This window comes from Nocardia sp. NPDC006982 (assembly GCF_042869435.1).
In the GTDB taxonomy this organism is placed as follows: Bacteria; Actinomycetota; Actinomycetes; order Mycobacteriales; family Mycobacteriaceae; genus Nocardia.
Genome location: NZ_JBIAFV010000009.1, coordinates 168,324 through 225,524, shown reverse-complemented (window position 1 = coordinate 225,524; position 57,201 = coordinate 168,324). Strand labels below are relative to the sequence as shown.

Annotated in this window: 53 protein-coding genes (2 of these 53 running past the window's edge); 21 read left to right on the top strand and 32 right to left on the bottom strand. The window is 65.7% G+C overall.

Annotation, left to right across the window (positions count from 1 at the left end; translation table 11 throughout):
- The 3 genes from ACFYOW_RS31670 to ACFYOW_RS31660 all read left to right on the top strand — a co-directional run.
- Positions 1-6,003, top strand: partial view of an amino acid adenylation domain-containing protein gene (locus tag ACFYOW_RS31670; protein ID WP_387293738.1) — the final stretch only. It extends 7,644 nt beyond the left edge of the window; the window shows 6,003 of its 13,647 coding nt (coding positions 7,645-13,647); its start codon lies beyond the left edge, outside the window; the stop codon is at positions 6,001-6,003.
- 237 nt (positions 6,004-6,240) lie between these two features.
- Positions 6,241-7,227, top strand: a complete 987-nt coding sequence (locus ACFYOW_RS31665; protein ID WP_387293737.1) for an ATP-binding cassette domain-containing protein — start codon at positions 6,241-6,243, stop codon at positions 7,225-7,227.
- Positions 7,228-7,289: 62 nt separating this feature from the next.
- Positions 7,290-8,093, top strand: coding sequence for an ABC transporter permease (locus ACFYOW_RS31660; protein WP_387293817.1), 804 nt, complete (start codon positions 7,290-7,292; stop codon positions 8,091-8,093).
- 79 nt (positions 8,094-8,172) lie between these two features.
- On the opposite strand, the gene ACFYOW_RS31655 is transcribed toward ACFYOW_RS31660, so the two are convergent.
- Positions 8,173-8,508, bottom strand: a complete 336-nt coding sequence (locus ACFYOW_RS31655; RefSeq protein ID WP_387293736.1) for an RNA polymerase-binding protein RbpA — start codon at positions 8,506-8,508, stop codon at positions 8,173-8,175.
- Between the two features lie 257 nt (positions 8,509-8,765).
- Between ACFYOW_RS31655 and ACFYOW_RS31650 the strand changes: the two genes are divergently transcribed.
- Positions 8,766-9,092: a hypothetical protein gene (locus tag ACFYOW_RS31650; RefSeq protein WP_063042219.1), complete on the top strand. Its 327-nt coding sequence runs from the start codon at positions 8,766-8,768 to the stop codon at positions 9,090-9,092.
- A gap of 10 nt (positions 9,093-9,102) precedes the next feature.
- Here ACFYOW_RS31650 and ACFYOW_RS31645 read toward each other — a convergent pair whose 3' ends face one another.
- From ACFYOW_RS31645 to ACFYOW_RS31635, 3 genes are all read right to left on the bottom strand, one after another.
- Entirely contained in the window at positions 9,103-9,645 is a 543-nt protein-coding gene (locus tag ACFYOW_RS31645; RefSeq protein WP_387293735.1) for a YaeQ family protein, read from the bottom strand.
- Positions 9,646-9,670: 25 nt separating this feature from the next.
- Complete coding sequence (locus ACFYOW_RS31640) at positions 9,671-10,750, bottom strand: hypothetical protein (protein ID WP_387293734.1); 1,080 nt, start codon at positions 10,748-10,750, stop codon at positions 9,671-9,673.
- Between the two features lie 167 nt (positions 10,751-10,917).
- Positions 10,918-11,604, bottom strand: a complete 687-nt coding sequence (locus ACFYOW_RS31635; protein ID WP_387293733.1) for a M23 family metallopeptidase — start codon at positions 11,602-11,604, stop codon at positions 10,918-10,920.
- A gap of 159 nt (positions 11,605-11,763) precedes the next feature.
- On the opposite strand from ACFYOW_RS31635, the gene ACFYOW_RS31630 reads away from it, so the two are divergent.
- Positions 11,764-12,111: an ArsR/SmtB family transcription factor gene (locus ACFYOW_RS31630; protein ID WP_387293732.1), complete on the top strand. Its 348-nt coding sequence runs from the start codon at positions 11,764-11,766 to the stop codon at positions 12,109-12,111.
- A gap of 10 nt (positions 12,112-12,121) precedes the next feature.
- Here the strand turns inward: ACFYOW_RS31630 and ACFYOW_RS31625 are convergent, their stop codons facing one another.
- Positions 12,122-13,108: a glycosyltransferase family 9 protein gene (locus ACFYOW_RS31625; RefSeq protein WP_387293731.1), complete on the bottom strand. Its 987-nt coding sequence runs from the start codon at positions 13,106-13,108 to the stop codon at positions 12,122-12,124.
- 201 nt (positions 13,109-13,309) lie between these two features.
- On the opposite strand from ACFYOW_RS31625, the gene ACFYOW_RS31620 reads away from it, so the two are divergent.
- The 3 genes from ACFYOW_RS31620 (at position 13,310) to ACFYOW_RS31610 (ending at position 14,846) form a co-directional block, all read left to right on the top strand.
- Positions 13,310-13,720: a VOC family protein gene (locus ACFYOW_RS31620; RefSeq protein ID WP_387293730.1), complete on the top strand. Its 411-nt coding sequence runs from the start codon at positions 13,310-13,312 to the stop codon at positions 13,718-13,720.
- A gap of 67 nt (positions 13,721-13,787) precedes the next feature.
- A complete protein-coding gene (locus ACFYOW_RS31615; RefSeq protein WP_387293729.1) occupies positions 13,788-14,366 on the top strand; it encodes an HdeD family acid-resistance protein in 579 nt (192 codons plus the stop codon).
- A gap of 120 nt (positions 14,367-14,486) precedes the next feature.
- Positions 14,487-14,846 (top strand): Rv2640c family ArsR-like transcriptional regulator, encoded by a 360-nt coding sequence (locus ACFYOW_RS31610; RefSeq protein WP_387293728.1) that lies wholly within the window; start codon positions 14,487-14,489, stop codon positions 14,844-14,846.
- A 70-nt stretch (positions 14,847-14,916) separates the two neighbouring features.
- Here the strand turns inward: ACFYOW_RS31610 and ACFYOW_RS31605 are convergent, their stop codons facing one another.
- The 12 genes from ACFYOW_RS31605 to ACFYOW_RS31550 all read right to left on the bottom strand — a co-directional run bounded on the left by ACFYOW_RS31605 (position 14,917) and on the right by ACFYOW_RS31550 (position 26,958).
- Positions 14,917-16,128, bottom strand: a complete 1,212-nt coding sequence (locus ACFYOW_RS31605) for a CoA transferase (RefSeq protein ID WP_387293727.1) — start codon at positions 16,126-16,128, stop codon at positions 14,917-14,919.
- 20 nt (positions 16,129-16,148) lie between these two features.
- On the bottom strand, positions 16,149-16,658 hold the full coding sequence (locus tag ACFYOW_RS31600; protein ID WP_387293726.1) for a hypothetical protein: 510 nt from the start codon (positions 16,656-16,658) through the stop codon (positions 16,149-16,151).
- The gene (locus tag ACFYOW_RS31595) at positions 16,655-17,386 is read right to left on the bottom strand and encodes a hypothetical protein (protein ID WP_387293725.1); all 732 of its coding nucleotides are present in this window, start codon (positions 17,384-17,386) and stop codon (positions 16,655-16,657) included. The genes ACFYOW_RS31600 and ACFYOW_RS31595 overlap by 4 nt, the downstream gene beginning before the upstream one ends.
- Entirely contained in the window at positions 17,353-18,732 is a 1,380-nt protein-coding gene (locus ACFYOW_RS31590) for an MCE family protein (protein WP_387293724.1), read from the bottom strand. The genes ACFYOW_RS31595 and ACFYOW_RS31590 overlap by 34 nt, the downstream gene beginning before the upstream one ends.
- Positions 18,729-19,772 (bottom strand): MCE family protein, encoded by a 1,044-nt coding sequence (locus ACFYOW_RS31585; RefSeq protein ID WP_387293723.1) that lies wholly within the window; start codon positions 19,770-19,772, stop codon positions 18,729-18,731. Before ACFYOW_RS31585 ends, ACFYOW_RS31590 begins: the two co-directional genes overlap by 4 nt.
- Entirely contained in the window at positions 19,769-20,992 is a 1,224-nt protein-coding gene (locus tag ACFYOW_RS31580) for an MCE family protein (RefSeq protein ID WP_387293722.1), read from the bottom strand. Before ACFYOW_RS31580 ends, ACFYOW_RS31585 begins: the two co-directional genes overlap by 4 nt.
- Positions 20,989-22,014, bottom strand: a complete 1,026-nt coding sequence (locus ACFYOW_RS31575; RefSeq protein ID WP_387293721.1) for an MCE family protein — start codon at positions 22,012-22,014, stop codon at positions 20,989-20,991. Before ACFYOW_RS31575 ends, ACFYOW_RS31580 begins: the two co-directional genes overlap by 4 nt.
- The gene (locus tag ACFYOW_RS31570; RefSeq protein ID WP_387293720.1) at positions 22,011-23,027 is read right to left on the bottom strand and encodes an MCE family protein; all 1,017 of its coding nucleotides are present in this window, start codon (positions 23,025-23,027) and stop codon (positions 22,011-22,013) included. Before ACFYOW_RS31570 ends, ACFYOW_RS31575 begins: the two co-directional genes overlap by 4 nt.
- Positions 23,024-24,184, bottom strand: a complete 1,161-nt coding sequence (locus tag ACFYOW_RS31565; protein WP_387293719.1) for an MCE family protein — start codon at positions 24,182-24,184, stop codon at positions 23,024-23,026. Before ACFYOW_RS31565 ends, ACFYOW_RS31570 begins: the two co-directional genes overlap by 4 nt.
- 12 nt (positions 24,185-24,196) lie before the next feature.
- Positions 24,197-25,048, bottom strand: coding sequence for an ABC transporter permease (locus ACFYOW_RS31560; RefSeq protein ID WP_387293718.1), 852 nt, complete (start codon positions 25,046-25,048; stop codon positions 24,197-24,199).
- A gap of 5 nt (positions 25,049-25,053) precedes the next feature.
- Positions 25,054-25,821, bottom strand: coding sequence for an MlaE family ABC transporter permease (locus ACFYOW_RS31555; protein ID WP_387293717.1), 768 nt, complete (start codon positions 25,819-25,821; stop codon positions 25,054-25,056).
- A 309-nt stretch (positions 25,822-26,130) separates the two neighbouring features.
- Positions 26,131-26,958, bottom strand: a complete 828-nt coding sequence (locus ACFYOW_RS31550) for a TetR/AcrR family transcriptional regulator (RefSeq protein WP_387293716.1) — start codon at positions 26,956-26,958, stop codon at positions 26,131-26,133.
- A gap of 228 nt (positions 26,959-27,186) precedes the next feature.
- Between ACFYOW_RS31550 and ACFYOW_RS31545 the strand changes: the two genes are divergently transcribed.
- Positions 27,187-27,984: an SDR family NAD(P)-dependent oxidoreductase gene (locus ACFYOW_RS31545; protein WP_387293715.1), complete on the top strand. Its 798-nt coding sequence runs from the start codon at positions 27,187-27,189 to the stop codon at positions 27,982-27,984.
- 129 nt (positions 27,985-28,113) lie between these two features.
- On the opposite strand, the gene ACFYOW_RS31540 is transcribed toward ACFYOW_RS31545, so the two are convergent.
- From ACFYOW_RS31540 to ACFYOW_RS31505, 8 genes are all read right to left on the bottom strand, one after another.
- A complete protein-coding gene (locus tag ACFYOW_RS31540; protein WP_387293714.1) occupies positions 28,114-29,271 on the bottom strand; it encodes a phosphotransferase family protein in 1,158 nt (385 codons plus the stop codon).
- Between the two features lie 4 nt (positions 29,272-29,275).
- On the bottom strand, positions 29,276-29,710 hold the full coding sequence (locus ACFYOW_RS31535) for a hypothetical protein (RefSeq protein WP_387293713.1): 435 nt from the start codon (positions 29,708-29,710) through the stop codon (positions 29,276-29,278).
- A 27-nt stretch (positions 29,711-29,737) separates the two neighbouring features.
- Positions 29,738-30,457 (bottom strand): hypothetical protein, encoded by a 720-nt coding sequence (locus ACFYOW_RS31530; RefSeq protein WP_387293816.1) that lies wholly within the window; start codon positions 30,455-30,457, stop codon positions 29,738-29,740.
- 157 nt (positions 30,458-30,614) lie between these two features.
- Positions 30,615-31,412 (bottom strand): CbbQ/NirQ/NorQ/GpvN family protein, encoded by a 798-nt coding sequence (locus ACFYOW_RS31525; protein ID WP_387293712.1) that lies wholly within the window; start codon positions 31,410-31,412, stop codon positions 30,615-30,617.
- A gap of 22 nt (positions 31,413-31,434) precedes the next feature.
- A complete protein-coding gene (locus ACFYOW_RS31520; RefSeq protein WP_387293711.1) occupies positions 31,435-32,961 on the bottom strand; it encodes a nitric oxide reductase activation protein NorD in 1,527 nt (508 codons plus the stop codon).
- A 193-nt stretch (positions 32,962-33,154) separates the two neighbouring features.
- Positions 33,155-33,763, bottom strand: a complete 609-nt coding sequence (locus tag ACFYOW_RS31515) for a TetR/AcrR family transcriptional regulator (RefSeq protein WP_387293710.1) — start codon at positions 33,761-33,763, stop codon at positions 33,155-33,157.
- Between the two features lie 177 nt (positions 33,764-33,940).
- Positions 33,941-34,864 carry an alpha/beta hydrolase gene (locus ACFYOW_RS31510; protein ID WP_387293709.1) on the bottom strand — a complete coding sequence of 308 codons (924 nt, stop codon included), beginning with the start codon at positions 34,862-34,864 and terminating at the stop codon, positions 33,941-33,943.
- 26 nt (positions 34,865-34,890) lie between these two features.
- Positions 34,891-35,331 (bottom strand): hypothetical protein, encoded by a 441-nt coding sequence (locus ACFYOW_RS31505; RefSeq protein ID WP_387293708.1) that lies wholly within the window; start codon positions 35,329-35,331, stop codon positions 34,891-34,893.
- A gap of 178 nt (positions 35,332-35,509) precedes the next feature.
- Between ACFYOW_RS31505 and ACFYOW_RS31500 the strand changes: the two genes are divergently transcribed.
- From ACFYOW_RS31500 to ACFYOW_RS31485, 4 genes are all read left to right on the top strand, one after another.
- Complete coding sequence (locus ACFYOW_RS31500) at positions 35,510-35,776, top strand: hypothetical protein (protein ID WP_387293707.1); 267 nt, start codon at positions 35,510-35,512, stop codon at positions 35,774-35,776.
- Between the two features lie 153 nt (positions 35,777-35,929).
- On the top strand, positions 35,930-37,429 hold the full coding sequence (locus ACFYOW_RS31495) for an aldehyde dehydrogenase family protein (protein WP_387293706.1): 1,500 nt from the start codon (positions 35,930-35,932) through the stop codon (positions 37,427-37,429).
- 122 nt (positions 37,430-37,551) lie between these two features.
- A complete protein-coding gene (locus tag ACFYOW_RS31490; RefSeq protein WP_387293705.1) occupies positions 37,552-39,216 on the top strand; it encodes an acyl-CoA synthetase in 1,665 nt (554 codons plus the stop codon).
- A 24-nt stretch (positions 39,217-39,240) separates the two neighbouring features.
- Positions 39,241-40,422, top strand: coding sequence for an acyl-CoA dehydrogenase family protein (locus ACFYOW_RS31485; protein ID WP_387293704.1), 1,182 nt, complete (start codon positions 39,241-39,243; stop codon positions 40,420-40,422).
- 236 nt (positions 40,423-40,658) lie between these two features.
- On the opposite strand, the gene ACFYOW_RS31480 is transcribed toward ACFYOW_RS31485, so the two are convergent.
- The 6 genes from ACFYOW_RS31480 to ACFYOW_RS31455 form a co-directional block, all read right to left on the bottom strand.
- On the bottom strand, positions 40,659-41,408 hold the full coding sequence (locus tag ACFYOW_RS31480; protein WP_387293703.1) for a TetR/AcrR family transcriptional regulator C-terminal domain-containing protein: 750 nt from the start codon (positions 41,406-41,408) through the stop codon (positions 40,659-40,661).
- Between the two features lie 2 nt (positions 41,409-41,410).
- Positions 41,411-42,211, bottom strand: a complete 801-nt coding sequence (locus ACFYOW_RS31475; protein WP_387293702.1) for an enoyl-CoA hydratase/isomerase family protein — start codon at positions 42,209-42,211, stop codon at positions 41,411-41,413.
- Positions 42,212-42,234: 23 nt separating this feature from the next.
- Positions 42,235-43,467 carry a CaiB/BaiF CoA transferase family protein gene (locus ACFYOW_RS31470; RefSeq protein ID WP_387293701.1) on the bottom strand — a complete coding sequence of 411 codons (1,233 nt, stop codon included), beginning with the start codon at positions 43,465-43,467 and terminating at the stop codon, positions 42,235-42,237.
- The gene (locus ACFYOW_RS31465) at positions 43,467-44,249 is read right to left on the bottom strand and encodes an SDR family NAD(P)-dependent oxidoreductase (RefSeq protein WP_387293700.1); all 783 of its coding nucleotides are present in this window, start codon (positions 44,247-44,249) and stop codon (positions 43,467-43,469) included. Before ACFYOW_RS31465 ends, ACFYOW_RS31470 begins: the two co-directional genes overlap by 1 nt.
- Entirely contained in the window at positions 44,236-45,441 is a 1,206-nt protein-coding gene (locus ACFYOW_RS31460; protein ID WP_387293699.1) for a cytochrome P450, read from the bottom strand. Before ACFYOW_RS31460 ends, ACFYOW_RS31465 begins: the two co-directional genes overlap by 14 nt.
- 124 nt (positions 45,442-45,565) lie before the next feature.
- A complete protein-coding gene (locus tag ACFYOW_RS31455; protein ID WP_387293698.1) occupies positions 45,566-46,351 on the bottom strand; it encodes a coniferyl-alcohol dehydrogenase in 786 nt (261 codons plus the stop codon).
- 155 nt (positions 46,352-46,506) lie between these two features.
- Between ACFYOW_RS31455 and ACFYOW_RS31450 the strand changes: the two genes are divergently transcribed.
- Both ACFYOW_RS31450 and ACFYOW_RS31445 read left to right on the top strand, forming a co-directional pair.
- A complete protein-coding gene (locus tag ACFYOW_RS31450) occupies positions 46,507-47,742 on the top strand; it encodes a cytochrome P450 (protein ID WP_387293815.1) in 1,236 nt (411 codons plus the stop codon).
- A 53-nt stretch (positions 47,743-47,795) separates the two neighbouring features.
- Positions 47,796-49,292 (top strand): acyl-CoA carboxylase subunit beta, encoded by a 1,497-nt coding sequence (locus ACFYOW_RS31445; protein WP_387293697.1) that lies wholly within the window; start codon positions 47,796-47,798, stop codon positions 49,290-49,292.
- 69 nt (positions 49,293-49,361) lie between these two features.
- Here the strand turns inward: ACFYOW_RS31445 and ACFYOW_RS31440 are convergent, their stop codons facing one another.
- A complete protein-coding gene (locus ACFYOW_RS31440; RefSeq protein ID WP_387293696.1) occupies positions 49,362-50,204 on the bottom strand; it encodes an SDR family oxidoreductase in 843 nt (280 codons plus the stop codon).
- Positions 50,205-50,604: 400 nt separating this feature from the next.
- Between ACFYOW_RS31440 and ACFYOW_RS31435 the strand changes: the two genes are divergently transcribed.
- The 6 genes from ACFYOW_RS31435 to ACFYOW_RS31410 all read left to right on the top strand — a co-directional run.
- Positions 50,605-51,102, top strand: coding sequence for a hypothetical protein (locus ACFYOW_RS31435; RefSeq protein ID WP_387293695.1), 498 nt, complete (start codon positions 50,605-50,607; stop codon positions 51,100-51,102).
- A 323-nt stretch (positions 51,103-51,425) separates the two neighbouring features.
- The gene (locus tag ACFYOW_RS31430; RefSeq protein WP_387293694.1) at positions 51,426-52,628 is read left to right on the top strand and encodes an amidohydrolase family protein; all 1,203 of its coding nucleotides are present in this window, start codon (positions 51,426-51,428) and stop codon (positions 52,626-52,628) included.
- 13 nt (positions 52,629-52,641) lie between these two features.
- A complete protein-coding gene (locus ACFYOW_RS31425) occupies positions 52,642-54,267 on the top strand; it encodes an AMP-binding protein (RefSeq protein WP_387293693.1) in 1,626 nt (541 codons plus the stop codon).
- Positions 54,264-55,103, top strand: a complete 840-nt coding sequence (locus tag ACFYOW_RS31420) for an amidohydrolase family protein (protein WP_387293692.1) — start codon at positions 54,264-54,266, stop codon at positions 55,101-55,103. The genes ACFYOW_RS31425 and ACFYOW_RS31420 overlap by 4 nt, the downstream gene beginning before the upstream one ends.
- A gap of 28 nt (positions 55,104-55,131) precedes the next feature.
- Complete coding sequence (locus tag ACFYOW_RS31415; RefSeq protein ID WP_387293691.1) at positions 55,132-56,169, top strand: acyl-CoA dehydrogenase family protein; 1,038 nt, start codon at positions 55,132-55,134, stop codon at positions 56,167-56,169.
- Positions 56,170-56,178: 9 nt separating this feature from the next.
- On the top strand, positions 56,179-57,201 hold the 5' portion of the coding sequence (locus ACFYOW_RS31410) for an acyl-CoA dehydrogenase family protein (protein ID WP_387293690.1). The gene runs 174 nt beyond the window's last position; 1,023 of the gene's 1,197 nt are visible here — the first part of the coding sequence; it begins with the start codon at positions 56,179-56,181; its stop codon lies beyond the right edge, outside the window.

Here is a 57,201-nt window from a genome sequence, read left to right as displayed (position 1 = left end):
GAATTCGTCTATGCCGCAGAGCTTTTCGATCCGTCGACGGTCAAAACGATGGCCGATCGGTTCCAGGCGGTGTTGTCGGCCATTACCGCCGCACCGCAGGTGGTGGTCCGCGATATCGACGTGCGCACCGAATTCGAGCGACGACAACTCACCCCGGCCATCGGCGGCGCGACCACGCCGCAGTGCACGCTGGCCGCCTACTTCACCGCCACCGCGCATATGCATCCGCAGCGCACGGCGATCCGCTCGAATGCCACCTCGCTGACCTACACCGCGGTCGACGCGCGCTCGAATCGATTGGCACGGGCGCTGATCGAGCGCGGGCTCGGTCCGGGTGACCGGGTGGCACTCGGCCTGACCCGCTCGATCGACTCGGTCATCACGATGCTCGCGGTCACCAAGTCCGGTGCCGCATTCGTGCCGGTGGATCCGAACTATCCGGCCGACCGCGTGCGGCACATGCTGGTCGACTCCGGGTGCGAAGTGGGCGTCACGCTGGCCGAGCACGCCGATCGGCTGCCCGCTACCGCGGGCACCGACTGGCTGCTGCTCGACGCGCCTGAATTCATCGAGGAACTGGACGAATTCGACGACTGCCTGGTCGACGACTACGAACGCCATCGTCCCATTGAGATCGACGATCTGGCCTATGTGATCTACACCTCGGGCTCGACCGGCAAACCCAAGGGCGTGGGCGTCACCCACAGCGGTCTGTCGAACTTCGGCGACGAACTCCGCGAGCGGATAAGGGTCGACAAGGATTCGCGCACGCTGCACTTTTCCTCCCCGAGCTTCGACGCGGCGATTCTGGATCTGCTGCTCGCGATCGGCTCCGGTGCGACCATGGTGATCGTCCCGACCGATATCTACGGCGGCGATGAACTGGCCGCGCTGATGGAGCGCGAGCGTGTCACCCACACGTTCATCACACCGGCCGCGTTGGCCACCATCGATCGGGAGCGGTGGTCATTGCCGTGCCTGCGTGCGCTCATGGTGGGTGGCGAGGCCTTGAGTCCGGGGTTGGTGGCCCGCTGGGCCCCGGGACGGCAGATGCACAACGTCTACGGGCCGACCGAGACCACCATCGTCACCACGATCTCCGCGCCGCTGGCGATCGGCGAACCGATCACCATCGGAACCCCGGTGCGCGGTGCGCGGGCGCTGGTACTCGATGAGCGGCTGCGTCCGGTGCCTGTCGGGGTTCCCGGCGATCTATACCTCGGCGGATTCGGTGTCTCGCGTGGGTATCTCGACAGGTTCGAACTCACCGCTACACGATTCGTCGCCGACCCTTTCGGACCGGCGGGGTCGCGGATGTACCGCAGTGGTGATGTGGTGCGCTGGAATGCCGTGGGCGAGATCGTCTACCTCGGACGCAGTGACCATCAGGTCAAGGTGCGCGGCTTCCGCATCGAACTCGGCGAGATCACCAACGCGCTCGCCGCACATGAGCACGTGCGGTTCGCGCACACCGAGGTGCGCCATATCGCGGGCGCGGATCGGATCGTCTCGTTCATTCAGCTCGCCGAGGACACCGCACCGGATATCGATGCGGTGCGCGCCCATGTCGCCGAACACCTTCCCGCGCATATGATTCCGGCGAGTATCACCGTGCTGGACAGGATCCCGCTGACCCCGACGGGCAAATTGGATGTCGCCGCACTGCCCGAACCGCAGCTGATGTTGCGGACGGCCCAGCGGGCACCAGCGACCGACGCCGAGCGGCTGGTGGCCGAGGTGATGGGCGAGTTGGTCGGTGTCGAGGGTGTGAGCGCCGAGGACAGTTTCTTCGATATCGGCGGAAATTCGCTGCTGGCAACCCAACTCGTGGCCCGGCTGGCCGCGGCGACCAATACCCGGCTCGAGGTGCGCACCGTCTTCACCAGGCCGACGGTCGCCGAACTCGCGACGCTGCTCGATTCCGGATCCGGCGCCGATGCTCGGCCGGAGCTGGTGCCCCGCGATCGGCCGGAGCGGATTCCGTTGTCGGCGGCGCAGTATCGACTGTGGTTCCTGAACCGGTTCAACCAGCTCGGAGACGGCACGGGTGAGGCCAGCGGGGCCTACAACATCCCGGTGGTGCTGCGGATGCGCGGCGAGCTGGATGCCGATGCGCTGATGCGGGCTTTGCACGCCGTACAGCAGCGGCACGAGACGCTGCGGACGGTATTCCCGGAGGTCGATGGGGTTCCCACGCAGCGCGTTCTCGATCCGGTCGATGCGGCTGTCTCGATGTTCGTCACGACCCTGCCGCCGTCCGAAATACCCGATGCGGTACAAAATTTCGCGGCTCCGGGATTCGATCTCGCCTCGACCGTGCCGCTGCGGGCCGCGCTGATTGCGGTCGACCGCAACGGATCCACCGACGCGAAATCAGGGGCATCGACCGAGCATGTGCTGGTGCTCGTCGTCCACCACATCGCGATGGACGGCTGGTCGCTGGCACCTCTGGCCGCCGATATGGCCACCGCCTATGCGGCAGCATGCGAGGCGAAGACGCCCGACTGGCCGGAATCGGAGATCCAGTACGCCGATTACGCACTCTGGCAACAGGACACGCTCGGCACCGAGGACGATCCCGATTCGCTGGTCCATCGGCAGCTCGACTACTGGCGCGAGACCCTGGACGGAATTCCGGAGCTGCTGAACCTGCCAGCGGACCGGCCGCGCCCGCCCGCGCCGAGCTATCGCGGGGGCATCGTGGAGTGCCCGATCGACGCATTGACCCATCGGGAACTGCGCACGATCGCCACCAGCAATAACGTCAGCATGTTCATGTTGCTGCACGCCGCCCTCGCGGTACTGCTGCACCGGATGACCGCGACCGACGACATCACCGTCGGCACGCCGATCGCCGGCCGTGGCGGCCACCCCGAGCTGGATCGGATGGTCGGCATGTTCGTCAACACGCTGGTGCTGCGCACCCGGATGGATCCGAACGTCAGGTTCACCGACCTGCTGCACACCGTGCGCGATATCGATCTGGATGCGTTCGCGCATGCGGACCTGCCGTTCGAGCGACTCGTCGAGGTGCTGAATCCGGCCCGCTCGCAGGCCCATCACCCGATGTTCCAGGTGATGCTCTCGGTGCAGAACCACCCGGTGCGGGTGCTCGACCTGCCCGGGCTGCGCATCGAGTCGGAGGAGGTCGACACCGGGATCGCGAAGTTCGATCTGCAGTTCACGCTGACCGAATCACACACCGGCACAAGGGAACCCGGCGGCATCAACCTGTCGGTCAACTACGCGAGCGATCTGTTCGACGAGCAGACCGCGCAGCGGCTCGGCAGGCGACTGGTCCGGCTGCTCGCCGGTGTCGCCGCGAATCCGACCACCGCCGTGGGCGATCTGGAGCTGCTCGATCCCGCCGAATGGTCCGGGTTGGCTCCGGTGCGCGGGGCGGAGGCGGACCGGCCGGCCACCTTCCCCGAGGTGTTCGAGAACGCGGCGAATGTCGATCGCAAGGCCATCGCACTGTGCTCGGGCGATACCCAGGTGAGCTACGACGCGCTCGACCGGTGGACCAATCGGCTGGCACGGGTGCTCATCGAAGGTGGGGTCGGCCCGGAAACACTGGTGGCGCTGGGGATTCCGCGCTCGGTCGAATCGGTGGCGACGATGCTCGCGGTGGCCAAGGCTGGTGCGGCATTCGTGCCGGTCGACCCGCTGTATCCGGCGCAGCGGATCTCCCATATGCTCACCGATTCCGGTGCGGCACTGGGCATCACGCTGGCCGAGCACCGCGACCAGATGCCGGGCGATGCCGAGTGGATCGTGCTCGATGATGCCGAATTCCGTGGGCGGGTGCTGGATACGTCCGACGCGCCGATCAGGACGGGCGAGCGGATCAGGGTGCTGCGGGTGGACAATCCGGCATACGTCATCTACACCTCCGGCTCGACCGGCACACCGAAGGGTGTCGTGGTCACCCACGGTGGCCTGTCGAACTTCGCCGCGGAGACCGCCGAGCGGTTCGAGGTGCACCCCGGTAGCCGGGTCCTGCATTTCGCGACGCCGAGCTTCGACGCCGCCATGCTCGACCTGCTGCTCGCACTCGGTGGTGCGGCCACACTGGTGATCACGCCACCGGGTGTCGTCGGCGGCGCCGAACTGGGCAGGGTATTCATCGACGAGGGGATCACGCACGCGTTCATCACCACCTCGGCACTCGGCACGGTCGATCCGACCGGCGTCACCGAACTGGCGCATGTGCTGGTGGGCGGTGAGGCGCTGCCGCCGGAGCTGGTCACGCGCTGGGCGCCCGGCCGCAATCTGTACAACGTGTACGGGCCGACCGAGACCACCATTGTCACGGTGATCTCCCAGCCCATGGCACCGGGCGAGCCGATCACGATCGGCGGGCCGATCCGCGGCGTCAACGCCACCATCGTCGATGGACGGCTGCATCCCGCGCCGGTCGGGGTGACCGGTGAACTGCACCTGGCGGGTAGTGCGCTGGCACGGGGCTATCTCAACCGTCCGGGGCTGACGGCGCAGCGGTTCATTGCGAACCCCTACGGCAAGCCGGGGGAAAGGATGTATCGCACCGGCGATCTCGTGCGCTGGTTCGGGCGCGGCTCCGACTCGGCCCGCGAAATCGAATACCTCGGCCGCACCGACCATCAGGTGAAGATCCGCGGCTTCCGCATCGAACTCGGCGAGATCGACGCCGCGCTCGCGCGGCACGACGCGGTCGAGTTCTCGACGACCATCGGTCATCGGACACCCGCCGGTGCGACGGCATTGGTGTCGTATGTGAAGCCGTGCGATGGAAATACGCTGAACGCGGCCGAGCTCACCGAACATCTCGCGGCGCGGGTGCCGAATTACATGGTGCCCCAATCGATCATGCTGATCGACCAGGTTCCGCTCAGCCCGGTCGGCAAGCTCGACCGAGAGGCGCTGCCGGAACCGGTCTTCAGCGCGAGCGAAGGCTATCGGGCGCCGACCACCCCGACCGAGGTGCAGCTGTGCGCGGCCTTCGCGGCGGTGCTCGGTGTCGAAACGGTGGGTGTCGACGACGGATTCTTCGAACTCGGCGGCAACTCGCTGCTGGCCACGAAGGTCGTGGCGGAGCTACGCGCCAACGGGATCGATCTCCCGGTGCAGCTGATGTTCGGCGACTCCACCCCGGCTGCCATCGCGACCCGGCTCGACGGAGCCGGTCACCCCGGCGCGGCCATCGCCGCGACACTGGAGCCGATACTGCCCATCCGGGCCCGCACCACCGCGAGCCGGGCCCCGCTGTTCTGCATCCATCCCGCGATCGGACTGTCCTGGTGCTACTCGGGGCTGCTCGCGCATCTGGCTGCGGACCGCCCGGTGTACGGATTGCAGGCACCGCATGTCGCGGGCGAGGACGGGTTCGATTCGATCGGCGAGGCCGCGGAAAACTACGTGGCGCATATCAAGTCGATCCAGCCCGAAGGGCCCTACCACCTGCTCGGCTGGTCGCTGGGCGGCCTGATCGCGCACGAGGTGGCGGTCCAGTTGCAGGAGGCGGGCGAACAGGTAGCGCTGCTGTCGATGATGGACAGCTACCAGCTCACCGACGAATGGCTCGAGCATGCGATCCCCACGGTGGCCGAGATCATCGGCGAATTCGGCAATGACGCCGATGACGTCGAACTCGACCCGCGCATGACCCTGCGCGACGCCGCCGAACTGCTGAGCTCGCGCCCCGGCCCGTTCGCCGCCCTGACTGTCGAACACCTGGAGCGCCTCTACGCGGGCTACACCAATGGCACTGTCCTGGCCCACGGCTTCCGCCCCAGGATCTTCGACGGTGATCTGCTCTTCTTCACCGCGGCCGATGACGAGATCAACCACACCGACCCGACCCGCCGCGCGGCGGCATGGGCGCCCTTCGTCACCGGCAGCATTCACAACCACGACCTGCCTTGCAAACACTCGGCCATGACGACACCGGAATCACTCGCCGTCATCGGTCCGGTGCTCGACGAGCATCTGGAAGGCGCGTCGGGGCAGAAGGCACGGTCGTGAGAGAGCGTTTCGAACAATCCATCGACACAGCACCCGCACGCATCGACGAAACCTGGTGTTACCGAGGCGGATTCGCGCGAGATATCGCCGACGACCGCGCGGGCCGGGACGCCGGTGCCGAGGGGCGGAACAGGAGCGAGTCGTGAACGAATGCGATGAATCGACCGGCTGTGAGCAATCGGTAGCAGGCCCGGCGAGAGTGCGGGCGCCGGGGGCCAGGGCTCGGCAGGTTGTGTCGTGAGTCTGGCGGTGGAGGTGTGCGGCCTGGTCAAGACTTACGGCCGGGTGCGGGTGCTGGACGAGGTCGACCTACAGATTCCGGCGGGCACGGTGATGGCACTGCTCGGGCCCAATGGCGCGGGCAAAACGACCACGGTGCGTATCGTCACCACCCTGCTGCGGCCCTGCGCCGGATCGGTGCGGGTGGCGGGAATCGACGTCTTGCGCGATCCGGCGACCGCGCGGCGGCGCATCGGGCTGTCCGGTCAGTACGCGGCGGTCGACGCCAACCTGACCGGCTACGAGAATCTGCGCATGGTGGCGCGGCTGTACGGAATGTCGCAGCGGCAGGCCGCATCTCGTGCGACGGAGTTGCTGAGCACTTTCGGTCTGGACCATGCGGCGCACCGTCGTGCCGGTACTTATTCCGGCGGTATGGCGCGGCGGCTCGACCTCGCCGGTGCATTGGTGGCTCGGCCCGCGGTGGCTGTGCTCGACGAGCCGACCACCGGCCTGGATCCGCGTGGCCGTCTCGATATGTGGCGCGTCATCGGCGATCTCGTCGACGACGGCACCACGGTGCTGCTCACCACCCAGTATCTGGAAGAGGCCGATCAGCTCGCCGACCGCATCACCGTCATCGATCGCGGACGGGTCATCGCCAACGGTTCGGCCGATGAGCTGAAGACCTCCATCGGCGGCGACCGGCTCACCGTCACGCTGGCCCCGGGCCAGGACGTGCTGCCCGCGCTGACGATCCTCGCGCAGGTCGGTATCGGTGAGCCGACCCACGATCTGGGCGCGGACGAGGTCTCCATCGTGGTCGCAGACGGCTCCCGCACCATGGTCGAAGCGCTGCGCAGGCTCGATGACGCCGGGGTGTGCGTGGTCGACGCCGGCGTGCACCGGCCCAGCCTCGACGACGTTTTCCTGTCCCTCACCGGCACCGCCGCGCATGCACTCGAGCCGGAAATCGACGATGCACAAGAGGAGATCTTGTCTTGATCAGCACCGCAGTCGCGCGCGCCGAAGATGAATCGACCGCGAAACCCGAAACCCCACCGGAGATTCGGCAGCCACACGCCCGGGTCATCCGGGACAGCGCCATCGTGGCGTACCGGAATCTGCTGACCATCCTGCGGGTCCCGACCCTGCTCGTGACCGCGACGATCCAGCCGCTGATGTTCGTTTTCCTGTTTGCCTACATCTTCGGTGCCTCACTCGGCGGCGGCCAGTATCGCGAGTTCCTGCTCGCCGGAATCTTCACCCAGACAGTCGCTTTCAACGCCGCCTTCACCACGGTCGGCTTGGCGGGTGATCTGGAGAAGGGAATCATCGACCGCATGCGGACGCTGCCGATGTCGCGGCTGGCGGTGCTGATGGGGCGCACACTCTCGGATCTGGCGGTGAATATCCTGAGCGTGGCCGTCATGGTCGGTTGCGGGTACATCGTAGGCTGGCGGATCAACGGCGGGATCGTCGATGCCGTACTGGCTTTCGCGATAATTCTGCTGTTCGCGTTTGCCATGTCCTGGGTCGGGGCTATCACCGGTCTGTTTTCACCCACCGTCGAAGTCGCCCAGAGCGCGGGCCTGATCTGGCTGTTCCCGTTGACGTTCATCTCCTCGGCCTTCATCTCCGCGGAATCGCTGCCCGGTCCGCTGCGCACCGTCGCCGAATGGAACCCCATCACCGCCGTTTCCGCCGCCGGACGGAAGCTCTTCGACAACGGCGCGCCCCCGAGCTTCGGCACCCCGACCGGTTGGCCCGCCGACCACTGCATCATCTACGCGGTGGGGTGTTCCCTGGCCATCCTGGTCGTAGTCGTGCCGTTGGCTCTGCTGCGCTACCGCAAGGTCGCTAGTAAGTAGTGCTTGTCGGGCGGTTCACCGCATGAGAAAGGCCGCTTGCACCAGTCGGTGCAAGCGGCCTTCGTTCGTCTGATGGAGCCTAGACCCGACGCCGCGTCTTCAGCAGATCGAGCCGCTCCTTCAGCAGCTCCTCCAGCTCGTCCTTGCTGCGCCGCTCCAGCAGCATGTCCCAGTGGGTGCGCGGCGGCTTGACCTTCTTGGTCTCCTGGGTGGTGCCCTCCATGAGGGTGCCCTCCTGGCCGTTGCGGCAGAGCCAGGTCGGGGGGATCTCGGCGTCGTCGGCGAAGGGGACGTCGAACTCCTCGCCGTTATCGGTCCGGTACCGAGCAATCCGTCGCGGGGCCAGGTCGTGGTCGCGATCGGTTTCGTAGCTCACCGCTCCGAGCCGACTGCCCCGGAGTACGCGATCTGCCATGGTGTGCCTCTCCCTGTGTGCTCGAGTCTTGTTGCGCCGCGACCGCGTCCTTCATCGGTCAGTGCCGGATGAACGCGTGACGCTCGCTGGACCTTAGATGTAACGATCGTGCCTGCGCCAATAGTTCCCCATCGGCGTACTGGCGAACCGTTCCATTGTAGTCGGTGTCCCGGCCACCCTCCGCCACGCCCACGCCGCGCTGCTGAACCGGGGTCGGGAGTCCCATTCGGTCGGCACAACCATTAGGGTTCTGCGTCATGTCGCGCCGCGTGCTGTCCTGCTGCCTGTGGTGTGGGCGGGAGATCGTCGAATCGGAGGCCGGACGTCGTCGCCGGTACTGCCGTCAGTCCTGTCGCCAACGCGCCTACGAACACCGCAACAGCTTGAAGGGAACCGGAATTCCGGCGGATTCGGTGGTACTGAGCGCCCAGGAGGCGGCCGATCTGGCCGACCGCTGGTTCGCCGCCCGCTGCGCCGCCGAGGATGTCGCCACCGCCATCGGTGAGGGTGCCGACACCGAAGAGTTGAAGGCGTTGAGCGCGACACTGTTGACCCTCACCCGCGAGGCAGAACGGCTGCGGTGAGTGTCGACCGCTAGGCGAGCCTGCGCTCTTCGACCGACGTGCTCAGGTTCGTGCCGTTGAGATCCAGGTAAAGCAGTCGCTCGGTAATCGACACCGTGACGGTGTTGCGCCGTTCGATCGCGGCTACCGCGGCATCGATGAAGTCGCGATCGAAGCTGTACAGCGGGATCGCTTCGGCGCGGTGGACCCGCTTACCGGTGAGCTGTGCGAGCACCTTGGCAGGGTCGCGATGGGTGTAGATGGCAACGCGCTCAGCCGATTTGCTGCCGCGGTGCACGCGATCGGCATCGGGTGCACCGACCTCGATCCAGGCGGTGAGCCGTCCGGTGAGATCGCGCACCAGCACCGCGGGCTCGTCGGTGGACGACACTCCGCCGTCGCTGAAGGCGATGCCTTCCTCGTACTCGAGGCAGTAGGCGAGCAGTCGCGTCAGCATGAACTCGGCGGTTTCGGACGGGTGGCGTGCAACCCGCAACTCCAACTCCTGATACACACCACGGTCGACATCGGCGAGTTGGACGGCGAAGTTGTGCAGTGTTGCGCTAAGGGCCATAGGAGCAGGAGCTTAGTGAACGCCGCTACTGGCCGCGGGCGCGCGTGCCCGCGGCGAACAGTCGCACGGCACTTGGGGCGTTGCGGCCGTGGGCGTGCGCCTGCCAGTAGACGCCGAGGGTCAGTAGAGCAACCACCCAGATCAATACACCGAAGGCGAACAGCGTCCGACCGTCCGGATGCACCAGCGACTGGGCCCGCATCGCCTGCCAGAACACGATCGCGAGCAGCCCGGCATAGCCCGATGCGAGCACACCGATCAACGCGGCGCGCGTGCGTTCTTCCCGCAGCCACGGGTAGCGCGGCGCCAACCAGGCCAGTGCGACAACCGCGAGCAGCAAGACCTGAATGGCGTGCAGCCCGAGGAAATGCGGGATCCGCAGATCGCCGCCTATGGTGCTCCAGTGCGTGATCGGCATGCCGCCGACACCGTCACGCGCCTCCAGTGACGGGTTGTCCAGGACAGTATGGCCGGCCACCAACTCGACCACATTGCCGTCGGCATCGCGCACCAGCTGTTTCCCGGTGAACCCCATCAGGTACCCGAGCGCCATCCCGACCACGGCGAGACCGAGTCCGGCGTGAATGGCCCGAGCGGTCGGCCGGTCCACCAGCTGCTGCCACGAAAGGATCAGCACGATAGCGAGATTCGCGAAGAACAGGCCGGGCACGCCGGACGCGAACACCATCTGACCGATTGAATTCACCGCATCGGCCTCGCTGTTGAAATGGCTGTAGGTCCCACGCGCGGCCTGCACCACGATGAATCCGACGTCCACGAATCCGGTGATCGCGAACACCGTCCCCATCCACCAGGTGACCCGACTCCCCTTGTGCGGCAACGACAGCAGCCATGCCAGGGTGATCCCGTAGAGCACGAATGCGAGCCCGAACTTGAACGGTTTGAGCCATACGGATTCGTCGAGCAGCATCCGGTCGTCGAACACCATGCCACCGGCCGAGAACAAGACGAGCGCGCCCATTGTGGCCGCCATCCACAGCAGCGGTCGATGGAGGCGACTGCCGCCGGGCAGGTCCGGTACTACGGCGGGGCGGCGGTGGCGCGCGGAATCGCAAGGGGCGGAAAGGGTATCGATCGTCGGCATGATCCGACGGTAGGAATCGACGACGCCCGGCCACCTCCCGCTGCAGCGCCATTCGCTGATAATCCCGAGGTATTAGATATCGACCACCGGATGCACTCGCCATCCCCTCATCGAATCGCGAATGCGCCGGTGGCCGAATCGAACGTGGTGCGGCGGGGCAGACTCGTTTACTCCGTGGCGAAGCCGACTGCGATACCGCGCGCGCCGAGCCAGGGCATCGGATCGATCGGTGCGCCCTCGCCCGAGTGGATTTCGTAGTGCAGGTGCGGGCCGGTGGAGAAGCCACGGTTGCCGACGGTGGCGATGACATCGCCTGCGCGCACCTGCTGACCGACGGTAGCGAGAATGTCGTTCACATGGCCGTAGATGCCGATGGTGCCGTCATCCTGCTGCACGCGCACCCAGAGGCCGAAGCCGGAGGCCGGACCCGCCTCGATGACGGTGCCGTCGGTGACCGCGGCGATCGGGGTCCCGATGGCGTCGGCGAAATCGAGGCCGGCGTGCAGCACACCCCAGCGCATGCCGAAGTTGGACGTCAGCATGCCCTCGATGGGGCGAACGGTGCGCGGCCGGGCCGCCTCGGTTGCGATGCGGTTCTGCTCCCAGATCACGGCCTCGGGCACGGTCTGCGGCATCTGGGCCTCGCGCGGGGTGGATGCGGCGAAGGTGACGGCCGCACTGGATCGGTCGGCCGATTGGTCGGTCTTTCCGGCCACCGCGTCGGGTTCCACGGCGGCCATGACACCGAGCGAGGCGCTGACGACGGCGGCTGCGGCGACCACTCGGGTTGCGGCGCGGTTGCGGCGTGAGCGGATCGGGCCGAGACGATATGGTAACGGTACGGTCACGGGCATGGCTAGAACGTACGGGACGGCCATTCGGGTCCCGTAATCCTGTGCCAACCGTCACATGTCAACAAAAGCCCAGTTGATTGATTACAACTCGATAACGACACGGTGCGTATGCATTGACGACCTGGCGTGATGCCGTAGTGCGTGGAGTTGACCGGCAAGATGCCGGTCGCTCACACTGTTTCAGTGGCGACTAATGGAGTTCAGGCCATCGAAGCGCTCGCCGACCCGACCCGCCGGGCCATTTTCGAGGCATTGCCGACGGCGCCGCTGTCGGTCGGCGATCTCGCGAAACTCGTCGGCGTAACCAGTTCGGCGGCTTCCCAGCATCTCCGTGTACTGCGCGAGGCCCGGCTGGTGATGGTGCGTCCGGACGGCAATCGGCGGCTGTACTTCTTGGATCCGCGCGGACTGGGCGAAGCGCGCGACTATCTGGAGCAGTTCTGGCCCAGCGCGCTGGCGGCCTACGCCGCGGCTTTGAGCAACGCCCGCTCCGAGGGCAACACCTGAATGCTCGTGGTCAACCCACGCGGCGATATGCCGTTCGCCCGCGAGTGTTTCCGCTGGCCGGCCATGCCCGCTTGGCGAGCTGCTTGTCGACCGCGCTGATCACCTCGGTGACGCCGATTCGCAGCAAACCGGGGTCGGGCGTATCGGCCATGGGATCGCCGAGCTGACCGGCCCACAGCACCGCATGCCTGCCGAGGAGATGTGGTGGCGGCCCGCCCCAGCGCGGCGGGGTCGGTCCGAACAGCAATACGGTCCGGGTTCCGAAGGCGGTGGCCAGATGAGCGACGCCGGTATCACCGCAGATCACGAGCGCGGCCTCGGCGACGGTGGCGGCGAGTTCGATGAGGTTCTGCTCGCCCGCGAGCACCCGGCCACCGGGTAGGCCCGCGCGGGCCGCGATATTCAGCGCGATATCGCGCTCGGACTCGTCACCGGTGAGGACCACTTCGCGACCGAGTACCAGCAGATGCCGTACGACCGCGGCGAACCGGTCCGGCGGCCAGCGGCGGGCCGGTGCGCCCGCTCCCACGTGCACCACGATGCAATTGCGGCGACTGATGGTCGCGACCGGTGGGACGAGTCCCAGATTGCGGCGATCGGCCACGATGCCGTCGGATTCGAGCAGATGGCACCAGCGCTCGACGTAATGCATATCCGTCTGCCATTCCGGGCCCCCCAGCTCTGGAAAGGCGGGATTGCGGTAGGAGAGGATGCGTCCGGGATCGGTCTTGGTGAGCGCGACGATGCTCTCGGCGCTCGGGCCGTGCAGATTCACCGCCAGTCCGGGTTCGGGAGCGTCCCAGCGCAGGTCACCGAGGTCCGAGGTGGGGATCATGGAGTCGACGGAGGCGATGAGGTCGACGATCGGCTTCAGGCGATGCGGAGCGGCGAGGACGATCTGATCGTGCGGTTTCGCCCGTCGCAGCGCGCGCAACGCGGGAACCGCGGTGAGCAGATCACCGAGGCCACGTGCCTGCAGCACGAGAACAACCGCCACCCTCTTCTCCTAGCCACCCGAGACTCGCGAACCCGACCCACCCGCTTCACCCCATGGATGCACACGACGAGAGCCACTTAGGGATGACTACCCGAGCCCTCTCGGCGATAAACGTGAGCGAGTAGCTCGTTATCGAGCCCACTGTCCGAGTCGGAGGACTAACCTCGGCGATGGCGGCTACTACCACCAAGGAGCGTTCCTATGACCTCCCGACTCAACCCGTACATCAGTTTTTCCGATTCGGCGCGCACCGCGTTGGAGTTCTATCGAGATGTGTTCGACGGCACGCTGACCATGCAGACTTTCGGGGATATGGGGGATAAGGACGCGCCCGGCGCGGATCTGATCATGCACGGCATGCTGGAAACGCCGAGCGGGTTCATGCTGATGGCTTCGGATACCCCGCCAGGTATGGAGTACAAACCAGGAAGCAGCATTTCGATCAGTCTCAGTGGTGACGCCCCCGATGAACTGCGCGGCTACTGGGACAAGCTGTCTGCCGGTGGCACCGTGACCGTGCCGTTGGAGAAGCAGATGTGGGGCGACGAATTCGGCATGTGCCTGGATCGCTTCGGTATCGCGTGGATGGTAAATATCGCGACACCCGCCTAGGGCGCGGCGATCGACCCATTCGAGCAAATGTTCAGAAAACCGCTGGCGCGAGGCATAGCATCACGCTATGACGACAAACAGCGTGCTAGAGGGTCCTCTGCAACGGGTTGCGCGCAGTGCGTGGCAAACGGTGCTGGTCACCGGCATCCTGTCGGTGATCCTCGGTGTGATGATCCTGGTCTGGCCCGATGTGACATTGGTGGCCGCGGGCATCATCTTCGGCATCTATCTGGTGGTGAGTGGCTTCCTGCAGTTGGTGGCCGCATTCGGCACGCACACCAGCACCGGAATCCGGGTGCTCGCGTTCATCAGCGGTGTGTTGTCGATCATCATCGGTATCTTCTGCTTCCGTGACGAGTTGGAATCGATTCTTTTGCTCGGCCTGTGGATCGGTATCGGCTGGCTGTTCCGCGGTGTCGCGCTGCTGATGGCGGCGATCTCCGAGCCTGCGCTGCCGGGGCGGGGCTGGGAGGGCTTCTTCGGGATCATCACCGCGATCGGTGGTGTGGTGCTGATCGTGTGGCCGGTCGCGTCGGTGGCGACGCTGGCATTGGTCGCGGGGTGGTGGCTGATCATCCTGGGCATCATGGAAATCGTCACCTCGTTCGGTGTTCGCAAGGATGCGAAAAAGCTCGCCGAGATCTGAGATCTCCGATTCCTGCGGCCGTCGCTATTGCGGCGGCCGCAGGCGTATTTCCGATGGGGGAGTGATGCTTTCGCCGTGGCGGCGCGGCTCGGGCCTTTCGATTTATGCCACGATATAGGGATGCCTAAGACGCTGCCCGCGCTGGATATGTCCGCGCCGATCTGTTGCACGCCGGTGGCGGCGGCCCCGGTCGACGATCGGGTCGCGCTGGAAGTGGCGTTGCGGTTGAAGGCACTGGCGGATCCGGTGCGAGTGAAATTGATGTCGCTGCTGTTGGCCGAGCGGGACGGCACGGTCAATACCCGCGAGCTGGCCGCCGCGGTGGCGCTGGCGGAGTCGACGGTGAGCCATCATCTGGGCCAATTGCGCGCCGCCGGTCTGGTGGAATCGGTGCGTCAGGGCATGACCGTGCAGCATGCGGCACGCCGGGATGCGTTGTCCGCCTTGTGTTTCGTACTCGACCCGGAGTGCTGTCGGTAGCAAGATGCCGCGCGATCCGGCTGCCGTGGCCGATCTGCTGTCGGTCTCCGGGCGGGGTTCGTTCCGAGGGCTAGTTTGCGATGATCGACGACATGTGCAGCGCCGCAATCGATTCGGGAGACAGCCCGAGCCGATCCTGCAGCACGGATTCGGTATGGTCTCCGAGCCGGGGGGCAGGGCGGGCGGGAATGTGCGCACCGTTCACCGAGATCGGGGAACCGGGGGCGAAGTATTCGCCGATCTCAGGTTGACGGAGCAGGGTGAACAGGGGATTCTCGGTGACGCGCGGGTCGGTCGCGAGTTCGTCGAAACTGCGGTAACGCTCCCAGAGCACCGATGTTTTCGCCAGGGCGGTGCCGATCTCCTCGGCGGGGCGGTCGCGGAACCACGGGGTGAACAGTCCGGTCAGTACGTCGCGATGACGGTAGCGCGTGCCCTCGTCGGTGAAGTCCGCCGCCAGCGCCGTGGAAAGCGCGTCCACGGCCGCGGTGCTGCCGGTCAGCTCGGTGAGATCACGAAAATGCCTGGGGGTCAGGGCGACCACCATGAAGGAGACGCCGTCGGCGCTGGTGAAGTGCTGACCGTACTGGCCGTAGATGGCATTGCCCGAGCGCGGGCGCTGCCGCCCGCACAGTGCTGCCTCGGTGAGGAAGCCGAGGTTGCCCACCATGGCCAGCGCGACATCTTCGAGCGGCAGGGTGATCCGGCTGCCCTGTCCGGTCGCGTCACGGTGGCGCACTGCCGCGGTGATCGCCAGCGCCGCGTACACACCGCAGAGCAGATCCCACGCGGGCAGGACATGATTGATCGGGCCCTCGTGATCGGCAGGTCCGGTGACGAGCGGAATTCCGGTGGCCGCGTTGACGGTGTAGTCGACGGCGGCCGAACCGTCGGCGCGGCCAAGTATTTCCAGCTGGATCAGGTCGGGCCGCGTGGCGGTGAGCGTGTCGTAGTCGAGCCAATCCCGTCCGGCGGCGTTGGTGAGCAGGATGCCGCCGCCGGTGATCAGGCGGGTGACGAGCGACTGTCCCGCCGGTGCGCGCAAATCGGCTGTGACGGAGCGCTTTCCCTTGTTGAGCCCGGTCCAATAGATGCTCTCGCCGTCGTCGGTGAGTGGCCATCGGCGGTAATCGGCCGCGCCGCCGATCGGGTCGACGCGGATGACCTCTGCGCCGAGCTGCGCCAGCGTCATACCCGCTAGCGGTGCGGCGACGAAGCTGGAGATCTCCACGATGGTCACACCGGCCAGCGGCTGCGCCGCGGAGGTCGCGGGATTCGGCATCTACATCATCCTCTCGCCGGCTACAACGGTGTCATACCGCTGACGAGCCAGTGGTCGTCGTGCTTCTCGACGGTGACGGTCACCCGGCTGGAACTGGTGGTCGGTGCGGGCACGGCGGTGCTGATGGTCACCTGGTCGATGAACATCAGCACCGTCACACGGTCGGTGGAGGCCGACAGTACGCCTGCGGATATCACCCGCGCTCTGGTGCTCACACCCTTCTCCTTGACCACCGGCACGATCGTCTTGTTCACCAGATTGCGGTAGTCGTCCTGGAACGAGCCGGTGAGTCCCGCCACGGTGGCGAGATCCTTGTCGACCGTGGCCGAGGTGTAACTGAGCATTGCCGCGACTGTTTCGCGGGCGGTGGTCGGTGCGTCCCGGCGGGCGGCGGCCGTGGCGGCGTCGTGGCGGTTGTCTCGCACGAGCAGTACCGCGGCCACGGTCAGTGCCACGATCACGGCTGTCAGCAGCGGAATCATGCTGAGCCGCACAATGTTTCGCAGGGCGGTTACGGATCGATCGGTCATGGCACGAACTCCACGTCGGACACCTTCGGGGTGCCGTCGACTTCCTTGATCTGCACGCTGAACCGGTAGGAACGCTCTTCCTGCTGCCGAGTCTGCGTATTGGTGACCTGTGCGTTCGCGGCGACGATGACGGTGACCGCGCCGTCGTCCGGAGCCTCGGCGCCGTCGTCGGCGGCGATGGCCGCGGCGACGACCTCGCCGGTGGATGACACGTCGGCATCTCGGATGGCCTTCAGGTAGTTCCCGGACTGGCTGTGCAGTTCGTCCGCGAACGGCGCGGTGGTGATATCGCTGAGGCGGGCGAAGTCCGAATCGGCGCTGTCACGTCGGATATTGATCAAGGCGGTGACACCGCGCCGGGCGGTGTCGACGATGGCGGCCTGGTGATTCGCGGCGGCCTCGGTCCGCCGATGCTCGCGCAGCGCCAGTGCCGTCACCGTGGTCGCGGCGAGGAGCGCGGCGACGGCGAGCACTACCGCAGCGGTGCGAAAACTCTTGCGCTCCAGCTTCGGACGAGCGAACCGCAGTCGCCGGGGTTTCGGCTCCGACGGTGGTTTGCCCGCGCATGGCGTTGTATCAGTGCTCGTCACGGCATCCGGGGGATCCGGGGACTCGCTCGGTGGCCCGGTCGGCCGGGTCGCCCGCCGACGCCGCGGCGGTTCGGTCACCAACGCGGTCGCAGTGTCGGTCGCGGTCAGGGAATCGGAGCGGTCAACAGTGAGGTCCATGACGATTCCTGGGAGTCTGGTCGGTTGATGTCGATGTGGCGGTAAGGGTTTCCGTCCGGTGTCACGTACATGGGGCTGCCGGGCAGATAGTGGGCGACTCCCGCGGGCGCGGGTGAGGGGCTCAACTCGAACGGCCCATTTTTTCCGGAGGGCGGTATCACCCCATTACGGCACTGCTCCGGGGTGGCGGCGCGCACGCCCGGATTTTCCAGGCACGGCAGGTTCCGCGTGCCGCGCACGGCGAACTGCGAATCCTGCGGAACATTGCAGTACAGATTGGGCGGGGTATCGGGGGTACTGGTGTCGGTGGGGCTGCGGCGTTCGTCGGCGGGCAAATATCCGGTGGTGCAGGCGGCGGGATCCTGAACTTCCACGGAGAAGACGACATTGGCGCCGCCGTCGGCTGCGCCGCGCGCACCGGCGGTGTTCTCGGCTGCGATCAGCGGCGGCAGCAGGACCAGGATCTGTTCGATGGCGGGGTTGTAGGTCAGGGCGACCTGTCCCACGGTGGTCAAATTGGCCAGCAGCAGCGGCAGTGTCGGTGCCAGGTTCTGGAACAGCCGGTTGGCATCGTCGGCCGTGGCCGGACCGCGTTCGAGGATATTGCGCACGGCGGGGTCGGCGGTGCGGAGCTGTTCGGTGAGATAGGCCAGATTCGCGGTCCAATCACGGATTTCGGCGTTGCTGACCACCTGGGTGTTCAGCAGCGGGGTGAGTTGCTGGACGAGGGTGGTGAGGGCGTCGCCATTGGCGGCCATGGCGTCGACAAAGGTTACGGTGGAGTCCAACAGGCTCGCCAGATCCTTTCCCGCACCGCCGAATCCGCGCGCGGACTCATCGAGCACCGTGTGCAGGGTGTCGGGTGGGAGCGAGGCGAGGATCGCGCGTGTCTGTTCCAGGATGGGGCCGATCCGGTCGGCGATCCGCGCGCGGTCGACGGCGATCGTATCGCCATCGCGCAGGAACGGCCCGTGATCGACCGTGGGTTGCAGATCGACGTACTGTTCGCCGATCGCCGACATACTGCGGACCCGTGCGGTCAGGTCGGCGGGTACGGCGACCGAGTCGATGAGCGACAGCGTCGCGGTGACTCCGGTGGGTGCCAGGTCGACGGAGGTGACGCGGCCGATCGTACGGCCGTCGTAGGTGACATTGGCATTGCGATAAAGTCCACCGGCCCTTGGCAATTCGGCGGTGACGCGGTAGCGGCCGATATCGAGCGCCGCCGGAATCCGGAGATAGTAGATGCCGGTGAAAGTCGTCGACACCAGCGCGATGATCGTGAAGACGATCAGCTGGTTGCGGACGAGGCGAGAAGTACGCCCGCCCGTCGAGTCGGTGCTCACCGGCCGCCTCCGGTCGCCGGTGGGGCGGCAAATGGAGTACCGAACAGCAGCCCCTGCTGCAGCCGCGGCAGCGTGAGATCCGCTTCCGCCCACAGATTCATGTAGTCGCCGTGGATGCCGTTCGTGATGGAGATCGGCGGGAACGGGAAGGTGGCGAGCTGGTTGATATTGGCGACGAGATCGTCCCCGGTCGCGGCGATCTGCTGGAGGGTCGGTGCAAGGTTGGCCAGGTTCTGCTTCAGGTCTCCGTGGATCTGTCGCACCAGTGCGGTTCCGGCGTCGCCGAATCGAGTCAGTGCGGCGAAGGCATCGGTGAGGTCGCGCCGCTGTGCGTTGAGCACGCCGAGCGCGGGGTCGATGGCGGCGACGGCTCGACCGATGGTGTCGTTGTCACCGGACAGGTGAGCGGCGAACCTGTCGAGGTTGTCCAGGGTGGTGGTGATCGCGTCTCGCTGCGAATCCAACTCGCCCAGTAGCGTATTCATTCCATCGAGCACATTGCCGATCGAGTCTTCGTGTCCGGCAATTGCTTTGGCGGCCTCGGTGACGATGGTCTGCAGATGTCCCAGTCCACCGCCGTTGAGCACCATGGACAGCGCCGCGAGCGTCTGCTCGGTGGTGGGATAGCTGCCCGCTCGCTCCAGCGGGATCACACTGCCCTCGATCAGCGTGCCGCGCGGGTCGGCCGGTGCGGTGAGTTCGATGTGGGTCGAGCCCAGCAGGCTGGTCTGCCCGATTTTGGCAGTGGCATTGGCCGGCAGCACGACGGAACCGTTGAGCGCCACGGTTACTCGCGCGTGCCAGTCCTCGGTGGTGATTGTCATGATGGTGCCGACTTCCACATCGTCGACCAGTACCGGTGAGTTCGGCGTGATGGTGGTGACGTCCGGCATCTCGATGACCACGTGGTAGCTGCCGGGGCCGTGGCCCTGCGTCCCGGGTAGCGGCAGTGAATTCAATCCGGTCCACTGGCATCCGGATACCGTGGCGCACAGTACGATTCCGCACAGCAGCGCTACGGGACGGCGGGCCGTGCTCATCGCGGCTGTCCCGGCAGCAGGATCTGCTGCAATTGCGGTGGGCTGTAAACGAGTTGGCCGGGACCCACGCCGGTGCCGGTGGACGGGTTGATGCTCACCGGCGGGTAGTTCATCCGCAGCGTGTTCAGTAGCGGCCCGAGGTATTGCGCGCACAGCTGGGCTCCTTGCTCGGAGGTGGCGTTCGCGAGGGCGGCGATGCCGCCGCAGATGAAATTGATGGGATTGCCGAAATTTTGGGGTCCCGGAACGCCGGTCATCGCGCCCTGCCCGGGGTTGTAGGTGTTGTAGTAGTTCGACAGCGCGGTGGGCGCGCGGTGCAGCACGGTTTCCAGCGCATCGCGCTGGGCCACGATCACATCGGTGGCGTCGACGAGCCGGCGCACCTGTGTGGTGAGCCCATCACGATGCTCGGTGACGAATGCCTGGATATCGCCGATGGCGGTGTCCAGGGTGCCCAGCGCGGTCGACAGATCGCTGCGGTTGCCCGCCAGCACCTCGGTGACCGATGCCAGCCGACCCTGGAATACGACTATCTGCTGCTCGCTGGCCGCCAGCGCGGTGGTGAACGCCTGCAGGTTGCGCACGGTGCCGAACAGGTCCGCGCTGCCCGCGGACAACGTCGCCATGGTGGTGGAGAGTTGATCGAGGCTGGACCGCAGGGTGTCGCCGTTGCCGTTCATCGCCGCGGCGGCGGATCCGAGAAATCGGGCGCCGGGTCCGGTGGGGTCATCGGACCGCGGCGCGAGCGCGCCGGTGACCCGAGACAGTTGCTCCTCCACCTGATCCCATTCGACCGGTACAGCGGTGCGGTCCACCGGGATGTCGACCCCACGAGGGGCGCTGGGTCCGCCGGTCCAGGCGGGGGTGAGCTGGATGAACCGAGCGGCGACGAGGCTCTGGGCCATGATCACGGCCTTCACGTCGCCCGGTAACCGCAGCGACCGCGGCAGTCGCATGCGCACCGTGAGTTCGGTGCCGTGCGGCTCGATTGCTTCGATGGTGCCCACCTTCACCCCGACCACGCGAACCTCGTCACCGACGTACAGACCGCTGGTGGAGGTGAAATGCGCGGTGACGCTGTAATAGCGTGACCGCTGAACGGTGTCGTATCCGGCGACCACGACGGCGAGCGCCAGCGCGGCGGCGGTGAGTCGGAGCAACCACCGGCTGCGGGCGCCGGGTCGAATTCGGAAGGCGCCGGGGCGAATTCGGGCGATCATCGGACCTGCGGGATCGGTAGGGGCGCTGGCGGAAGACCGAGCACCGTATTGATCAGGGGCTGTGTGTAGTCGGCGGGTACGAGGTTCTGCAGGTATGCGTAGAAGTAGGGGCCGCTCGCCACGGCGTCGCCGAGCGTGCCGATATATGTGGACAGCCCTTGGATGCTCTTTGCCACGTTGTCGCGATTGTTGTTCAGCACCGTGAGAACCTGCCCGAGCTTGTCCAGGGCCGGTGCCAGGTCGGCATCGGTGTCGTGCACCAAGCCGGACAGTTGCCGCGACAACTGGTCGATTCCGGTGATGAGCCCGCCCAGCGCCCCGCTGCGGGCCTGTAATTCCCCGAGCAGCGAATTGCCGTCGAGCAGCAGGGAATTCACCTGCGGCCCGCGCTTCGCCAGTGCCGATGTCACCTGCTCGGCACCGGCGAGCAGGCCACGCAACGCGGCATCGCGCTGGTTGACCGATTCGGCGAGGCGTCGCATCCCGTCGAGTGCGGGTCGCACCTGCGGTGCGGCCGCCGAGAGGACATCGGAGGCGCTGTCGAGCGCGCGGGTCAACTGGTCGAGGTCGATATCCCGGATGGTTGTGGTGGCCTCGTTGAGGATGGTCGGCAGCGTGTAACCGGAACGGGTCCGGTCGAGTGGGATGGTGTCGCCGGTGCGCAGCCGCCCCACGCCGGCGGGAACCAGTTCGACGGCGCGCCGACCGAGCAGTGAGGTGGTCTTGATGGTGGCGGTGGTCGCGTCGCCGAGTGCGATATCCGGGTAGGCGGTGAACGTGACGCGCGCGTGACCGCCGTCCATCGTGATGTCGGTGACAGTGCCGATCCGCACTCCCGCGGCCGAAACGTCGTCGTCGACGTGCAGACCGCTCGCGTCGTCGAACAGCGCCCCGTACCGCAGGTGCTGGGCGCTGAGCAGCGGGATCTTGTCGAATTGCAGTGAGACCGAACAGATCGCCGCGGTGAGGACGATGCCGATGAGGCCGATGCGACCGGCTTCGCGCTGGGAGAGTCGATTCATTTCCGTGCGCACCTGCCGGTCTGCTGGTCGGTCATCTCGATGACCACCGGGCGGCCGTCCGCGCCGGTCAATTTGAACGACAGGCCGCACAGATAGAAGTTGAAGAAGGACCCGTAGGTGCCCATGCGGATCAGCTTGCGATAGTCGTCCGGGAGCCGGTTCAGTACCTCGTCCAGGGTGTCGATGTGGTTGGTGGTCGGTGTGAGCGCGGCGTTCAACTGGCTGACCGTCGCGGACAGATCGGGGCGCACATCGGCGAGCAGGCCGGTGAACGCGTCGGCGGCGCCGTCGAGGCTGTCGACCGCGTGACCGAGGATGCCCCGGTCCTGCGCCAGACCCGACACCAGCTGCTGCAGATGGTCCAGCGTGCTGCTGAATTGGTCGCCCCGCGAAGCGATTTCGTTGAGAACCGTATTCAGGTTGGTGATCACCCGCCCGATGACCTGATCGCGATCGGCCAGCGTGCTGGTCACCGAACCGACCCGGGTCAGCACATCCGCGATGGTTCCCGCGCGACCCTGGAAGATCTTCAGCAATGCCATCGATAGCTCGTTGACCTGTCGCGGGTCCAGCGCTTGCAGCAGCGGATGGAATCCGCCGAGCAGGGCGTCCAGATCGAGGGCGGGCGCGGTGTTCGGCGGTTGGATGGTTCCGCCCACCGGCAGTTGCGTGGGGTCCGGGCCGCGCTGCAGTTCGAGGTAGCGGTTGCCGACGAGGTCCTCGTATCGGATGGCGGCCCGCGTGGACGTGGTCGGCCGGTCGTTCGTGGTGATCGAGAAGTCGACGTGGGCCCGGTGGTCCGCGCCGTAGCGCACCGCGCCGACCGATCCGACCGGAACCCCCGCGATGCGGACCTTCGCGCCGGTACGCATTCCGGACGCGTCGGTGAACACCGCGTGATAGGTCCGCGAGCCTCCGGCGTCGACCTGCGTGAACACTAGGATCATCGCGCCGTTCACCAGGACCATGACCAGCACGAAGATGCCCAATTTCAGTACTCGCGACCGGTTCACCGGCCACCCCCGAGACCCAGCAGGTAGCTGACGAGGTCCGGGGTCCGCAGTCCGATCGCCTGCCGCGACGGATCGTACGGATTCGCGCCGGTGTCGGTGACCATGTACGGCACGTTGACGACCGGGTCGGTGTAGGGCAACCCCATACAGTTCGGCCCGCCGGTCGCGTTGACCTTGGGTAGGTCTTCCGGATAGTGGTACGGCGTCGCGCCCGGTATCAGCCCGGCGAACATCTTGATGCCCGGCTGCCCGGTGTAGGCGGCGGGGTTGGCTTCGTTGCCCGCAGTGATTCCCTTGAACACGCAAGGGATTTCGGGCGAGTACAAGGCCAGCAGTGCGGTGGTGGGGTCCAGCAGCCGCAGTACGTCCGCGAGACCGGAACCGTTGTGCGCCAGCAGATCCGAGCCGGTATTCGAGACGGTCTCTGTGCTGCCGAGCAGCACCGAGAGTTGGCGCTGCTCGTCGACCACCGAGTGGCTCGTCGTGGTGAGGGCGTCCAGCGTGCGCAGCAGATCCGGCGCGATGTCGGCGTAGAGCTCCGTGGTGGGTGCCGCAGTGCGCAGCAACTCGGCGAATCCGGGATCGGCGGCATTCAATTGAGCGAGCACACCGGCGGTGTGGTCGATTGCCGCGCCGAGCCGGTCACCGCGACCCTGCAGTGCCGTCGCCAGCGCGCCGAGGGTCGCCTCGAGTTGCGCGGGGTCGACCACGCGCAGCAGGTTGGTGAGTTGCTCGAAGACGGTATTGATTTCGACGGTGACGCGCGAAATGTCGATCTCCGCGCCGGGAGCCAGCCGTTCGACGGCGGCCGGGTGCGGCGCGTCGAGGCTGACGAACTTCGCGCCGAAGACGGTATTGGAGGTGATCTCGGCGGTGACATCGGCCGGAATCGACGTCAGCGCCGAGCGATGCACGCGCAGCGTCAGCCGGGCCTGATCGGAGCCGTACTCGATCGCCGTCACGTCGCCGACCTCGACGCCGGTCATAGCGACCTTCGCGCCGGGGTCCATGACCAGCCCGGCACGATCGGCGATCACCGTCACCGTCACCCAGTCGGCGAAGCGCTGCTGGTAGCTGCCCAGCACCAGCCAGCCGACGCCCCCCGTCACGACCACCAGCCCGAGCACCGCGAGTTTCAGCATTACTTGCTGCACCATTGCATCCACGCCCTATCCGGAAAGGTGGAAATTGCCGGTGCCGCCGTACAACGCGAGTGATACCAGGAGCACGACGAGGACCACCATGATCAGCGACATCCGCACCGCCCGCCCGACCGCAGCGCCCACTCCCGCCGGACCCCCTGCGGCGGTGAATCCGTAATGGGTGTGAATCAGCATCACCAGCACCGCGATCGCGATCGCCTGCACGAACGACCACGCTACGTCGAGCGGATTGAGAAACGTCGAGAAGTAGTGGTCGTACAGCCCGGGTGACTGCCCGAAAATCACCACTGTGGTCAACCGTCCCGCCAGGAACGACGCCGCCAATGCCAGCGAATACAGCGGGATGATCGTGATCATGCCCGCCGCGACGCGCGTGCTCACGACATAGGGCACCGGCCGGATGGCCATGGACTCGAGTGCGTCGATTTCCTCGGCGATCCGCATGGCCCCGATCTGCGCCGTCGCCCCGGCCCCGAGCGTCGCCGACAAGGCGATCCCCGAGATCACCGGCACCGCGATCCGCACATTGATGAAGGCCGACAGGAATCCGGACAGCGCCTCGATGCCGATATTGCCCAGTGAGCTGAAGCCCTGGATCGCGATGGTGCTGCCGGTCGCGAGTGTCATGAATCCGACGATCGCCGCAGTTCCGCCGATCATCGCGAGAGCGCCACTGCCCATACTGATTTCGGCCACCAGGCGCAGGGTTTCGCCCGGATGTCTGGCCACCGCGCCGGGAGTTTGCAGAATTGCCTTGCCATAGAAGACGATTCGCGCACCGACGGCGTCGATTTCGCGGTTCCAGCGGCCCAGCCGCTGCCGGGTGCGGACGAATTTGCCGGTTTCGGCGATATCCATCGAAATCACCTCCCCGAGAATCGGATTCCGGCCGCGGTCACCACGGTGTTCACCACGAAGAGGGCGATGAACGCGTAGACCACGGTTTCGTTGACCGCCTGTCCGACGCTTTTCGGGCCACCGGATACCGACAGGCCGCGATAGCACGCCACCAGTCCGGCGATCAGTCCGAACAGCATCGCCTTGACCGCGGAGATGGCGAGCTCGGTCGACCCGGTCAGCAATGTGACACCGGCGGCGAACGCTCCTGGATTCACGCCCTGCAGCAATACCGAGAACACGAATCCGCCGGTGATTCCGATAGCGCACACCAGACCGTTGAGCAGAACCGCGATCATCGTCGAGGCCACCACGCGCGGAATGACCAGCCGTTGAATGGGATCGATGCCGAGCACCTCCATGGCTGCGATTTCCTCGCGGATGACTCGTGACCCCAGGTCCGCGCACATCGCCGTCGCCCCCGCACCGGCGACGATCAGTACGGTCACCATCGGGCCGACCTGGGTGACCGCGCCGAATGCCGCACCCGCCCCGCTCATGGTGGCCGCGCCGATCTCGCGCAGCAGGATATTCAGGGTGAAGCTCACCAGTACGGTGAACGGCACCGCCACCAGAATGGTCGGCAGCAGTGACACCCGCGCCAGCATCCAACTCTGCTCGACGAATTCGCCGAACCGGAACCGCGTCGTCACCAGGCCCCGGCCGACCTCGGCGATCATGGCGAAGAACTGACCGACTTCCCGAACCGGTGTATTGAGCCGTGCCAGTTCCATCGATCCTCCAGCGGACCACTCGGCGCTGTGGACGATGCCGACACCGGGCTGGTCGAATGACTAACTATTGCACTTACAGTGTGACCGACGATACATCACGGCAAGGGGCTTGCCCAGGCGTTTGCGATGAATTGTGTCCAGGTGTTCGCGCGCAATTACGACAGGCGAAAGCGCGCTGTCGCCGGACATGAAGGGCGACAACGGGTCACGGCGAGCAGGAGATATCGCCGCCCACTCGATCGAGCCGGGGGGATGCCGTCGGAAACGGCCGTACCCGCCGAGTTCCGGCGGGTACGGATAGGCGGGTGACTACTTCGCCGCAGCGGCCTTGGTGGGACGGCGCGTGGCCGATGACTTCGTCGGCGCTGCCTTCTTGGCAGGTGCCTTTTTAGCGGGTGCCTTCTTGGCGGGTGCTTTCTTCGCCTTCGTGCCCGATCCCGACTCGAGCAACCGGCTCGCCTGTTGGAGAATGCAGTCGAGGCCGTACTCGAAATTCCGATCGTCCGGCGCCCCGCTGTGCAGGCCCTTCGAACCCGCCTCCGCCAGCAGTGGGGTGGTGTCAGGGGAGATGGTGAGGCTGTCGTAGTACGCGCCGGCGCCGGACTCCGATTCCTCGTTCTTGTCGGAGAGGCGTTGCAGCACAACCGATCCGCGCACATGCAGCTGAACAGCGGAGTAGGTCGCGACGGCGTCCTCGAGGGACAGTCCGGCCTCGACCAGATTGGCGATGACCTCCTCGGTCTGCCGTGCGCCCAGTTGCGCGGCTTCCGGGCTCAGTGCCGACCTGATGAGTATCAGATCGCAGAGAATGGGATTGGCGTTGAACGTCTCCCGCATGGTGCGGGCGTGGTTGCGCAGTGATTCGCGCCAGTCGCTCGCGACGACGAAAGGCGTGACGAAGGTGGCGTACTGGCGCAGCGCGCGGTCGGTCATGGCGTTGAGCAGTTCGTCCTTCTTGCGGAAGTACCAGTAGATGCTCGTTACACCGACGTCGAGATGTTTGGCCAGCATCGGCATGCTCAGGTTGTCCAGCGACACCTGATCCGCGAGCTCGAACGCACCGTCGAGGATGTCCCCGGGATTGAGGGACCCGCGCTCACGCCGCGGCCGTTTCTCCGCGGCTGCCCGCTTTGCCATATGTGCGCCCACCTCCGTGAAGTCTGCTCCGACGCAATCGTTTCCCGATTGCTTGGGAAACAGACAGCAACAGCCATCGTACCTATAACCGTAAATCCTACTGCGATGCCTTCTGTCGGCGCGTCGCGGCCTCGCGTGGCGGCATGGGCATCGCGCGGTATCGCGCAGCAGATACTGATATAGCTACAGTACGTTTATCTGTAAGCGCTTGACGGAGGCGGTGGCGCAATGGATTTGGGATTGACCGACGCGGCAGCGGTGGTCGTGGGCGGTAGCCGGGGCATGGGCCTGGCCGCCGCTCGATGCTTTGCCGACGACGGTGCTCGAGTGGCGGTGCTGGGGCGTTCCCGCCCCGACCTGGATGACGCGGTCGAGGACCTGACCCAACGCGGTAGCCCCGACGCCATCGGGCTGGTCGCGGACGTGCGCGATGCCGATCAGATCGCCGCCGCGTTCGCCGAACTGGGGCAGCGCTGGCATGGCGAAATCAATGTGCTGGTCAATACGGTCGGGCCGGCTGTGCAAGGCCGATTCGACATCCTCACCGACGACCAGTGGCTCGAGGCCGTCGAGTACGGCGTGCTGTCGATGGTGCGCAGCGTGCGTGCGGCGCTGCCGTTGCTGCGCAAGGCCGAATGGGCGCGGATAGTGAACTTTTCGGCGCATTCGACGCAGCGGCAGAGCATTCCGCTGGCGGCCTACACCGCCGCGAAGGCGATGGTGACGAGTGCGTCCAAGAATCTGTCACTGTTGCTTGCTGCGGACGAGATTCTGGTGAATGTCGTCTCGCCCGGAACCTTCGTGACCTCGGCGCTGGTCGATTGGGCTCACTCGGTCGGCGTCGAGAGCGACGACCCCTATCGGCTGATGGCCGAGATCGCCAAGCATTACGGACACCCGGCGCAGCTGCCGCGGGCGGGCCGCCCCGAGGAGATCGGTCCGGTCGTCGCCTTTCTGGCTTCGCGTCGCAATTCGTATATGACCGGTGCGAATGTCAATGTCGACGGCGGTTCGGATTTCACCTGAGCCCGGGCCCGGGAAGGCCGCCTGCGCTCAGGCTCCGGTAGGTCGCTGAGCCCAGGTCGCGGGACGGCCGCTGAGTCCAAGCTCTGGGACGGCCGTCGAGCCCGAGCTTCGGGACGGCCGCCCAGTGCGTCAGACTCGCTTGCCGTCGACGAGTGCGGTCAGCACCGCGAAACTGTCATGTGCCGCGGCACCGGCGACGGCTCGCTCGACGCCGACCCGCGACACCTCGAACGGCTGCATCCGCTCTCCGGCCTCGGCGGTGCAGACGGCAGCGAGGAAGAGTTCGGTGATACCGGCGCGATACAGCGTCCACATGCGCTCGAGGTCGACACCGATCCCGGCGGCCGTGAGCCGGGCCGTGTACCGTTCTACGAGTTCTCCTTCGATGGTGCGGAGCAGATCCGGCTCGACCGAGGCATTCGCGAAGTAGGCGATATCACGGATGCCGACACCGGCTGTCGCGAGCTGCCAGTCCAGGAATCCGGGCCCGGTGTCGGTGAAGAAGAGGTTGCCCAGGTGCGGGTCGCCGTGGATCAGGGTCTGCGGCTGCGCGGCCCAGAAGGCGTCGATATCCGCGCTGCGCTGGTAGAAGATCCGGCACTGGCGCTTGATCACCTCGGGTATCAGATCTCTGGTATGGCCGGTGATCTCATGGAGGAACCGGCGGCGGATGAGATCGCCGAGACGGATATCCGCCGTCGTGCGCACCGTGAGCGGCCGCAGGTCGTTGGCGAACCGGCCGCTACCCCAGAACGCGAGGTGCAGATCGGCCATGGCGTCGACGACGGCCTGCGCCTCGGTGCGCGTGACCGTATCGACGACAGTACGGAAGTGCGCGGTTCCCGACAGATCCTCCAGCACTAGGACGCTGCGGCGTCGGAGTCGATCACATTGCGCGACATAGCATCTCGGCACCCGCACCGAGGGATTCGCGCCCAGTGCGCGATAGGCGATGACCTCGTGGGTCCCGAGGCGGAAGACGTTCATCAGGACGTGCTGTAAATAGTTGCGCGGCGGTAATTTCACGAACAGTTGCTCGGGCACCTCGCCGCTGTCGGATTTCACGGCGATACGAGCGCGCGCCGCCGTACCGGAATGCGCGTCGAGCACGTGCACCGCGGTGATCGCGCCCGGCCGCAAACCGAGTGCCGCGCCGAGCCAGCGTGCGTTCACCTCGTGGATGCGCAGTGGAAGCGCCGCCGGGCCGGGTACGGTTCGATCGAGTCCGGCCCGGACGGCTTCTCGTGCGGCCATGCCGAGGCCGAGGGTGGTGTCGAGTGATCGCAAGGTCTTACCGGTGTCCCGTTTGCTGTGCCTGTTCCCGGGCGATCCGCTCGTTGTGGATCCGGACGAGTTGGCGGTAACCGATATGCTTCCACTGCGGTTTCGGCTGCACTCCCCATTGATCCTGGGCGGTCGTCTGGCCTGCGGCTTCGGGTTTGCCGCCGAGCGGTGGCGCGTTGAGGGCGCCCTGGTTGCATTCGAGTGTGTCGTCGGAGTAGCGGACCTTCATCATCTCGTCGCAGATTTCGGTGATCGACAAGGTGGGCCAGCCGTACCAGAGGGCGAGGGCGGGCACGGTCAGCGAACCTTCGACGACCAATGCGATCAGGCAGACGAGGATGCCGCGCTTGAGCCACTTGTGCATTCGTGCGAACGGCGCCGTCGTACCGAGCGGCAGATCTTGTTCCGGCGACGACTCGGTGGCGGGTGACTTATTGCTCATGGTGTTCTCCTGGAGCCGGATTCGAGGTCAGTCGGAGAAGATCTCGCGATTGACCGTGTGCAGGTAGGGGATCGCGAGGAATGGCGTGATGTAGAAGATGTCGTACAACCACCAACCGATCACCGGAAGCACGATGCCGTGGAAGCGCACGTCGGCGTACACGGTCATATTGACGACGTAGCCGATCCAGATCACCACACCGAACCAGCAGGTGACGATCAGCCACTGGTGGCCCCAGCGCTTCATCTGCAGGAATGCGATCGCGGCCGCGACCCGCATCGGGAATACGGTGAATATCAGCGCGACTTCCCAGCCTTTTTCGCCGGGTGCGCCCGCACCGCCGATCCACAATTCGTTGTAGTGCCAGAAGTATCCGGCATCGACGAAATTGCCCCACGCGGTGAAGAACACGCGCGTGACGATGGCGTGGTTGGCGAATAGATCGAGTACCCAGCCGATGCTGTTGAGGAAGGCGTCGAGGATGACCAGGTAGCCGATCAGGGTGATGATGATCGGCCGGACGGACAGCCCGTCGCGTTGTGCCTTGCGCTGCAACCACACTCCGCGCAGGAAGATCGGCAATCCGACGAATCCGAAGATGAAGGTGCCCATCAGCGCGGTTCCGACGGTGAGCCACTGGTCGGCCCGACGTTGCGCACGCCGGCTTTCCTCGTGGTGTTCGTCGTAGGTCACCGAGGGTTCCCGCGCTGGCTTTCCGGTGCCGCGGCGCAGGGTGAATGTCGGCATATTCATGATCGCACCTACCAGTCCCTGCTCATGTACATCTGTATTTGGATCAGGAACATCGCGAGCAGAAATCCGTATATGGCGATCTGGAAAACGATGAGCGCTCGGCGGCGCTGGCGATCTTGTTCGTTCATTCGAACGGTCCTCCTCGGGGTGACTACACAGCCGGGTCGTCGGCGGTGCGCAGGCTGGCCGCCGCGATCTCGCGTAGGCCTTCGTTGATGGCGCCGTCGCTGCTCAGCGGCGCGAGGACGCACACGTCGGCCGCCTCGAGTTCGTTCGCGCCCGCGGCGATGAGTCGCGCCGCCGCCACCAGCACACGCGTCGACGGCGATTCGAAGTGGAAGACGTCATCGGCATTGCGAATGGTGTTGGCGCAGTTGACGAGTCGCTGTGCGATGGAAAGATCGATACCGGTCTCCGCGACCAGCACCGCGGCTTCGCGCTCCGGCGGCAGATAGGCCATGGCGATGGTGACGAACCGCTGTCGCAGCGACGGCTTCAACTCCTTGAGCGAGCTGCGGTAGGCCGGATTGTAGGAGCAGACGAGCATGAACGAGGCGGGCGCGGGCACCACTTCGTCGGCACGGTCGAGAAATAGCGTGCGCCGGTGGTCGGTGAGTGAATGCAGTATGGCCAGCGAGTCGTGCCGGGCTTCGACGACCTCGTCCAGGTAGCAGATCGCACCGGATTTGACGGCTTTGGTCAGTGGGCCGTCGCGCCAGGCGACGTCGCCGCCGGATACCAGGAACCGGCCGATCAGATCAGAGCTGGTGAGATCGTCGTGGCAGCTGATGGTGACCACCGGGCGACCGAGCAGGTGGCCCATGTGCTCGACGAATCGTGTCTTGCCGCAGCCGGTCGGTCCGGTGAGCATGACCGGCATGTGCTGCTGGAAGGCCCATTCGAACAGCTGCACCTCGGTGCCGTTGGCGTAGTACAGATCGGTTGTCATCGGAACTCCGGAATTCCTAACATCATTGGGCGACCAACTCGCGGTGGATATGGGCGAGCACGCGGGGCAACTCCTCAACCCGCAGGATCCGGCGCGACCGGCGCGCACCGAATACCTCGGGAAGCGGATCCACCCGGGTGGGGCCGACGGCGAGGTAGTAGATCGCGACGCCCGCGTCGTCGGCCTCCTCGATGGCGTGCGCGACATCGGCCCACGCGTAGCGGCCCTCGTAGCCTTCGTCGGACATCAGGCCGTCGCCGATCACGATGATCAAGCGCCGTTCGGAAGGCTGTTCGAGCAGGCGACGGGTCAGATGCCGCAGCGGCGCGCCGAGCCGGGTGTAGCCGCCGGTCATCAGCCCGAGACTGCTCGGGTCCACGAAACGGGCATCGTCGAAATCCTTCAGACAGCGCACCTCGACCCGATGGCGGGTATTGCCGGTGAAGACGAACAGGCCGTGGCGTTCCCGGGCGAGCGTCATGGCTCGGGAAAGGGCATCGGCACAGGCCAATTCGAGTCGGAAGATCCGGCCGCCGTGTACGCCGAGGGAGGAACTGCCGTCCAGGAGTACCGCGGTGGCGACGTCACGGGAACTGGGGAGCAGCTCGCGGAACACCCGTGGCTCGGCCGTCGCGCCTGAGATCATGTCGACGTAATGGCCGACATACCGGTCGATATCGAGATCCGATCCGTCCGCGAGGCCGCTGCGCATGGCGCGGTGGGTACGTTCTTCGAACCAACGGCGGATGTTGGGGGATACCGGTGCGAGCGGTCGCGGTCGGGTGGGATGTTTGCGTTCCAGCACCGCGACGTGGTCGCGCAGAAAGCTTTTCGTCCAGAGGTTCCATTCCGGATAGGGCAGGCCCGCGCGTTGATCTGGTCGGATCTCGACGTCTTCGTTCTCCGGTCGGCTCGGCGGGGGCAGGTTGGTGTTGCGGCTGCCTCCGTCACCGCCGACGGGTACCGACATGACGCGATAGGAGTCGCTGCGCGCCGAGGTCCACGGCATCCGGGCGTATGCCCGACGTGCCGCTACGGCCAGGCCGCCGCGTGTGGGAGCGGCCAGCGGGAGCTTGCCGAGCAGTGGATGCTCGTGAATCTGCTGTCGTGATCGCGCCAAACCCATTGCGCGGTCCAATATTTCGTGGCCTTCGAGATCGTGGTCGGCGATCTCGAGGTCGGGCAGCAGCCGACGGAGCTCGGGCAGCAGGCCGGGCAGCCGGTCGGCGATCCAGCCCGCCGCCACGGTACCCTCGACGATCGACAGTGCACCCAATTCCCGGGGTGACAGCTCGTGCAACGGGTACCGGGCGATGCGGTCTTTCGACGGCGAACACTGCAGTGCCACACCGCAAGTCAGCGTTGCCCGGGTCCAGTCCGCTGCCACGGGTGGATACGGGACATGCACGACGCTGCGGGTGGTGTTCAGACCGAAACCGCGCCGCTCACCGGTCACCAGCCGCACGCCCTCCCGGCGGCGTTCGGAGAATGCGACGGCCGTGACCGCGCAACTGCGCTCGATCGCAGACCCCGGCGCCGCGGCGTTCATGACGAAGATCCACTGCCGCCGGGGCAGGACCTGCTCAGAAGGTGCCGATATTCTTCATGATCCAGTACCAGAACGCGATGATCAGCAGCACCGCGCCCCACGCGAGGGCGATGCGCACAAGGTCCAACAGCATGGCCGTATCTCCATATTCGTCGGTTCGAAGCGGTTCGATGGGTGGTCCGCGATGGTTGCGTCATCGGGGCTCCAGGCTGCGCAGAACGGTGATCAGGTAGTTGTCGAGTGCGTTGGCGCGCAACGCCTTCGAGCCCGAGGTCGTGGTCAGCAGGGCGTAGAGCCCGAGTAGAAAGAACACCGCGCTGTGGTAGGGATCGACGGCGATCTCGGCCTCGCCGTGGTCGCGGGCGCGCTGGATCTCCTCGACCACCAGGACGATCACCGGATGCTCGCGCCACTCGTCGTCCAGTGGCCGGGTCGGCGAAAAGTGAATCGCGAGTAGCTCTTTGAACAGCAGGCTGCCCAGGCGGCGCTCGAGACCGACTATCAGCTGGATCGTTTTCCGCAGCGCCGATTCGAGATCGTGCGGTGCGGCGAGAAAGCGGGCCAGTTCCTTGGCGATCCGGGCTTCCTCGCGTGCCTCCAGTTCCAGCAGCGCGTGTTCTTTGCTGGGGAAGTGGAAATAGAAGGTGCCGCGCGCAACGCCCGCCGCCTCGACGATCGTGCCGATATCGGCATCGGCCATGCCGACGTTCTTGAACTCGGCGATGGCCGCGTCGAATACCCGCTGCCGGGTCTGCAGACGCTGGGCTTCGCGGCCCTGTGGCTTGTCCTGAACTTCGCTCATGCGCCAATTTCTAACTTCTGTCACTGACGGGTGTCAATGAAGAACGATCCGCGGGGATCTGGCATATGCCGAAATATGTTCTCCGGCTTACGACTTGCTATGCCCGAAGCAATCCTCGAAGTGCGGCTCAGAACATACTGACAGATGTCATTGAATCGCGTCAATGAAATCGATGGATCAGCCGCGAGGGTGTGCACCGCCGTTCAGTACGTCGTTCAACGCCGTCAGCCGGGCCTGGAGAAAGGCTCGGGAGACCGGAGCCCAGGTCTCGATCAGATCGAAGCCGTGATAAGCGCCGTCGACCACGTGCACCGTGCAGGGGACACCGGCCTGGCGCAGGCGTTCGGCATAGGCGATGTCCTCGTCGTGGAACAGATCGTTTGTGCCGACGCCGATCCAGGCCGGGCAGACCCCGGCCAGATTCTCGTATCGGGCCGGCGCGGCCAGTGCCGGCACCGTGCCGGTCGCGGCCGGGCCCAGGTAGGACTGCCATCCGAAGCCGTTGTTCCGCGGGCTCCACAGACGTAATCCGCGGTGGGCGATATCGGTGCGCGTGGTGGTCCGATCGTCCAGCATCGGATAGGACAGCACCTGCAGTACCGGATGCACCTCGGCGCGTTCGTGGGCCAGCAGCGCAAGCGCGGCGGCAAGGCCACCGCCCGCGCTCTCCCCAGCGATCGCGATACGTTCCGGATCGACATCCGGTTGATCGGCGAGCCATCGCAACGCGGCATAGCAGTCCTCGAGCGGTGTCGGAAAGGGATGCTCGGGTGCCAGCCGGTATTCCACCGATGCCGCGACGACCCCCAGGCGGTCCGCGACTCGGCGGCAGAAGCCATCTCCCATCGCGGCAGTGCCGATGACGTAGCCGCCCCCGTGGATGAACAGCAGAGCCGGTGCCGGGCGCGGGGCCTGTGCCTGCCGGAATACGCGTACCGAGACGTGGGCGTCGACCGCCTCGATCGTCCCGCCCGACGGTCGGGAACGACCGGTGAGTTTTGTCAGCTTGCGGACCGGCCCGATGGTGCGCGCACCGACCGCGGAGCGCGGAAGGTAACGCGCAATACGGAGTTCGGGGTGGAAGGTGGGATCCGAACCCATGCTGGTTCGTCCTCTCGCGGGTGCTGTCAGGCGACCAGGTCGTCCGGTTCGAACGGGGCGAAGAACGCGCTCATTCCGCGTCCGGTCAGTGCGTCGCCGAGTGCGACGAAGTCGTAGGACGGACCGGGGTCTCCGCCGACGCGGCAGACTTCGGCCAAAGCGTCGTCGTCGGCCAGCAGCGCACGGTGGATCCGGATGAGATCGGCATCGAGCGATCCGGTCCGTCGCTCCGCGTACGCGACCATCAGATACAGGCACAGTTGCTGTGCCGGCGTGTCCGGATGCGGGTCGAGTTCACGCGACAGCCTCGTGCGCAACGCGTCGAAGGTCTGCTCGATGTAGTGCAGGAATACCGGCCGCGGGCTGTGCGGGATCTTCGTCCGCACCTGCTGGGCCAGCACCTCGCCCGCGCCGAGCAGTGCCTCGACGGTTCGCGATGTGAGACCGGGGACCTCGTTGTCGCTCATACTCTCTCCTAGCGCAACGGCCCCGGGCGTGACCGCGCACCGAGGCTCTTCGTCGAGCGCCACCGCTCTTGCGCAAACAACTGTAAGGTATTCAGTATATCGCTGCAAGTAGTCGACGACGCACTGGTTATCCGTGTAATTCGTCTGTGGGAGCGGCGAAATCTACGGTGAGAACGGTATGCGTGACACTGTCGGACCCGTTGTCGCTTACGGCGCCGGCCGCGAGATCGGTGTCGCTGTTGTCCTGCTGTCGGAATGGTCGGTACTCGGGGCGGTGCAGCGGGGTGAGGTTGCGGCGTCGGCGGGACCGGCCGCGGGGGATAGCCGGATTCGAGCAGTGCGCACAGCCCGCGACGGGTTTCGGATCGATGAATTCCTCGGTGACGACTGCATGCGATTCCCAGTTCTCGAGTCGACTGTTCGCGTACCCCGCACTGGTGAGTGATGTTACAGTTAGTGTTACTGGATAGCCCACTATTCCGTCTCGGCGCGCTTGGACGCGACGGCGGATAACGGGTTCGAGCTGGGTCGGCCTTCGGGCGCAGATATGCGATAGCCCCTCGATCTGCGCTGAGTTCCCACTGGAAAGACATCACGCATGAGCACTGGAACCACCGAGCAGCCGGTCGATGACACCGCATCGGCGGCGCCCGCCGCGATCCTGGAACTGCAGCGGCAGGCCTATCTGCGGGAGGGGCCGCCCTCGGCCGCGGTCCGGCGGCACCGGATCGACCGATTGCTCGTTATGGTTCTGGACAATCTCGACTCGTATGTCGACGCGCTTGCTCGCGATTTCGGCACCCGCTCCCGAACGGGAATTCTGTTCGCGGAGATCATGGGCATGTTGTCGACCATCGAGCACACCCGCTCGCATATCGGCAAGTGGATGCGTCCACGCAACCCCAAGCCGACGGCCCGCCTGTACGGGATCCGTGCCCAGGTGCAACCCACTCCACTCGGTGTGGTCGGCATCATCGGACCCTGGAACTTCCCGCTCCAACTGGTCGTCGTGCCCGCGGCGGCAGCCTTCGCCGCCGGTAATCGGGTCATGATCAAAATGTCGGAGATCACCGCGCATACCGCGGAGCTGACCCGATCGCTGGCACCGAAGTATTTCGATCCGTCCGAGCTCGCGGTGGTGACCGGCGGTCCCGAGGTGGGCGCCGCCTTCGCCGAATTACCTTTCGACCATTTGTTTTTCACCGGATCGACCCGGGTCGGCCGACTGATTCAGCGGGCCGCCGCGGTGAATCTGGTCCCGGTGACCTTGGAGCTCGGCGGGAAGAATCCGGTGGTCGTGGCACCGAATGCCGAGATCACCAGGGCGGCGGCGCGAATCGCTCGCGCGCGAATGGTCAACGGCGGGCAGGTCTGCGTGAGTCCCGATTACGTCTTCGTGCCCGAGGACCGCATCGATGCCTTCGCCGATGTCGTCGGCGCGAGTCTTCGCGACATGTTCCCGGCCGTCACCGCCAACGAGGATTACACGGCCTGTGTCGACCAGGCGAATTATGACAGGATCCGCGCCCTCATAGACGAGGCGCGCGCCCAAGGGGCACGGGTCGAGCAGATCGTGCCGACGGGTGAGACGCTGCCCGATCCGAGCACGCGGAAGATCCCGCCGACCCTTGTCCGCGACATCACCGACGACATGCGGATCGCTACCGAGGAAATCTTCGGACCGGTCCTCGTCCTGCGACCGTATTCGAAGCTCGCCGATGTCGTAGACCATCTGACTGGGGGGCACTCGCCGCTGGTCGCCTACTGGTACGGGCCGGGCGGGCGAGACTTCCGCGCCTTCGTCAGGAGCACGCGCAGCGGCGGGGTCTCCCGTAATGATTTCGCGCTCAATATGTTTCCGGAGGACGCACCCTTTGGCGGGGTCGGGGCCAGCGGTATGGGGGCTTATCGCGGTAAGGCGGGCTTCGACACCTTCACTCATTACCGCACTGTGGTCGGCACCGATCTCCCGTTCGTCATAACCGCGCTGGCCGCGCCGCCGTTCCCGCGGTTCATACACCGCGTCATCGATATCGCGCTGCGCACCGCACACCGGCGTACACGGCGCCGTCTAGTCGCCCGTAATTCCGGGCGATGAGTCCGAGCAGCGAACTCGAAATCCTTCCCAACACTTGTTGTAGTGACTACTGTATGACTTACAGTTAGATCGTTCAGATGCGCACGCAGCACACGACCGAGGAGCCACCGTTGTCTCGTTCCGTGACCAGATCCGAACCGTCGACGTCGCAATTCACGCTCGCCGCGGCCGCCGATGCCGCCGCGGCCGCCATCCCGGATCGGGAACTGATCCGCCAGGGCGATCGGCGCCACACCTACGCCCAGATCGCCGAGCGGTCCAAGCGATTGGCGACCTACCTGTACGCCCAGGGGCTGGGCTGCCACACCGAGCGGTCAGCGCTCGCCGATCACGAGGTGGGACAGGATCTGCTGGGCATCTACGCCTACAACGGACACGAATACGTGGAGGCGATGATGGGCGCATTCCGGGCGCGTGTCGCACCGTTCAATGTCAACTACCGATATGTCGAGAACGAACTGCGGCAGCTGCTGGCCGATTCCGGTGCGACCGCGCTGGTCTATCACGCCGCCTTCGCGCCACGACTGGCCGAGGTGCTGCCCGACCTGCCCACGCTGCGCGTACTGATCCAGATCGCCGACGAGTCGGGCAACGAATTGCTGGATGGGGCAGTCGATTACGAGACCGTCATTGCCTCGAACGCACCGGATCCGCTGCCCGTACAGCCCTCTCCCGACGATCTCTACGTGCTCTACACCGGCGGCACCACCGGTATGCCCAAGGGTGTGCTGTGGCGTCAGCACGACATCTTCATGGCGGCCTGCGGCGGGCGGGATATGTTCAGTGGCTCGCTCATCGGGTCCTACGACGAAGTCGCCGCGCGGGCGGCCGCGAATCCCGGGGTCCGGCTCATGCTGCTGCCGCCGCTGATTCACGGTGCCGCGCAGTGGGCGGTACTTACCGCGATGATGACCGGGCAGACCGTCGTGCTGTCCTCGGTCGTGCAGCATCTCGATGCCGACGAGATCGTGCGCGCCATCGAGCGGGAGCGGGTCGCGATACTGGTCGTGGTCGGCGACGCGATGGCGCGACCGCTGCTCGCCGCGATCGAGTCGAGTTCGGCGGACGTATCGTCGCTGGTGGTGCTGGCCAGTGGTGGCGCTGTGCTCAGCCCATCGGCCAAACGGCAGTGGATCGCCGCGATCCCCGGCCTGGTCGTGATGGACGCGGTCGGTTCCTCGGAGGGTGGAACCCAGCTCAATCACGTCTCGTCGTCCGGATCGGTATCGACCGGCACATTCATCCCGGGTGCGGATACCTGTGTGGTGGCCGAAGATTTCGGTTCGGTGCTGGCGGCGGGACACGACGGTATCGGATGGCTCGCACAACGCCGTTTCACACCGCTCGGGTACAAGGGCGACGCCGCCAAGTCCGCGGTCACCTTCCCGGTCATCGACGGCGCACGGTACGTGCTGCCGGGCGATCGGGCACGACTGTTGGCGGACGGTTCCATCGAATTGCTGGGACGCGATGCGGTGACGATCAATTCCGGGGGCGAGAAGATTTTCGTGGAGGAGGTCGAGCTGGCGATCTCGTCGCATCCGGCCGTCGCCGACGTCGTGGTGGTCGGCCGCCCGAGCCAGCGCTGGGGTCAGGAGGTCGTCGCGATCATCGCACCGGTCGACGGGACCGAGCCGGCTGCCGAGGAATTGATTGCCCATGCGGCGGAATCCATTGCGCGGTACAAGCTTCCGAAGGTCGTGGTGTTCCGCCCGGAGATCGTGCGCAGTCCGGTGGGCAAGGCCGACTACCGCTGGGCGCGCGAACAAGCGATCGCCGCGGGCTGATCGCGACAGAGATAAGGAACCGAAGTGGACTTCGCCAGGGTCGAGCCGACCACCGAAGATCAGGAATTCCTGGACCGGGCCCGGGATTTCCTCGCGGCCACCGTGACCGAGGACGTGCTGCGCCGCGCGCACGAATCCGGCGACGGATTCGTTGAGGAGCTGCATCTGGCCATGGGTGCGCAAGGGTGGCTCGAGCGCGAAGCGAACAGCGCCGCGGACGGGGGATTGACGCCGGTGCAGCGCAGGATCTGGGATCTCGAGCGGCGAAGGGCCGAGGTGCCGCTGGTGACCTGGGGTGCCACCATGATGATCCTGCGCGCGGTCCGCGAATTCGGCTCGCCGGAGTTGCTCGAAGAGGTGCTGCCGGGGGTGTACCGCGGCGAGATCCGGTTCGCCATGGGCTACACCGAACCCGAGGGCGGATCCGATATCGCCAACTGTGCGACGCGGGCGGTGCGCGCGGGCACCGACTGGATTATCAACGGGCAGAAGATGTTCACCTCCGGCGCGCACAACTGCCGGTATGTATTCCTGCTGACCAATACTGATCCGGACGGGCGCAGACATCGCAATCTGACCATGTTCCTGGTGCCGCTGGACTCGCCCGGCATCGACATCCAGGGCCTGCGGACCGTTGACGGTGAACGCACCAATATCACCTACTACCAGGATGTTCGGGTTCCGGACCGATACCGGCTCGGCGAGGTCGACGACGGCTGGCGGGTGCTCAACGGTCCGCTGTCCGCCGAGCACGGCGCCGGTGGTGCCGACCCGGACGGGCTGGCCGATATCGCGATCATGAGCGGCTTCGGCACCACGATGGCCGTGGCCGCCGACCGGGTGACAGCGGTGGCCGCCACGGCCGGGCCGGACGGCCGACGGGGGCTCGACGACCGATCGATCGCGTATCGGCTCGGCCGGGCCCATGCCCGCATCGAGGCGGCGCTGAGCGCGCCGAGTCTGTTCGGGCGGGTGGCCATCGCGCAGACCATGCGGGAGATCGCCGCGGACCTCATGGACGTCCTCGGTGAGCGGTCGGCGATACCGTCCGGTGCCGGGGAAGCGGTGGCCGACGGTGCGGCCGAATACCTTTACCGGTGGGCGTCGCTGATCGGTATCTATGGAGGGACGCTGGATGTATTCCGCAATATGATCGCGCAATACATTCTCGGGCTGGGACGGCCGAACTATTCTGCGGCGAAGTAGTCCCCGAACAAAAGCCATCGCCGGGCCTTTGACTGCCCGATCGATCCCGAATTGGGCACAGCCGAAAGCTATTGCTAAATGGGCTTACCGTTATATTTGCGGTAAGCCGCTTTCGCGTTGCTGCACTTGCTGCTCCCGCGCTCTGACTGCTGGGCATTCCTGCAGGTCAAAGGCATTGCTGCTCGTCGTCCCGGCAGCCGGATGCCAGCCGGGACGACGAACTGTATCGGATAGTGCTACGAGGCCGCTGTGGCGTCGCCGGAATTCGCGTGCGCCGACGCATTCAACTGGATCAGTCGGCTCGCGTGATCGAGAATGCAGCACAGACCGTATTCGAAATTCCGGTCGTCCGGTGCACCCGATCGCAGGCCCTTGGCCATGGCCTCGGCGAGCAGCGGTGTCGTTTCGGGCTCGACCAGAATGCTGTCGTAGTATGCCCGACCCTCCGCCTCCAGCTCCTGGTTCTTGTCGTAGAGCCGTTGCAGCACAACCGATCCGCGAATATGCAGATTGATCGCCGAGTAGATGTCGAAGGCCTGCTCGACCGATAGACCCGCTTCCACCAGGCTGGCCACTGTCCGCTCCACCTGCTCGGCACCCACCCGACCGGCATGCTGACTCAGCGCCGATCTGACCAGGATCAGATCGCACAGGATCGGGCTCGCCAGGAAGGTGCGCCGCATGGTGCGTGCGTGGTTGTCCAGCGTCTCCCGCCAATTATGCGCTTCGACGGACGGGTAGGGCACGGCATATACATACAGCCGCAGCGCGCGGTCGGTCATCGCATTGAGCAGATCGTCCTTCTTGCGGAAGTACCAGTAGATACTGGTGACCCCGACATTGAGATGCTTACCCAACAGCGGCATGCTCAGACCGTCGATCGAAACCTGTTGTGCGAGTTCGAAGGCGCCATCGATGATGTCCTCCGGATTCAGCGAGCCGCGTTCGCGTCGCTGCCGCCGCTCTACGGTGACCCTTTTCGCCACTGCTAACCTCCTGTGCCCCATGCCCCGGTGAAGACCGGTTCGCGTTTCTCGGCGAACGCGGCGAATGCTTCGATCACATCGGCGCCGGACAAGTTGATGGTCTGGGCGCGCGCCTCGTCGGCGAGTGCCTCGCGCATCGTCCGATCCGTTCCGTCGTTCAACAGCGCCTTGGTCTGCGCGAGTGCCAACGGAGGCCCGGCGGCCAGCCGTACCGCCAGCTCATCGACGAACTTGTCGACAGCCTCGTCGGGCTGTATCCACGTCACGAGTCCGAGTGAGTGTGCTTCCTCGGCGCCGATCATGTCGGCCAGATATGCCAGGCGCTTGGCCTGCTGCATGCCGACAAGTTTGGGCAGGAGCCAGGAGCCCCCGCAATCCAGCGACAGCGCCCGCCTACTGAAGATCTGGCAGAACCGCGCGTCGGGCGTCGCCACCACCAGATCGCACCCGAGCGCGAGATTCCACCCCGCGCCCGCCGCCACCCCGCGCACCTTCGCGACGGTGGGCACCGGTAGGTCGTGCAGTTGCTGCACGACCTCGTTGATGGTGCGCAACTCCCGACTGGGATCGGGAAACTCGTCCATGCCCGCGGTATCGGAAATATCGGCGCCCGAACAGAACGTGCCCGCGGCCCCGGTCAGGACCACGGCGCGAACCTCACGACCGTGCGCGACCCGGCGGAACTCCTCGCGCAGGCCCGCCCACACCTCGCGGGTGAGTGCATTCTTACGGTGCGGGCGATTCAACGTCAGTGTCAGTACCGCACCCACTTGCTCGATGAGCAATACCGGTTCATCGGCCACAAGATCGTCCTTTCATGTCCGGATCAGCGGACGGGTTGGTCGGCACCGGGCCCGATGGCACCCCGGTCACGTAGTCGGGCAATGTCGTCGGAGCTGAATCCAGCTGCGGCCAAGACGGTTTCGGTGTGCTGCCCCAACGCGGGGATGGCCCCCATAGGCGGTTGGTATCCGGCGATGACCGGTGGCGGCAGGAGGGCGGGTACCGGACCGCCGGGCGTCTCGATCGGCCGCCAGCGTCGGCGGGCCGCGAGGTGCGGATGGGCGATGACATCGGTGGGGGTGTTGTAGCGGGCGTTCCCGATTCCGGCCGTGTCGGCGCACGACTGGACGGTCGCGAGGTCGTGGCGTGCGCACCACTGCGCGATCGTGGCATCGAGTTCGCCGCGGTGTCGCACCCGTCCGGTATTGGTGGTGAATCTCGGATCGTCGGCGAGATCGGGCCGGTCGAGGATGTCGCGGGCCAGGCGCTGCCATTCTCGGTCGTTCGTCGTGCCGAGCACCACGGTGCGGCCATCGCTGGTCGGATAGGCGCCGTAGGGGGCGACCGCCGGGGAACTCATGCCGAGTGGCTGTTGGTCGATTCCGGTGTGCCGCGTGTAGTTGAGCGCGTACCCCATTAGTTCGGCGGCGGTATCGAACAGGCTCACCGCCGCCGCAGTGGGTTTGGTCGGGGTTCCGCCGGGTGCGCGTCTGCCGCAGATGATCGCCACGATCGTCAGTGCCGCGTACAGGCCCGAGCACACGTCGGCGATCGGCGGACCGGGTTTGGCCGGGGCATCCGGGAATCCGGTGACCGCGCAGACTCCTGACTCGGCCTGAATCAGCAGGTCATAGGCTCTTTTGTGGGAAAGTGGCCCGCCGGGGCCGTAGCCGTCGATCGCCATCGCGATCAGGTGCGGATGACGCACCGCCAGATCGTCCGCGGCCAGGCCGAGTGCGGCCGTCGCACCCGGCGCCAGATTGGATACGAAAACATCGGCGGATTCCAGCAGCCGGTGCAGAACCGCTTGTCCCTCCGGATCTTTGAGGTTGAGCGTCACCGATTCCTTGCCGCGGTTCACCCACACGAAATGCGCGGCAAGGCCGTTGACCACATCGTCGTAGTCACGTGCGAAGTCGCCGCCCCGCGGATTCTCGATCTTGATCACCCTGGCTCCGAAATCGGCCAGCGTGCGGGTGCACATCGGTGCGGAGATGGCCTGCTCCAGGGCCACGACGGTGACTCCGGCGAGCGGACCCGCGGTCGGTTCGGTCATCACATCACCAGGCCACCGTCCACCGGCAGTACCTGACCGGTGATGTAGGAAGCGGCATCGGAGGCCAGAAATACGAAGGCTCCCGCGACCTCGTCCGGTTCGGCCCATCGCCGCATCGGAATGCGATTGAGCATCTGTTCGGCGAACTTCGGATCGGTGCGGATCTTGGCCGTCATGGACGTGGCCGCCGCGGGCGCAAGGGCATTGACGGTGATCTGCTTGCGCGCCAGTTCGCGGGCAAGCGATTTGGTCAGCCCGACGATGGCGGACTTCGCGGCCGAGTAGTTGACCTGTCCGAGTGCCCCGGCCAGACCGGCCGACGAGGTCACGTTGATGATGCGGCCGGTGCCGTCGGTGGGCAGATATTCCAGCGCCGCCTTCGCGCAGCGGAACGCACCGAGCACGTGGATGTCGAGCAACAGCTGCACCGACTCCTCGGTGGTATTGCCGAACATCGCCGGTGCGGTCACCCCGGCGTTGTTGACCACGATATGCAATGTGCCCCCGGCCAATTCAGCGGCAGCGGTGGCAGCGGCGTCGGCGGCCCCGGCATCGCGAACGTCCAGTGCGGCACTCGTGGCCCGCCCGCCGTCGGCGACGATCTTCCCCGCCGTGATCGCGGCTGCCGTCGCGTCGAGATCGGTGACCAGCACCGCCGCGCCCTGCTCGGCCAGTGCGGCCGCGACGGCCGCGCCGATGCCGCCGCCGGCACCGGTGACCAGTGCTGCGCGGCCGGACAGATCGAAGCGGTTTCGAATCCGCTGTGGCTCAGGCGATGACATCGAAGGTCACCGGCAGTGTGTTGGGCGAGCGGAACGGCTGGCCGAAGATATGCGGATCGCCCTCGGATTGCAGGGTGAATCCGGTAAGTCGGTTCAGCATGGCTTCCATGGCGACACGAGTCTCCATGCGGGCCAGGTGCAGGCCGAGGCAAGTGTGCGCACCCGCGGTGAAGCTGATGTGCGGAATGTGGGACCGGAAGATATCGAATTCCTCCGGTCGCTCCCAGCGGCTTTCGTCGCGGTTGGCCGATCCCAGGCACAGATCGAGCACCGCGCCCTGCGGAATGGTGACGCCTTCCAGTTCGGCGTCCTCGGTCACGTACCGCTGCACCAGGGTGAGGGGCGTTTCGTAGCGCAGCCCTTCCTCGACGGCCTGGGCGATCAGGTCGTGATTGCGCTGCACCGCCTCGAATTGTTCTGGGTGCGTGAGCAATAGGTACAGCAGATTTCCGGACGACCGATACGTGGTTTCGAGTCCGGCGGGCAGCAGCAGCCGCAGGAACGAGTAAATCGCCTCCTCGGTCAGCTTTTCCCCGTCGACCTCGGCGGTCACTAGATCACCGATGATGTCGTCGGTCGGCGTGGACCGCCGCTGCTCGATATGTCCGAGGAAGTACTCCTTCAACTCGTTGGAAGCCTGCAGCGCCTGCGGAACCTTGTTGGCGTAGCTGATGATCGACACCGCCGCTTGGCGGAAGAAGGGCAGATCTTCCTCAGGGAGTCCGAGCAGGCGTGCGATGACGCGGGTGGGGAATTCGAAGGTGAATTCCTTGACGAGGTCGGCGCTGCCGCGCTCGGCGAACTCGTCGATGAGCGCGTTGCAGATCGGCCGGACGATCTCCGGTTCCCACTGCAGCAGTGATTGCGGCCTGAAAGCCGTGGCGACCAGATTCCGGTGTGCCCGATGCTTTTTGCCGTCCATGGCCAGAATGGTCGGGCCCATGAACACACCGATGGTGGAATCGTAGAGCTTGGAACTGAATACCCGGCTGTTGCGCAGTGCGGTGCTCACCGCCGGGTAGGAGACGGCGGCATAGCTGTCCGAAGGGCGCAGCGATTCCGGGGTTCGGGAATAGTCCATGACCGTTCCGTGGAAGACCCCACCGTCGCGCCGCTTGGCGGCGAAGAACGGGTAGGGGTCACGCAGGTCGAGGGTTTCTTCAGCCGATTGGTCTCGAACAGGGATATCCACAGCTCACCTCTACGTCGTCACAGCGGTCGGCACCTTGTCGGTATGAGCTACTGTAATATATACAGTATATCTGTATCGAAAGGATGCCGGGCTGGCGGAGATCGTTATTTCGGCAGGTCGTCGGCTACAGCTGAATGGGTGCCCCGGCGACCAGTGGCGCGACGAATCCGCCGTCTACGTGGATATCCTGTCCGTTGATCCAGCGCGCCTGCGGTGAGCCGAGGAAGGCGATCACGGGCACGATGTCGTCCACGGTGGCATGCCTGCCGATCGTCGCCTTGACGGTGTCGAGGACGTCCTTGCCCATCGACGTCTCGAAGTCGGCCAGGATCGGCGTCTCGGTCGGTCCCGGGCTCACGGTGTTCACCCGGATTCCGTATTTCTGCCATGCCGTCGGCGCCAGCCGCTTCGCGTAGATGATCGCGGCCTGCTTCGATGTGCTGTATACCGGATAGGCCGGATCCTGGCTCTGCTGCCAGCGCTCGACGGTTTCGGCGTCGGTCGCGGCAAGCAATCCGGCCAACTCGTCCAGGCGCTGTTGCCAGCCGAGGGCCGCTACCGAGGCGACGGTGACGATCGCGCCGCCCTGCCGCAGCCGCGGCAGCATCCCCTCGACCGTCAGCCGCATGCCGAGATAGTTCACTTTCAGAACATCCGCGGCGGGTGCCGTGCCGGGCACGCCGGCGACGTAGGCCAGCAGATCCCAGTCCGGACCGATCCGGTCCAGCAGCGCCGTGATCGCGGCGGCGTCGCGCAGGTCGCACTGTTCGTGCTGTGCGGCTGGAGTTTCGTTGGGGCGCAGATCCACCGCGAGCACGTGGTCGCCGTTGTCGTGGAAGTGGGCGGCGGTCGCGGCACCGATCCCGGATCCGGCGCCTACCACCACGATTTTGCGTTGCCCGGAGTCCATGAATACCACCGTTCCGCTGCACGGATGCGCGTTATAGAATGCTTGACAGTAAGGGTAACTATAAATCAGGCTGTTGGCCGATACAAACGATCTGGGACGCGGTGCGCCGGCCGGATCGGACCCGTATGAAGACGGATGGAATGGAAGTGCCGCTGATGAGCATGCCGATCGTCGACGAAGCCGCCAATGTCCTCGCGGACCCGACCGCCTATGCCGATGAGGCGCGATTGCACGGCGCGCTCACCGCGCTGCGGGCGAAGGCTCCGGTATCGCTGGTCGATGTGCCCGGGTACAAGCCGTTCTGGGCGATCACCAAACATGCCGACATCGTGGCTATCGAGCGGGCCGACCGGCTGTTCACGAACTGGCCGCGGCCGGTGCTGATGACCGCCGAATCGGATGACATGCAGGCGGCGGCCGGTATTCGCACGCTGATCCATATGGATGATCCGCAGCACCGCATCGTGCGCGCTATCGCCGCGGATTGGTTCAGCCCGAAGGCCATGAAGGCACTGGGTGATCGGATCGAACAACTGGCGAAACGCTACGTCGACAAGATGCGCGATGCCGGTAGGGAATGCGACTTCGTCCAGGAGGTCGCGGTGAATTTCCCGCTGTATGTGATCATGTCGCTGCTCGGCGTCCCCGAAGCAGATTTTCCCCGGATGCTGAAGCTCACGCAGGAATTGGTCGGCAACGACGACGCCGAGTTGCAGCGCAGCACACCGACGGACGAGAAGATGAACTCGCTGCTGGAAATGTTCGCGTACTTCCAGCATTTGACCGCGTCCTGGCGGGAGAATCCCACCGGAGACCTCGGATCCACGATCGCCAATGCCCGTATCGACGGCGAGCCGCTCTCCGATGTCGACACCATGTCCTACTACGCCATCATCGCCACGGCCGGACACGACACCACCAGCAGCAGCATCTCCGGTGGTGTGCGCGCCCTGATCGAACATCCCGATCAGCGCGAACGGTTGCGTGCCGATCTGGATCTCATGCCGCAGGCGACCGAGGAGATCATCCGCTGGGTCACCCCGGTCAAGGCATTCATGCGGACCGCCGCCGAGGACACCACGGTCCACGATGTGCCCATCGCAGCCGGGGAATCGGTACTGCTGTCCTATGTTTCGGCCAATCGTGACGAGGACGCCTTCGACCACCCGTTCCGGTTCGATATCGAGCGAGAGCCCAATAAGCACGTCGCCTTCGGATTCGGCGTGCACTTCTGCCTCGGCGCCGGACTGGCCCGGATGGAGATCAATAAATTCCTCACCGAACTGCTGCCGCGATTGACCTCGATCGAGCTGAACGGTGTGCCCGAACTCAGTGCGACCACATTCGTGGGCGGGCTCAAACATCTTCCGATTCGCTACTCGCTGATGTGACCGGAACGCCAGACTCGAATCGACGAACGATCAATGTGGATTAGGACGTAGCGATGACGAATGCCCAGACCTGGGACGAAACCCTCGAAGACCTCGGGCGCCGTCGTGCGCGCGCACAGGCGATGGGCGGGCCCGAACGGGTCGCCAAACATCGCGGCAAGGGCAAGCTCGACGCCAGGGCCCGCATCGAGTTGCTGCTCGATCCCGGCACCTTCCACGAATTCGGCACTCTGGTCGGTGGTGACGTGGCCGCCGACGCGGTCGTGACCGGTTCTGGACTGATCGACGGCGCGCCCGTGATGGTAGGCGCCGAGGACTTCACGACCCTGGCGGGCAGCATCGCGCCAGGCAGCAATTCCAAACGCTACCGGTTGGCCGAACTCGCGCTGCGCAATAAGGTGCCGCTGATAATGCTGTTGGAGGGTGCGGGATTTCGGCCAACCGGCGACCATTACGGGCGCACGCCAACCGATTTGCTGGCCCAGGCGCGATGCTCCGGCCGGGTGCCGATGGTCACCGGGGTGCTCGGCCCCTCGGCCGGACACGGTGCGCTGATCGCCCCCGTGGCCGATTTCGCGATCATGAGCAGGCAGGGCGCGATCTTCACCGCCGGGCCGCCTGTAGTGAAAGTGTCGACGGGGGAAGATATTTCGAAAGAGGATCTCGGCGGGCCAGATGTCGCGCTGCCCAGCGGGCTGATCCACAATCTCGCCGAGACCGACGAGGATGTTCTCGATGCGATCCGCCGCTACCTGTCGTATTTCCCGTCGAGCGCATGGTCTTATCCACCCGCGGTGGCTCTAGACGAATCGGCGGACCCGCGGTCGACGCCAGAACTGCTCGGCATCATCTCCCGCGACAATCGTCGTACTTATGACATGCGTGCGGTGCTCGATGTAGTTCTGGATAATCCCGACTGGTTCGAGGTGCAGCCCGACTTCGGCGAGGCGATCATCTGCGCGCTGGGTCACCTAGGCGGTCACCCGGTCGCGGTCGTAGCCAATCAGCCGCAGGTATTGGCCGGGTCGATCGATGCCGCCGCCGCCGACAAGGCCGCCCATTTCATCACCGTCGCGGACTCGTTCCACCTGCCGATCGTGTTCCTCGCCGACAACCCGGGCATGCTCCCGGGCAGCGAATCCGAGCAGGACGGCGTATTACGCAGTGGCGCACGGATGTTCGTCGCACAGACGGCTGCGACGACACTGAAGCTGCACCTGACGTTGCGCAAGGCGTACGGCTTCGGGTCCATGGTGATGTCGCTGATCGGATTCGACAGCCAGGTGGCCACCTTCGCGTTCCCGGGCGCGACCATGGGTGCGATGAGCGCCGCCGCACTGAGCAGTGCCTCGCACGCCGAGCAAGATCTCTCGGCTTCCCTGCGCGCCATGGAACTGCAGGCGTCGTACCACTCGGCCGAACACATGGGCTTCGACGAGCTCATCCGTCCCGAGGAGACGCGCAACGCGCTGCTGGTGTCACTGCAGCGGGGGATCTATGCCCGGCAGGCCGCCGCCGAGCCGGTTTCTCGCACGGTCATCGTGCCCTGATCGATGCTGGCACGGGAGGCGCCGGATATGTGTCCGGCGCCTTTCGGCGTCCGCCAAAGGCATTGCGGATCAGTGTGTTTCGGCGGCAGTGCTGGCGGCGAGCCCGAGGAAGGCGGCCACCACGCCACCGTCGACCAACAGATCGGTGCCGGTGACGAAGGCCGCGTCCGGGCCGAGCAGGAAGGCCGCCGCGGCGGCGATATCGTCCGGAGTGCCCGCTCGTTTGGCCGCCGACATGCCGATCATGGCGCGCATCCGGTCGCCGGTGGCCGCCGAGGACAATTCCTGACGCCCCATCGCGGTGGAAATGACGCCGGGACTGATGGAGTTGATCCGGGCGCCGCGCTCGCCCCATGCCACGCTCGCGGCGCGGACCTGTAAATGATTGGCCCGCTTGGCGATTGCGTAGGCCAAGCCAGGCTCGGTCAGCACGTCCGGGGCCAGGGCGGGCAGATTCAGCAACTCGTCGGTCGGCGTGGTGGCCAGCGCGGCCTCGAGATCCGCGGGCAGGGTGCCCATATGTCCGCCCATGCTCGCGATGACCACTCCTGCCCCGCCCGGTGCGACGATCTGGCCGACTTCCTCCAGCACCAGGCCGACGCCGACGAGGTCTACCCGCAGGATCGCGGCCGTCGGCGCCTGTGCGGGGGAGAGCCCGGCAGTGTGCACGATCTGGGTGACCGGTCCGAGGGACTCCGCCGTCTTCGCCAGTTCGGCGACCGACTCGCGGGCGGAGACGTCCACGCTCGCGGCGATGACCGTGTGGCCGTCGTCCGCCATGGCGTCGGCGGCCGTCCGCAATGTGGCTTCGTCGAAATCCGCGAGCAACACCTGTTTGCCACCGGCCTGCCGCCGTGCGATCGCCCGGCCCATCCCGCCGGCGCCTATGATCACCAGCACGTCACGAATCATGCTTGTCTCCATTCATGCGACCGGGCATCTTCGCTCGGTAATCGGATTCTCTGTGATGGTAACGCTCTTGCGCATACGGTGTGCGTTGGCCGGCCTGGGTGTCAGCTCGGGTCATATTCGCACGAAATCGGATCACTCTGCGGCGGACCTGTCGATGGTTGGCCCGCCCGGCGCTGGTGCAGCCCGGTCGGGCAATACGTCTGGAGCGAGGGTCCGTCGTCACTAATTTCGGGAAATCGAATTCTCAAGTACGGAAATGTCGTTATACTTCCGTGCGTGCTGGCGGCGGCGTCGGCTCAGGTGGCCTTCGGGTGTGTCTGGGCAAAATTCTAGCAATCCGCCAGTCGCGCATACTGTAACGACTACAGTACGCAGGTTGACACTCGAGATTAGGATTTCCATGCGTGATTCACTCCTTCGCGCTGCGGTGGCGTGCTGTGGTTCGGCGGTCATTGCGGCCGCGGTTCTGACCGGTTGTTCCGACGACTCGAGTGCCGTGGCATCGACGTCGGCAGCATCGTCCAGCGCCGCCACTGCGGCGGCCTCGGCTGATTCGGCGACCATCAAGGCTGTCACCGATGCGTACGTGACCTTTTTCAATGGCGGGGCGCCCGCGGACCAGCGGATCGCGGTCGTGGAGAAGGGGCAGGTCTTCGCGCCGGTGTTGCAGGCGCAGGCGGGCAACCCGCAGGCGCAGGGCACCTCGGTCACGGTGTCTGCGGTCAAGCCGGTCGACGCCACCCATGCCGATGTCACCTACACCCTGCTGATGGGTGGTAATCCGGTGCTGCCGGATCAAACCGGCCAGGCGGTCAAGGATGGCGCGCAGTGGAAGGTTGCCGCGACGACATTCTGCGCTCTGCTGGCACTCCAGGGTGGTCAGTCCCCGGCCTGCTGACCGATCGCGAACCCGGAGCGCCCGGGTGCCGGAACGAACGTCCGGCACCCGGGCGCTTTGCGTTTTCGGCGGCTGATGTTCGGATCCGGCCTTCGGTGGAACTCTTGTGCAATGCACTACCGATAGGTATACAGTAGACATATCTATTCGACCTGCGGCAGGTTGTTCGATAGCAGCAGATGGCAGCCGGAATGGGCTGTCACACCGCACTATTCGCCCAACTCGGACCGCGCTACGAGGCTGCGCAAACCGCTGTTGTCGAAGCCGGTGCTCGGGCTACCGGACAGGTCGAAACGACCATCTGGCGAATTGAGAGGACGCTGATGAGCGCGCTCGACTACAAGGCGATCGACGTCGACAACCACTACTACGAGCCGATGGACGCGTTCACTCGGCACCTGGACAAGAAGTTCCGGCGGCGGGGTGTCCAGATCGTCCAGGACGGCAAGTACCACACGGCGATCATCGGCAACCGGGTGAACCGGTTCATTCCCAATCCGACCTTCGACCCGATCATCGTGCCGGGCTGCCTGGATCTGATCTTCCGCGGTCAGGTCCCCGAGGGCGTTGATCCGGCGACGCTGATGCAGGTCGAGAGCCTCGAAATGCGGCCCGAATACCAGGATCGGGATGCCCGCGTGGCCGTGCTCGACAAGCAGGGCATCGAAACGATCTTCATGTTCCCGACCTTCGGCTGCGGCGTGGAAGAGGCGCTCAGGGACGATGTCGAGGCGACGGCTGCGTCCCTGCACGCCTTCAACCTGTGGCTGGACGAGGATTGGGGTTTCGACCGGCCGGACCACCGGATCCTCTCGGCCCCGATGATCTCGCTGGCCGATCCGGCAGCCGCGGTCGCCGAGCTCGATTTCGTGCTGGCGCGTGGCGCGCGCGTCGTCCACATCCGGCCCGCCCCCGTACCCGGTGTCGGCAAGCCGCGCTCGCTCGGTGATCGCGCCCACGATCCGGTATGGGCGCGACTCGCGGAGGCGAATGTGCCGGTCGCCTTCCACCTCGGCGACAGCGGATATCTGAAGATCGCCGCCATGTGGGGCGGTAAGGATACGTTCGAGCCGTTCGGGCCCGGAGATGCGCTGGACAAGATCCTCGTCGACGACCGCGCCATCCACGACACCATGGCTTCGCTGATCATCCACGGTGTGTTCGATCGGCATCCGAAGTTGCGGGTCGCCAGTATCGAGAACGGCTCGGACTTCGTGCACCGGCTGGCCAAGCGGATGAAGAAGCTGGCGAACCAGTCGCCGCGCGCGTTCCCGAACGATCCGGTCGACACTCTGCGCGAGCACGTGTGGGTGGCCCCGTACTACGAGGACGATCTGCCGCTGCTCGCGGAAAAGATCGGCGCCGAGCGCATTCTGTTCGGTTCGGACTGGCCGCACGGCGAAGGACTGGCCGAGCCGGTGGCCTTCACCGACGAGCTGACCGCCTTCGACGCGACCGACGTGCGAAAGATCATGCGCGACAACGCTCTCGAACTCCTGGGGCTGCCCGTCGCAGCCAACGCGTGAAGTCGAGGCCGCGTTGACCGAATGGAGTATCGGGGCCGTCTTCGACGCTGTCGCGGCGGCGGTGCCGGACCGGACGATTACCGTCTGCGGGCAGCGGCGCAGCACCTTCGGTGAGTCGGGGCTGCGCATCCGGCGTTTCGCGAATTTCGTTGCGGCACAGGGTTTCGGAGAGCACACGCCGCGGCACCGGCTCAACCGGTGGGAATGCGGTCAGGACCGCATCGCCCTGCTCATGCGCAACGATCAGTATCTCGATGTGCTGCTCGGGTGTGTGCAGGCACGCGTCGTCCCGGTGAATATCAACTACCACTACACCGCGCGCGAGATCCGGGAGCTGCTGGCGTATGTCCGGCCGCGCGGCATCGTCTACCACCGGTCGTTCGGACCGGTGGTATCCGAGACCGCGCCGGATGATGTGGAACTGCTGATATCGGTCGACGACGGCAGCGACGCCACCGAACCGGCGGGCACGGTGGCATTCGAGGATGCCGTGCGCCTCGGTGATCCCGACCGGGTCATCGCGACGACACCCGATGATCTGGTCATGCTGTGCACCGGCGGTACGACCGGTCGGCCCAAGGGTGTGCTGTGGCGGCAGAGCGATCTGTATGTGTCATCGATGAACGGTGCCGATCACGATTCCGCCGCGGGCTTGCACGAGCTCGCGCGGATGACCGGGCAGGTCTGGTTCGCGGTGTCGCCGCTCTCGCACGCCGCGGGCATCATGACCGCGCTCGCGGGACTGCTGGCCGGGCAGACGATCGTCCTGTACGACGATCGCGATCCTTTCGATCCACGCATCGCACTGGAGACCGCGCAGCGCGAGAACGCCGCGCTGATGACGATCGTCGGTGACGCCTACGCCGGGCCGCTGGTGCGCGAAATGCTCACGCGCCCTTACGATATGTCGTCGTTGCTGGTTCTCGGGACCGGGGGAGCGGCGACCAACCCACTGCACAAACGGCAACTGCTCGAGTTGCTGCCGCACGTCATGCTGGTCGAGGGGTACGGAGCCTCGGAGACCGGCGGTATGGCCTTCGGACGTAGTCGGCACGGTGCCGAGGTCGAGACCTTCGATCCGGGTCCCGGTGCGACCGCGGTGTCATCGGATCGCACCCGTCTTCTTGCGGCCGGGGACACCGAGATCGGGTGGGCGGCACGAATCGGCCGGGTTCCCCTCGGCTATTTCGACGACCGCGCGGCCACGGAGCGCACATTTCCGGAGATCGATGGGCAGCGCATGGCCATCCCCGGCGATCGGGCGAGCGTCGATGCCGACGGCACCCTCCGGTTGCTCGGCCGCGATTCGCTGGTCGTCAATACCGGCGGCGAGAAGGTTTTCGTCGAAGAGGTCGAGGAGGTGCTGCGGGCGCATCCGGGAATATTCGACGCATTGGTGGTGGGGCGGCCGAGTCAGCGCTGGGGGCAGGAGGTCGTCGCACTGGTGTGTCCTCGGGCGGGGGAGGAAATCACCGATGTGGCACTGCGGCAGGTGTGCAAACTCGAGCTTGCCGGATTCAAGGTGCCGAAGGAATTCATTTTCGTAGCGGAGATCCGACGCCTCGGCAACGGTAAGCCTGATTACCGCTGGGCCGCGAAACGGGTGGTACCGGGCGTCGCGGAGGAAATTGGGGCATGACTGTGCGCAAAGTAATCGACGGCCTGGTGAACGTGCATTTCGGTGAGCGCGACCAGCCGGATTGGATGCTGAAGGTCCGGGACGACTATTTCAAGGGTCCGGCGTCGTTGTACGCACAGGTCGATCTCGCGGAATTGCTCGACGAGATGGATGAGCACGGCGTCGAGAAGGCGGTCCTGATGTATTCGATGGTGAAACCGTCGAAGACCGCGCTGAAATTCGTCGAAGCGCGCCCGGACCGATTCGGTCTGGCCATCAACGGGGTCGATCTCCTGCATCCGATTCGGTCGCTGCGTGAACTCGATGCACTGGTCAAGGATCTGCCGGTGGTCTATACGACAGCCGGGCCCAGTTTCTGGGGCGACGGCCGATACCCGCCGACCGACGCGGTCTACTATCCGCTGTACTACAAATGTGCCGAGGTCGGTCTGCCATTGTGTATGAATACCGGAATACCGGGACCGCCGATTCCGGGCGAGGTGCAGAATCCCATCTACCTGGATCGGGTGTGCTTCCGGTTCCCGGAGCTGCGGCTGTGCATGATCCACGGCGCAGATCCATGGTGGGATATCGCGATCCGGCTGCTCATGAAATACGAGAACCTTCGGCTCATGACCTCGGCCTGGTCGCCCAAACGGCTGCCGGAGAGTTTGGTGCATTTCATGCGGACCCGGGGCAAGCAGAAGGTGATTTTCGGCTCCGATTGGCCGGTGCTTCGCATGAGCCGGGTGGTGCCGGAAGCGCTGGCGCTCGATCTCCCCGAAGACGTGCTGGACAACTATCTCTACAACAACGCACAGGAATTCTTTTTCGGTGACCGAGCGGTCGCCGACTGAGCCGCGCGGAACGAGGAGCAAGGGAAATATGGACCGCTACGAATTGCGCAGGCAGGATTACAGCCTGTCGGAAGACCAAACGGAACTCCAGGCCGCGTATGCGAAGTTCTTCAAAAGCCGGTGTTCCTTGGAGGTCGTGCGCGCGGCTGAAGCGACGGGTTTCGACAAGAATCTGTGGGAGCAACTGTGCGGCACCGGCGCGACCACCATGGCACTGCCCGAAGCCGTGGGCGGCGACGGCGCGACACTGGTCGACCTCGTCCTGGTCGCGGAGGAACTCGGCCGCACCATCGCACCGGTGCCGTGGATTGATCACGTCTGCGCCGCGCGTCTGCTCGGGCGGCTCGGCGCATTAGGTGCCGACGCGGCCGATGTGGTCGAGGGCCGGCAGGTGGTCGCGCTGGATCCGCGTCTGGATGCCGTCGCCGGAATCCGGCTCGTCCCGTCGGGTTCGGTCGCCGATCGGATCATCGTGCGCGACGGCGACGATATCGTCGCGCTGAGCTTCGCCAGCCGACCGGCGAAGGTCGACAATATCGGCCGCTTGCCGATGGCATGGGTCGATCCGGCGGCGGCCGATGGGCGGACCGTGCTGGCCGGCGGCGCCGAGGCGCTCGCGCACTACGAGCGGGCACTCGATGAATGGCGCGTGCTCACCGCCGCCGCGCTGGTCGGGCTGGTCGAAGAGACGATGCGCATCGCGGCCGAATTCGCGAAAACCCGCTACACCATGGGTGTTCCGATCTCGACCCTGCAGGGCATCTCCCATCCGCTGGCCAATATCGCGATCGTCGTGCAGAGCGGGCGCAACCTGGCTCGGCGCGCGGCCTGGTTCCTCGAATACGAACCCGATGTCCAGCCCGGACTCGCGGCGGCGGCCTTCGTCTATATGGCAGAGGAGGCCGCCAGGGCGGCCACCATGGCCGTGCACGTCCAGGGCGGACTTGGCGTCACGACCGAATCGGCGGCCTCGGCCTATCTGGTGCGTGCCCGGGGCTGGCCGCTGGCGGCGGGTGATCCCGGTGCCAGCGCCGTGCGGGTCGCCGAACTGTTCGCGCGGGCATAGGGGTTACCGATGGACTTTTCTCTCGTTGAACTCTCCGTCGAGGACGCGGCCTTCCATGAGCGGGCGCGAAAGTTTCTCGACACCCATGTCACCGACGAGGTGCGCCGTCGCGATCGCGAAACCGGCGACAACTTCGACGCGGGCGTACACCTGGCCATGGGCGCCGAAGGATGGCTGGCGGCCGAGATGAACACCGGCGCGGAGGGTGGGATGACCCGCGTGCAACGGCGCATCTGGGATCTGGAGAAGCGGCGCGTGCACGTGCCCTGGGTTACCTGGGGCACCACGATAATCGTGGCGCAATCCGTCGCGCAGTTCGGATCGCCCGAATTGCGCGAGGAGGTGTTGCCGCGGGTGCTCACGGGCGAGGTCCGGTTGTGCCTGGGCTACACCGAGCCCGAGGGCGGATCCGATGTCGCGACGTGCAAGACGCGCGCGGTTCGCGACGGGGACCAGTGGGTCATCAACGGCGCCAAGATGTTCACCACCGGCGCGCACAACTGCCAGTACGTCTTCCTGATCACCAATACCGATCCCGAGGCGCGAAAACACAAGAGCCTCACCATGTTCCTGGTCCCGCTGGACACCCCGGGCATCGAGATCCAGGGCATCCGAACGGTGGACGGCGATCGCACCAATATCGTCTACTACAGCGACGTTCGGATCGATGACAAGTACCGGCTCGGCGAAGTGAACGGTGGCTGGCGGGTGCTCACGGAGCCGCTCAGCGTCGAGCACGGCGTGGTCGAAGCCGCACCGGACGGACTGCAGGACGTGTCGGTCCTGGTGCATCAGGGCTTGGTGATGGCTACATCGGTCGACAAGATAGCGGCGATCACCGCGCGGCGCGCTCCGGACGGTCGTCGGCTGCTCGACGACGGATCGGTCGCATATCGGCTCGGCCGCAGTATTGCCCGGATGGAGGCCGCGCTGTCGGCGCCGACTATGTTCGGGCGGGTCGCGATCGCCCAGGCGATGCGCGACATCTCCCCGGATCTGATGGATATTCTCGGCTCCGCTTCGGCCTTGCCG

What these genes read in the sequence shown, in the direction of transcription:
- ACFYOW_RS31655 (WP_387293736.1), bottom strand. Translation starts at nt 8,508, where the DNA reads ATGGCAGATCGCGTACTCCGGGGCAGTCGGCTCGGAGCGGTGAGCTAC.
- ACFYOW_RS31500 (WP_387293707.1), top strand. Translation starts at nt 35,510, where the DNA reads ATGCGTGACACTGTCGGACCCGTTGTCGCTTACGGCGCCGGCCGCGAG.
- ACFYOW_RS31545 (WP_387293715.1), top strand. Translation starts at nt 27,187, where the DNA reads ATGGATTTGGGATTGACCGACGCGGCAGCGGTGGTCGTGGGCGGTAGC.
- ACFYOW_RS31610 (WP_387293728.1), top strand. Translation starts at nt 14,487, where the DNA reads ATGCCTAAGACGCTGCCCGCGCTGGATATGTCCGCGCCGATCTGTTGC.
- ACFYOW_RS31450 (WP_387293815.1), top strand. Translation starts at nt 46,507, where the DNA reads ATGAGCATGCCGATCGTCGACGAAGCCGCCAATGTCCTCGCGGACCCG.
- ACFYOW_RS31535 (WP_387293713.1), bottom strand. Translation starts at nt 29,710, where the DNA reads ATGAGCAATAAGTCACCCGCCACCGAGTCGTCGCCGGAACAAGATCTG.
- ACFYOW_RS31640 (WP_387293734.1), bottom strand. Translation starts at nt 10,750, where the DNA reads ATGCCGACGATCGATACCCTTTCCGCCCCTTGCGATTCCGCGCGCCAC.
- ACFYOW_RS31620 (WP_387293730.1), top strand. Translation starts at nt 13,310, where the DNA reads ATGACCTCCCGACTCAACCCGTACATCAGTTTTTCCGATTCGGCGCGC.
- ACFYOW_RS31560 (WP_387293718.1), bottom strand. Translation starts at nt 25,048, where the DNA reads ATGGATATCGCCGAAACCGGCAAATTCGTCCGCACCCGGCAGCGGCTG.
- ACFYOW_RS31630 (WP_387293732.1), top strand. Translation starts at nt 11,764, where the DNA reads ATGCCGGTCGCTCACACTGTTTCAGTGGCGACTAATGGAGTTCAGGCC.
- ACFYOW_RS31635 (WP_387293733.1), bottom strand. Translation starts at nt 11,604, where the DNA reads ATGCCCGTGACCGTACCGTTACCATATCGTCTCGGCCCGATCCGCTCA.
- ACFYOW_RS31645 (WP_387293735.1), bottom strand. Translation starts at nt 9,645, where the DNA reads ATGGCCCTTAGCGCAACACTGCACAACTTCGCCGTCCAACTCGCCGAT.
- ACFYOW_RS31525 (WP_387293712.1), bottom strand. Translation starts at nt 31,412, where the DNA reads ATGACAACCGATCTGTACTACGCCAACGGCACCGAGGTGCAGCTGTTC.
- ACFYOW_RS31605 (WP_387293727.1), bottom strand. Translation starts at nt 16,128, where the DNA reads ATGCCGAATCCCGCGACCTCCGCGGCGCAGCCGCTGGCCGGTGTGACC.
- ACFYOW_RS31555 (WP_387293717.1), bottom strand. Translation starts at nt 25,821, where the DNA reads ATGGAACTGGCACGGCTCAATACACCGGTTCGGGAAGTCGGTCAGTTC.
- ACFYOW_RS31495 (WP_387293706.1), top strand. Translation starts at nt 35,930, where the DNA reads ATGAGCACTGGAACCACCGAGCAGCCGGTCGATGACACCGCATCGGCG.
- ACFYOW_RS31585 (WP_387293723.1), bottom strand. Translation starts at nt 19,772, where the DNA reads ATGAGCACGGCCCGCCGTCCCGTAGCGCTGCTGTGCGGAATCGTACTG.
- ACFYOW_RS31650 (WP_063042219.1), top strand. Translation starts at nt 8,766, where the DNA reads ATGTCGCGCCGCGTGCTGTCCTGCTGCCTGTGGTGTGGGCGGGAGATC.
- ACFYOW_RS31600 (WP_387293726.1), bottom strand. Translation starts at nt 16,658, where the DNA reads ATGACCGATCGATCCGTAACCGCCCTGCGAAACATTGTGCGGCTCAGC.
- ACFYOW_RS31580 (WP_387293722.1), bottom strand. Translation starts at nt 20,992, where the DNA reads ATGATCGCCCGAATTCGCCCCGGCGCCTTCCGAATTCGACCCGGCGCC.
- ACFYOW_RS31595 (WP_387293725.1), bottom strand. Translation starts at nt 17,386, where the DNA reads ATGGACCTCACTGTTGACCGCTCCGATTCCCTGACCGCGACCGACACT.
- ACFYOW_RS31505 (WP_387293708.1), bottom strand. Translation starts at nt 35,331, where the DNA reads ATGAGCGACAACGAGGTCCCCGGTCTCACATCGCGAACCGTCGAGGCA.
- ACFYOW_RS31430 (WP_387293694.1), top strand. Translation starts at nt 51,426, where the DNA reads ATGAGCGCGCTCGACTACAAGGCGATCGACGTCGACAACCACTACTAC.
- ACFYOW_RS31550 (WP_387293716.1), bottom strand. Translation starts at nt 26,958, where the DNA reads ATGGCAAAGCGGGCAGCCGCGGAGAAACGGCCGCGGCGTGAGCGCGGG.
- ACFYOW_RS31440 (WP_387293696.1), bottom strand. Translation starts at nt 50,204, where the DNA reads ATGATTCGTGACGTGCTGGTGATCATAGGCGCCGGCGGGATGGGCCGG.
- ACFYOW_RS31530 (WP_387293816.1), bottom strand. Translation starts at nt 30,457, where the DNA reads ATGCCGACATTCACCCTGCGCCGCGGCACCGGAAAGCCAGCGCGGGAA.
- ACFYOW_RS31565 (WP_387293719.1), bottom strand. Translation starts at nt 24,184, where the DNA reads ATGGTGCAGCAAGTAATGCTGAAACTCGCGGTGCTCGGGCTGGTGGTC.
- ACFYOW_RS31455 (WP_387293698.1), bottom strand. Translation starts at nt 46,351, where the DNA reads ATGGACTCCGGGCAACGCAAAATCGTGGTGGTAGGCGCCGGATCCGGG.
- ACFYOW_RS31510 (WP_387293709.1), bottom strand. Translation starts at nt 34,864, where the DNA reads ATGGGTTCGGATCCCACCTTCCACCCCGAACTCCGTATTGCGCGTTAC.
- ACFYOW_RS31435 (WP_387293695.1), top strand. Translation starts at nt 50,605, where the DNA reads ATGCGTGATTCACTCCTTCGCGCTGCGGTGGCGTGCTGTGGTTCGGCG.
- ACFYOW_RS31515 (WP_387293710.1), bottom strand. Translation starts at nt 33,763, where the DNA reads ATGAGCGAAGTTCAGGACAAGCCACAGGGCCGCGAAGCCCAGCGTCTG.
- ACFYOW_RS31465 (WP_387293700.1), bottom strand. Translation starts at nt 44,249, where the DNA reads ATGTCATCGCCTGAGCCACAGCGGATTCGAAACCGCTTCGATCTGTCC.
- ACFYOW_RS31420 (WP_387293692.1), top strand. Translation starts at nt 54,264, where the DNA reads ATGACTGTGCGCAAAGTAATCGACGGCCTGGTGAACGTGCATTTCGGT.
- ACFYOW_RS31520 (WP_387293711.1), bottom strand. Translation starts at nt 32,961, where the DNA reads ATGAACGCCGCGGCGCCGGGGTCTGCGATCGAGCGCAGTTGCGCGGTC.
- ACFYOW_RS31415 (WP_387293691.1), top strand. Translation starts at nt 55,132, where the DNA reads ATGGACCGCTACGAATTGCGCAGGCAGGATTACAGCCTGTCGGAAGAC.
- ACFYOW_RS31615 (WP_387293729.1), top strand. Translation starts at nt 13,788, where the DNA reads ATGACGACAAACAGCGTGCTAGAGGGTCCTCTGCAACGGGTTGCGCGC.
- ACFYOW_RS31445 (WP_387293697.1), top strand. Translation starts at nt 47,796, where the DNA reads ATGACGAATGCCCAGACCTGGGACGAAACCCTCGAAGACCTCGGGCGC.
- ACFYOW_RS31575 (WP_387293721.1), bottom strand. Translation starts at nt 22,014, where the DNA reads ATGAATCGACTCTCCCAGCGCGAAGCCGGTCGCATCGGCCTCATCGGC.
- ACFYOW_RS31470 (WP_387293701.1), bottom strand. Translation starts at nt 43,467, where the DNA reads ATGACCGAACCGACCGCGGGTCCGCTCGCCGGAGTCACCGTCGTGGCC.